Genomic DNA, 49,515 nt, shown 5'->3' with positions numbered 1-49,515 from the left:
CCGCGGAGGCAGGCGTTCCACCCAGTTTGCGGGCTATCGTTCTGCCATGCCGAACCCAGCCACAACCCTCGCTGACCTCCTCGACTCATGGCACCTGCCGGGCGGGAAGAACGTCCCCGCCGCCCGGGGCGGCAGCCCCGACCAGCTCGACTTCTGGCGGAGCCAGGTCCAGGCGGTCGAGCTGCTGGTCGAGGTCGACCGCGCCGTCGACGCCTTGGCGGCGATGGGCGACCCCGTCGAACACATCCGGGAAGACCTGCTTCCCCTGTACAAGGCCGTCTTCGGGTACGCACCCCCGTGGTACTTCCATTCGACCCCTGGACCCCAGCGCAAGGCGGAGCCTTCGGCGCCCGCCACTGCGATCCGGGCCCTGCGCACCCTCGGTGTGATGCTCAACCGGTACCTCTCCGAGGAGCTGCGGCCGGCGACCGCCGAGCGGCTCCTCGACCTCCTGAACGAGGCGATCCCGCTCGTCGGCGAACTTCCCGCTGACGACAAGACCAAGCACTACCTGTTCGACCTCATCTCCGACGCACGGCGGGGTGTCGAGGAGGCGCACCTGTTCGGTGCCGCTCGGGCCCGCGCCGCCTACGTGGCGTTGACGACCGAGTTGAACGGGCACGCCGCCACGGCCGACCAGCAGGGCAATACCACCTGGGCGAAGAAGGCCGCTGCGTGGGTCGGCGCGTCCATGGTGGCCATGAGCGTGGCCTTCGGGACGGGCATCGGGGAGAGAGCGTCCGACTGGGTCCTGGAGAAGGCGCCGGAGGTCGTCGCCATCGCGACTACGCCGGACGACTCCGAGATGGCCGATGCCGAGATCGTGGACGAGCAGCCCCCGGAAGACGCGAAGTGACTACGGCGCCGACTTCACGTCGGCGCCGTTCCTGTTCCGCCCCGTCAGGGCCCCGGGCTCTGGCCCGTTGTGGAGGCCTACCCGTCCCCGAGGTCGACGAGCCGGTGCTCCCACTCCTCCGCGGCCAAGTAGACCTCACCCGCGGGCCCGGCGTACTCGTAGATCGTGACCTCGGAGTCGGCCCCGAGGCGCCGGTAGGCGGCCATGGGTCTCCGCGGGAGCCCCAGGGTCTGCGGGTGGCCGAAGTCGACGGGGTCGACCATCTCGGGCTCCCGGTAGTAGACGATGTCCGGGGTCTGGTCGGCGTTCATCGTCTCGGCCTCCAGGGGGCCGCCGACGAAGCGGACCGGCGTGACGGCCTCCCAGGGTGCGGCGCCCGCGATGTGCTTCACGGCTGGTCACCTTCCTGTCGGCCGCGTTCCTGATGCGCCCACTCGCGCACGGCCGTGGAACACTGCGAGCACAGGTCCACCCACCGCGGAGCGGGTAGGCCAGCCTCCGGGGATGGGCCGAGGAGGAATGCGACCTGCGCCCTGCTACCGCATCGGACGCAGTCGTGCAGCTCGTCCCGGGTGCGCCGGTCGATGTCGGTGTGGGTGGCCTCGGGCAGGGTGTGCACGTCCTGTGCGAGGGCCTCGGCGAGGCGGGCGGTGAGGAACGCGGCGATGGTCACGGTCTGTGCTCCTTCGTGGCCTCGACCCGTTCGACGGCCTGCTGTAGATACCCGATCAGCTCGCGTGTGGCCTCGGGCGTGAGAAGCAGGTGCGCCCAGATTTCCTTGCCGGGCGCGTTGGGGCGCTGATCGCGGTGGATCCTGATGGACACGTTGTCGTGCCATGAGGTGGCGGTGGCGATGCCCACGTGGATGTCGCGTTCGCCTTCGGCGCGGTAGTGCGCGGCGTCGTCCCGGTCGGCGTCCAGGGCGAGGAGGTCATGATCCCAGGGGCCGACGGTGCTCCAGATGCTCACGACATGTGCCCCTCCCCGGCGGGGTCGCCCTTGGCGTCGCGGATCTTCTTCGGCCAGCTCACGACGAACCCCAGGACTCCGAACAGGGCGACGGCTCCGGCCGTGATTGCTCCGGCCCACCACCACCCTCCCATGGTGGCGAGCCAGGCGGCGGTGGCCGCGGCCGGGATGGTGATGAGCCCGGCGACGGCGATCCCGACCGGGTCGCGGGTGGGTGTCGGGACGTCCTCGTCCTCCAGGTAGTCGGCCGGGGCGGCGGCCATACGGGCGAGCGCGTCACGGAGGCCGTACAGGGTGGTGCCGGGGCGGCGGGCCTCGTCGAGGGCGATCTCCAGGCCGCGGCGGGCGCCGGCCTCGAACGCGCGGGCCTGCGCGCCGGCGTCGGCCGGGCCGTCCTGCGCGGTGTGGACGTCGGCGGCGGTGCGCGGGTCGAGCCAGGCGTCCTCGGGGTGGATGCCGGCCTGGTTGAGGGCGCGGACCGCCCGGTTGCGGGTGGGCTCGTCAGCGTTGTAGACGATGATGTGCAGGTTCACGGTCGGGCCCCCAGAGTGTCGGCGTGGGCGTCGTACTCGGCCGGAGTCATGACCCGGCCGCAGTCGGGGTTCTCGCAGCGGACGAGGCCGCGGTCCTCCTCGTAGATGAGGGTGCGCCGGTCGCACCGCGGGCACGGGGCGGCCCGGCGGCGGCGTTCGGGCTGGGTCTTCGTCATCCGCTGGAGGAGGCGCTGCCACTTCAGGACGGACGTGCCGAACCCGGTCGACCCGGGGTCGGCGAGGATGTCGTCGAGGTGGCGGCCGAGCCAGGCGATGACTGTGGTGAGGGCGCCGGCGCCGCGGGACCGGGCGGGCCGGGACCCGTAGTCGCGGGCCTGGCGCCACTGGCCCTCGATGGTGGACAGGTACCCGTAGAGCTGGTCGAGGACGTCGGCGATCGGCGACGGCGACGGGGCCTCGGCGGAGGCGGTGACGCGGTCGCGGTCGTCGCCCTGGCCGCGGTGCCCGTCGGCGGTGGCGGCGAGGAGCGCGGCGAGGTTGTCGAGGTCGGCCAGGGCCGCGCGGATGGCTCCCGTGCAGCGCGGGCACCACACCGGGTCGCCGGGCACGGGTGCGATGGTGGGTGCGGCCGGGGGGTCGGGGCGGTCGCCGCGGGTGGCCGGGGCGGCGCCCTCCCAGTCGGCGAGGGCGCCCTTGAACGCCTCCAGGGCGTAGGCGTGTTCGTCGCGGGCCCGGCGCCAGGCCCGGTTGCAGGGACCCTCGCAGAGGTGTGTCGTCATCAGTCTCCGATCCCGAGGTCGCGCTCCAGCTTGCGGATGTACGCCTTCTGCTCGCGGAGGCGCTTGGCCTGCTCTCGGGGATCGCCTTCGGTCACGGCGCGTTCGAGGCCACCGTTGATCGCGCGGGCGGGCAGGACCAGGGGCCAGAACACCACGGTCGCGAACATCTGCTCCTTGACGCTGCTCAAGGCGAAGTCTTCCGACCTGCCCCACTTCTTGCGGGCGACCGACCACGCGCGGGGCAGGTCGCGTTTCGCGAGCCACCATCCGGCTCCGAAGTACGCGGCCAGGTACGCGGAGAGTACGAGAAGAACGGTCGCAAACGTCACGACTTGCCTCCGTTCTCGTCGTCGTTGGGGGTCTCCGGTGCGCGAAGCATGCACGCCGTCAGGTACAGGGCCTGCCGCGGAGTGAACCCGGCCTCCAGGAAGCTCGTGTAGGCCTCGTGGAGGCCGATGGCCTGCTCCCGGAGAGTCATCATGGGCTGGTCGTCGCTCACTGGACACGCTCCCGGATGAGGAAGCCGCCCTTGTAGTCGAGGCCGCACTCGTACCGGCCCGGCGGGCGCGGGGTGGCCGCCAGCGCGGCCAGGTCGCGTTCGGCCGCCCGGTTGACCGCGCACTCGAACAGGCGCGGGCGGCAGGCCATCTCGTGCTGGATGGTCCACCCGTCCTCGCGCAGGTCGATGATGTGCTGCTCGCGTTCGACGGTGTAGGTCGCCGAGATCCCGTAGTGGGCGTGGATCGCGGCCGTGAAGACCGGCCCGGCCTTCTCGGCGGCCTCCTCGGTGGCGAACCCGGAGACGGTCAGGGCCCCGGCGGGCAGGCCTCCGGCGTTCAGGGTCAGGGTGTAGCTCACGGTCGCCTCCCGGCGCGTCGCGGGACGATGGTCGCGGACACGGTCCGCGGGTCGGGGCCGCGGCGGTGGTGGCGCCGCGGCTGGTGTTGGGGTCCGGCGGTGTAGGCCGTCCACGGGCGGGGCCGCCGGTCGCGCCAGTCCAGGAGGACCTCGCGCGAGGCGTTGGTGATCTCCACGGTGCGTGGGTCGACGGGCGCGCCGGGGTCCCAGCCGGGGACGAGGGCGAAGTCGCTGCGGTGGGCGGCGTACACGTGGCGGACCGCGCGGGTGGCGGTTGCGAAGGCGGGGGCGAGCCGCTCGAAGCCCTCCGATACCCGTTCGGCTGCCTCGCCGAAGGCGGCCTGGAGGTTCGCCCGGAAGGCCTCGGCGTGGTTCGGGTTGACCGTGAAGGTCATGCGCCCCGTGGCGTGCCCGCGGTCGTCGAGGACCCGCTGGAGCTGGCGGACCGCGTCCGGGGTGAAGCGCGCGGTCTCGTCGAACGTGCACATGACGTGGTGGGCGCCGATGCCGCGGATGCCGGCGCCCTCCCGCAGGGGCGTGACGACGCCGGCCAGCGTTATCCCCTCTTCCCCGTCGTGCTCACCGAGCACCGCCTCGGGCTCGGGGCCGAGCATGAGCGGCCCCGACGTGTCGACGCCGGGGGAGTAGTCCCGGGTCCTGATGATCATCGGCCTGGTGGGCCGGTCGATGTGGATCTCCTGGATCATCGGCCGGATGTGGTGGCCGTCCTCCTCATCCCAGGCGTCCGTGGGTGCCTCGTAGCGGACGGTGCGGACGTTGCGGTCACGGATCACCGTCACCGATTCGATGTCGCCGACCTGCTCGCGCTCCCACGCCAAGAAGCCGGGGTCGGACCAGTGCAGGTCCTCGGAGCGGCGCAGGGTCTCGCCGATGCGGTCGAGGGTGGTGGCCGCGTCGGCGGCCGGGCTGGTGGCCCGGTCGCCGACGGGTGCGGTGCGGGTGGTCACCGGGTGCCCTCCCTGGCGCACGCCGGGTACTGGTCGCCGGTGTGGCAGCGGTCGTACTCGTCCTCGGGGACGCGGCGCCACCCGGCGTCGTCGCCGGCCTCCAGGCGCAGCGCGTACCGGTCGGGCTCGTACCGGGTGACCGGTGTGCAGGTGCGCACGGACTGGCCGGACGGTTGGAGGATGGTGGTGCACTGCTGGTCGACCCAGGAGTGCGCCGGCGTGTAGCGGCGGTCGGTGACCTGCCCGGCCTCCGGGGCGCACCCGGCGGCCGCGAGGGCGGCCAGGGCGGCCGCGGCCAGCAGGGCCTGGCGTCCGCGGCGGATCACGGTGCGCCTCCCGTCGCGTCGGCGCGGGTGACGCGGACCCCGGGCCGGAGCTGGAGCCGGGTCTCGTAGGGCAGGTACACCCGGATGTGGATGTCCGACCCGTCGGGGCCCTGGGTGACGTCGAGGACCTCGGCGTCGTAGGGATCGGTGTCGGGCTCGGTCACGGTGATGCGGTCGCCGACCGCGAATCGGCTCATGGCCTGGTCGCCTCCTCAGGTGGCTGGTGCTGGAGCTGCGGACCGCCGGGGAAGATACCGTCCCTGGGAGGCTGCGCAGCGACTTTTTCGGGCCGGTACACGGCGAGCTGGTCGGCGCCGATGATGACGATGTCGACGTCGGGCAGTAGGGCCTTCGCCTCGGCGCCGATCTGCCGGGCCGCCTCCGTGCCGTTGTCCGGGTCGATGCGGATGATGAGCGTGTCGCCGGGGCGGATCACCAGGGCCTCGCCGAGGACCACCGGCGGGCGGCCGCCGCCGGAGGCTCCGGCCGGGCCGGGCGGCGGGGGCGGCGGCTCGGCGGCGGGCCCGTCGTTGCGCGCGCCGGGTGCGAGGTAGGGGTCGGTGCTCACGGGGTGCCTCCTGCGGTGCGGGCGTAGATGAACGGGGCGATCACCCCGGCGGAGTGGTGGGCGGCCGCGGCCAGGGCGAGCTTGAGCCGTCGCCGCGGCTTGAGGTCCATGCCGCGGGTGGTGTGCAGGGAGCCGAGGGCGAGGTCGGCGCCGCAGCCCACGGCGGCGTACCCGTCGGCGGACTCGCCGATCTGGTAGTCGCTGTCCACGATGAACAGCCGGTCGCGGACCCCGACGAGGAACTGGCCGGTCTCCTCGACGCCGGAGTCCGAGCGGGCCCACCCGGCGTCCTTGAAGGTCGTGCGCAGCTCGTCGACGAAGGTCGTGCACATGAACCGGTGCACGTCCTCGCCGTCGGCGAGCACCGGCGGCACGAAGGCGTACTGCAACACCTGACCCATGCGGAACGAGGTGGTGTACCCCATGGCCCAGAAGCCGGCGATCTCCTCGCGGCCGGGCGCCCGCTGGGGGTGCGTGAACACCTTGACGTCCTTGCGGACGGTCAGGTCGTAGCCGCCCACACCGGCGGAGTCCCCGCCGATGTGGACGCGCCCGTCGTGGACGACGGCGGCGATGGCCGTCACCGGCCCACCTCTTCCTCGAAGGCGGACGCGGCGGCCTGCGCCATGCTGGCGACGAAGGTCTGGGTGCCGGTGGCGGTGACCCGCAGGGGGCCGTCGTCGGAGCCGACCCGGGTGAAGGTGACCTCCAGGTGGTAGGTCGGCAGGACGGGGTCGAGGGCGACGAGGTCGTCGGGGTTCATCGGGTTCCTCCGGTCAGGGTGGTCAGGGCGGCGCGCCATCGGCCCCACCAGGGGCGGGGGCGGGGCGTCGGGGTGGGCAGGGTTGCGCCGGGTGTGCGGTGCGGCAGGGGTGTGGCGGCCTCCAGCCCGGGGGCCGCGGGCGGCGGCGCTGCGGCGCGCCGCCACGTCGCGGGGGCGATCCACGGGTCGGCCGCCGGGTCAGGGGTCGGCGCGGCCTCGACCGGGGCGGCGGTTTTCCGGCGGCCCCACGGTGACGGGGCGTGGACGAGGTCGGAGCTGCTGTCGCACCAGGGGTGGTATCCGGCGAGGGCCTGGTAGGCCAGGCCGTCACGGGCGCCGTGGGCGCTTCGGGGCTGGCGGCAGACCCAGCAGGTCGGATCATCCATTGAGGTCCTCCAGGGTGATGAGGGGCTCCTGTCCGGCCGGGGCCGGGCGGGGGCGCGGTGGGGTGGTGGCCGCCGGGGCCGGGGCGGGCGGGTCGGCCTCGGCGGTGTCGATGGGCCCCGTCTTGGGGCAGGGGCACCGGCACAGCCAGGTGCACACCGGGTTGTCGTCGGGGCGGAGCAGCGGGGCCAGGTGGCGGCCGTCCAGGGCGTGGACGATGTCGGGGTGGGAGTCGGTATCCGGGCCGCCCTTCTGGCGGTGCACGCAGATGTCGCACCGGCCGTTGATGCAGTTCCAGCACGACCCGCGCTCACAGTTGGACCACCGCCAGTACCCCCACGGGTACGGGTCGTCGATGACCCGTATCCAGCGGGGCCAGACGTGCTCTCGCACCCACGCCCCGGCCTCCTCCGGCATCGGGGAAGGGTTCGGGACGGGATCCACAAGGCCCAAGATCAGGGCCTTGTGCAGGGTCAGCGCAGGGGTGTCCCGGACGTGCTCCCATTCCTCCTCGGTGAGGATGCGCTGCGGCCGCTTCATAGCGCCTCCGTCTCATCGGTGTCCGACGTGGGCAGGCGGCGGCGCATGTGCTCCAGGTAGCCGCGGACCTGCTCGGGGGTGGCCCGGTCCTGCCCGGCCCGGCGGGCGGTGGGCGGGACCGGGCGCACGGCGGGCACGTACCGGTACCCGAGGCCGGCCAGCTCGGCGAGGAGGGAGGCGGCGAACGGTTCGGCATCCGGCCGGTCCGGGAGCGGGAGCCGGTCCCGCTCGGTGATCCTCCGCGCCAGCAGCTCGACGGCCGCGACGCGGGCCTGCTCGCGGGTCACGTCTCCCTCACCGGCCCCAGGTTGGCGGCGGTCAGGTCGATGCCGACCCAGTCGTCGCCGTCGTCGCCGAGCATCAGGTCGACGTCGGTCGGCTCGTACACGGCGCCGGTGCCGTCGGCGTCGGTGTCGGTGAGCACGACGGGCAGGTGCCCGCGCCCCTCGGTGAGGACCACGCCGAGCCGCTCGTACAGCTCCTCGGCGGTCATCGGGTCTCACCGTCCCCGGGGCCCTCGGGCAGGTCGCGGGCGCGGGTGCCGAAGATCCGGTCGAGGGCCTCCTCGTCACCGGACAGGGCGCGCTCGAACAGCGTCGGCTTCCGGTCCGGCGGGTCGGGCTGCACGGGCAGGACGCGGGACTCCCAGATCCCGCACTTCGCGCAGAACCCGGCACCGTTGGTGTAGCCGCGGGCCTCGTAGGGGCCGTGGCCCTGGCCGGAGCCGTCGCAGTCCCGCCAGACGAGGAACTGCTTCCAGCAGGCGTCTTCGGCGTCAGCGACGGTCGCCCCCTGACCACGCAGGAACGCGGTGCCGGGGAACGCCTCCACGAACGCGGTCCGGTACGGGCCGCCGTCGGCCTCGTCGCGGAACACGATCCCGCTGGTGCCGCCCTGGAGCAGGATGTCCTCGGGCCAGGGGTGGCGGGCCTCGTGGGTGGTGTTGCGGATGATCATGCGGTGGTGTCCTTCCTGGTGTGGCTGGTGTCGTCGTTGACGGGGGCGCCCTTGCCGGGCGGGATGCCGAGCCGGTCGCAGCACGCCGTGCACCGGTCCCGGTAGAGGCGGGAGATGATCCCGGGCCACCACCAGGTGTCGGTGGTCTCGCACACGGCCGCGGCCGTGATGCCCTCGCTGCGGAATGCCTCGACGGTGTCCGGGTTGTCGGGGTCGACGGCGGTGGTCGGCATGGCGTGCAGTTCGCTGTACTCGGGGGCGGCGTACACCCACCAGTGGCCGAAGTTCTCGGCGATGGGCCGGGCGGTCATGCGGCGTCTCCTCCTTGGTCGAGCTGGGTCTCGGCGTGCTTCAGGGCCGCGCGGGTGATGGCGGGCGCCATCAGGTGGATGTAGTGGCGCACCGGCCCGGACAGCGGGGTGATCCGCACGTCGGGGCACTGCGGCCACGGGACGTGGGTGCGCTCGAAGCGGCCGATGACCCGGGACAGGTCGGGGGCGCAGTCAGGGCCGGTGGCGTACGCCTGGAGGGCGCGCAGGCGGGCCGCCTCCGCTTTCAGGTCGGCGACCTCCGCTTCCAGGTCGCGGATGCGGGCGCGGGCCGCATCGGCCGCCCGCTGTGCCCGCTGCGACTGCTGGACCCCCCGCGCGTACGCCGCCTCGGCCCGCCGGTCCCACCCGGCCAGCACCGGCTCCAGGGCGTCCAACACCCGGTCGCACTGGCTGGCGTCGATCATGTGCCGCCGTATGAACCGGCGGATGTAGATCCGGCTGGGCATCGCTCACCCCTCCGTTCCGGTGGCGTGGCCGGCCACCGGCGGCGGCTCCCAGCCGATGTCGAGCATCCGGCCGACGATGCGGCGGGCGATGCTCTCGCTGGTCGGCGTCGCCCCGTAGCCGGGGCACGCCGCGGGGTCCGTCAGCCGGCCGACGGTGACGACGTCGGCGACCTCGATCTCGATCGCGGCCCGGCGCACCGCGTGCTCGATGGGGTCCTCGCCCCGGTCGTAGGCGGCCAAGGCCAGCTCGTCGTCGACGCGGCTCATGCGGTGGCCTCCATCGCTTCCTTCGCGGCCTCCAGGCGGGCCGGGTGGTAGCCGGTCGGCACCTCTCGGCGCCCGGCGCCGACGACACGGCACGGGCGCCCGGTCTCCCGGCCGCAGCCCTCCAGCGGGCAGGGCACTGCCAGGGCCAGGCGGCGGGCCAGGTAGCCGGGGCCGCGGGCGGCGACGTACTCCGCGGTGGGAGCGGTCGCCCGGCGGCGCGGCGCCTCGATGGCGGTGGCGACCGAACGGTCGTCGGCGGCGCGGGCGAGCAGCTTCTTCAGCTGCGGCCCGTAGTCCACGGCGTCGGGGTCGGCGGGCGGGAGGACCTGGTCGATCCCGCGGAGCCGGTCGGCGCGGGTGCGCTCGACGATCGCCCGGATGTGCCCGGGGCGGAGATAGTCGGTCGCGGTGGCGTAGTGCTCGACCACGGCCTCCAGGGCGTCCTCGACGGGCAGGTCGCCGATGGCCTCCAGCCAGGCCGCGGCGGCCGCGGCGTCGGGGCGGCGGTTGTCGAACGCCGAGGCCTTGGCCAGCACCGTGAGGATGTGCTGCTCGGTCATGCGGCGGGGCCGCTGGTGCTTGTGCCGGGTTCGTCGGTCCATTCGGTGCCCTCCAGTTCGATGACGTTGGGTGCGGGCGGGGCCTCGGGGGCCCCGGCCAGGTCGAGCCAGCCCTGGACTCGGTCGGTCGTGGTGGTCTGCTGCGGGGCGGGGCGCCGGGCGCGGTGCTGCTCGACCTCGCGGCGCTCCTGCTCCTTGCGCATCCAGGACTTCCAGGTGCGGACCCAGTCGAGCTTCCGGCCCTTGGCGCCGGGGGTCGACAGCCAGTAGTCCATGAACGCCTCGTGGTCCCGGAGCCCGCACAGGGGCGCCTTCTCGCGGGCCCACGCCTTCATCTCGGTGGTGGGGGTGAAGTCCTCGGGGACGCGGGTGCCCCTGGTGGACGTCTTGGGCGGCTTCGCGTCCGCGTCCGTCCGGTCCGACGCGCCAGCGTCGGCGTTCCCCCCTGCACCCCCAGCAGACGGAGAAGGTGACTGCGTACCTTCACCACCCAGGGACGGGCCGGGCCGGGACGGGGCGTCGTTAGTAACGCCGTTACTGCGCGCGTTACCGCCCCCGTTACTCCGGGCGTGATCCGGGGCGTTACCCCCGGTGTTACCGAAGTCGTTACCTTCGGGTGCGGGGTGGCCTTCACCTGCGGCCTCGGCCTTCTGGCGGTCGCGGAAACGCTTCTGCCGCTCAGCGTTGGCGCGCCTCTCGGCGACGACCTTCTTCTTGGTCGGCTGGTAATGGTGGTAGTCGTGGACGACCCACCCGTCGGTCTGGGTGCCGTCGGCCGGGCAGTCCTCGGAGTCGCACTCGTAGCCGGCCTCGTGGAACAGGCCCCGTCGCAACAGCTCAGGCAGGAACTTCGTCGGGTTGCGCACCTGCGCGCACACCTGGTCGAGATCGTCCTCGGGCACCCAACCGTCGGTGAGGTTGCGTGCGCACCAGAAGATCGCCGCCGAGTGCAGGCGATACGCCGCGTCCGACAGAGCCGCCACCTTGCGGTGGATCGGGTACTGGTCATCGAAGCGGACCCAGGGCATGCGGCCCCTCTCTGGTCAAGGGCCGCCCGGGAGCGGGACCCGGGCGGCGGCGGGGTCAGAACGTCGAGCGCGGGATGCGGCGCTGTGCGCGCACCAGGGCGGCAGCATCCGCCACCGCGGCCCTGTCGGCGCCGGTGACCTCGATGTGCACGCCTTCGGCGGCCCGCATCGAAGTGGGCACCGTGCTGGTGGCCATGACGGCGGCGGCCAGGGCGAGGGTGGCGTGCACCTGCCCTTCGGCGGCCATGGCCGCGCCGGTGGTGGGGTCGGCGCCGTCGCCGTAGGTGTAGTGGTGCGCGCGGCCGGTCAGGCGCTCGGCCTCGGCGACGTGGCGCCGGTAGTCGTCGACGTGCTTCTCGCGCTCGGTGGGCGTGAGCCTCTTGGTCTTGGGCTTGGCCATGGTTCTCCTCAGGCGGCGTTGTCGGACAGGTACCGGAGCAGGCGGTGGATGCGGCTGTTCAAGCGGCGCCGCCGGATGTACGCCGATGCCTCGCAGGTGCTCAGCTCGTGGTTCAGGCGGGCGAGGATCACCCGCACCGTGGCGATGCGGTCGAGGCGGCCCTCCAGGTAGGCGGCGGCCGCGGCGGCCTCGGGGTTCTCCGGGATGCGGATGCTCACCGGGCGGCCCTCCTCGCGCCGGCCATCGAGGAGCGGGCCCGGCCGAGCGCGTGCTGCGCGTCGGTGAGCACCCCCTGGATGGCGTCGATGGCGGCCGGGTTGTGGAGGTGGCCGCGCTCGTCGCTGTGGGCGGTGACGGCCTGCGCGGCCTCCAGGATGAGGCGACCGGTGATGCCCAGCTCGGCGACGGCGCGCTGGGCCGGGGTCTGGCCGGGCGGCCGCCACGGGTCCGGCGGCATCTCCTCGCGGGCCTGCTCGCGGGCCTCCTCGATGGCGGCCATGGCCTCCATGGCGACGTCCATGGAGACGCTCGACCAGGAGGCGTTGCGCGCCCACGCCACGAGGCGGGCGAGGGGTCCGGGCTGTCGGTGCTTCACGGCTCCTCCAGGGCGGGCCGGTCGGGGCCGAGCAGCAGCGGCCCGTGGGTGGTGTGCTCGGGCTCGGGGTACTGGTAGGCGCAGACGCGCATCGGCCGACGGAACTCGACGTCCGCCTCCGTCTCCGTCGCGCCCCCGGCGTCGCACTGGCACCAGTGGTGGTCGTTGTAGAGGTGGATGACGGTGTTCACCCGGACGGTGTCGTTGACCTCCAGCCCCACGAGGTGGGCGTCGGCGCTGGACAGCCAGTGGGCGGGGCCGGGCCCGTGGGAGGTGAACCGCAGGTTCTTGCTGGGGATCTCGTAGACGTACGGATCCCCGGCGACCTGGCCGGCCTCCCAGGCCAGGAACTCCGGGTCGTGCCAGAGCTGCCGGTCGGTGAGCCGCAGGGTCGCGTCGATCCGGGAGAGCGTGTCGGGCGCGTCGGTGTGCTTCACGGTCAGTCCTCCTTGTGGGCGTCGCGGGTGTAGCCCTCGAACTCGGTGCCGACGCCCTCGTCGTCCACCAGGTCCTCGTTGTCGAGCGCGTCGGCCAGGGCCCGCAGGGCGGCGGCGCGGGTGGCGGCGCGCACGCTGGTGCGGGTGTCGATGTCGGTGAGCACGACCTCGTCGCCCTCCATGGCGGCGGCGATGACGGAGGTCGGCGGGGTCTGGCCCTTCAGCTCGGCGGCGGCCGCCATGGCCAGGTCCGCCAACTTGATGAGGGCCTCGACGCGCTCGACGGTCGCGTCGTCGGAGAAAGAGGAGACGGAGATGAGCACCTGGCCGACCACCAGGCTGTCGAGGCGGCCGTTGAGGTGGCGGAACGGCTCGATGTCGTCGGCGGTCAGGTCGTTGACGACGGTGCGAGTGAAGGCCATGGGGAACCCCTCGGGGTCTGGCGCCCCGGCGGGGCGGTGTGGCATCATCATGTCACCAAAATTTAAAGATTTGCAAGTGTGGTGAGAATGGAAAGAGTGACGATGTCTTACAATCTGGCCATGGCCACGACCGATCAGGAACCCGAGATCGCCCCCGACGGCGTCCAGGAGGTTCCGCTCACCATCGCCCGCCCGCTGCTGACCCGCATGATCGAGCAGGCCCGCGAGGACGACCTGGTGAGCGCCCTCACGGTGCGCGGCCGCCGGCGCGCGTACCTCGTGACCCCCGACTTCTACGAGCGTGCGATCGCGGCCCTCGGAGAGCAGACAACCGAAGGCTGATCGAGCGCACCCCGAGCCGACCCGCGGCGTGCGGGTCGGCTCGTTCGTGTGCGCGCGGCCGGACACGGTCAGTCCCCGGTCGGCCGGTCGAGGTGGGTGACGGTACCGTCGGCGCCCCAGGTCCACCCGCCGTCGGCAGGGTTGTGGTGGTCTCCGTCGTGGCCGGCCCCTCCGGCGCACCGCATCTCGATCCGGACCACCTCGTTGAAGGCCGTCGACGGACACGAGGCCGGGGCGGCCTGCACGGTAGGCGGGGAGAGCCGGTCCTCGACGGCGGACAGGGCCTCGCGCAGTTCGGCGGTGGTGCGCTCCAGTTCGGCGAAGCGCTCGTCCACGCCGACCGCCAGGGCGCTGACCTCCTTGCCCTGCTGCTGGATCAGCTCGCCGAGGTCACGGACGGCGTCGGCGACCTTGTGGGCGTCCTCGTAGGCGAGGTCGGCGCGGGCTCGGGCGGCCTGCACCGCGGAGGCGTCGGGAAGGGGCGCGTCGTCGGTGGGCAGTGAGGCGAGAGGGCCGTAGTACTGCTCGACCATCTCCCGAGGCAGGACCTGCCCCAGGGTCTCGGCCCGGTCCGGGGCGACGGCGATGAGTTCGAGGGTGCCGTTGCCCCGATCCTCCCAGGTGTCGGCTCGGCGGTCCCGGTAACGGTCGGTGCGGGATGCCGCAACGGTGTCGTCCTCGTCGGGCACCAGCGGCAGCGCCAGGATCGTCTCGGCGGCGGCCGCCGGGGAGTCGGCGTGCTCGGCGATCAGGGCCGCGCGCTGGCGCATGGCCACGACGGCGTTCTGAGCACCGACGAGGTCGGCCTCGTGGACGACCCGGTGCGCGGAGTCCTCGGCGGCGGCCAGGATCGCGCGGGCCAGAGCGACGGCGTCGTCCCCGGTGGGGGCGTGCACGGTCGCTCGGTGCGTCTTGCCGTTGAAGGTCTCCCGGACCTGGATGCACAGGCGGCCGCTCAGGGTGCCGACTTCGAGTATGTCGTTGTGGCGGTCGAGGTAGATGTGCGGCAGCTTGGGCTGGTCGGTGGTCATGCGGCATCGCTCCCGGATGCGGGCAGCGCGAGCTGGCGGACCGCGCCGAGGCGGCGGTGCAGCTCGTGCAGGCCCTTGATGGTGATGCGGATCTGGGGGGTGCCCACGACCCGCTCCTCGGTCTTGGGGTGGGTGTAGGTCTGCGGCAGCTCGGTGAGGCGGCCGGTGTCCACGGCGGACTGGTACGCGCGCCACCGCCCGTCACCCTTGGCCCGGTACACCCACCGCTCCTGTGCCATGTGCTCGAACAACCGGCCCTGGCCCATGGAGATCGCGGGGTCGCGGCTGAGGACCTTGGCGGCGTCGGCGACGGACAGGTCTCCCTCGGCAGAGGCCAGGTACTCCCAGGACTCCGCCTTGGGCAGGGCGGCGGCCAGCTCGGCCTCCGCCCGCTCCCGGGCCTCCGCGGCGTCGGCCGCAGCACGAAGCGCCTGGGCGTAGGTCCGCGGGACGACTTGGTACCGGCCGGTCCTTCGGATCTCCGGCAGCACCTCGTGGGTCACCCACCGCTTGAAGGCGCGGGCGGCCGGAACCCGGCTGCGCAGGATCGCGGAGTACAGACCGGCCTCAGAGATGACCGTCACGGTCTGACCGCCACCGGGGGTCCCCAGATTGTGGGGACCCTTCTCGTCGTCGTCGAGGCCCCGGGTCAGGTGGTAGGCCTCGCGGAAGCCGAGGATGGCCGCGACGTCTCCGGCGACGAACCACGGCTCGTCGTCCCGGGTGATGACCCGGACCTCGGATCCGGTGTCGGGAAAGATGAAGGGCTGAAGGTTGGCCATGTCCGCGGGTCCTCCTCGGTCGGCGGCGGGCGGTCGTGGGAGTCAGCGGCCCACGGTGAGGGTGAGCAGCGGCTCGGGGGCGAGCCACAGCAGCAGGGCGGCCAGCGTCACCAGGTAGGCGGCGACGCCGGCCATGACGGCCTGGCCCCACGTGGGGGACCAGCGGCGGGTCGGGGGTTTCATCGGGCTCCTGTCGTTCGGGGTGGCCGGGGCGCGGTGGTGCGCCCCGGGGGTGGGTCAGGCGGCGTTCTGCTTGCGGGCCCGGTACCGGGCGGTGCGCTCGCGGGCGGCCGCCCGCTGGGCCTCGGCGCAGGCCGGGTCGACTGGCTCACCGAGACGCGTGTGACGCTGGGCGGCCGCGTCGGTGCCGCACCTGGGTACCGGCCGAGGCCGGGCCCGGGTGGCCCGGTACCGATCCCGTGTGTAGGCGTTGTTCGCGTCGGAGCAGGCCGGGCACGGACTCTCGTTGCGGGAGGTGTGCAGCTGGTAGCCCTTGCGGGTCCCGCACTCAGGGCGGAACTGCGGGGGGAAGCGGTCGTCGGTCACCGTCCACCCCCGGCGCCACCGTGGGGCGGGCTGGCCAGGCCGAGGAGGGCGCCTTGGAACGCTCCCGGCGCGGGACCAGCGGCCGGGTCGTAGTGTCCGCGGTGCCCGCCGCACGCGGGCGGGCACGGGTTCGTGCGCAGCCACCCGGCGCGAACGTGCTCCTGTTCGTGGTCGGGAAGCACGTAACCGGTTTCGGCGAGCAGGGCATCCAGGTGCTCGCGGACCTCGGCGTCGGTGGCGCCGCGGACGAGAGCCATGGGGCCGTCCTCGGTGAGGAGGACTCGCGCGGTCGGGTGTGCGGTCATGAGGCCTCCAGGGCGAAGAGGGTGGGCTGGTGCCACTCCGCGTCCGGGGCGGCGGCCGCCGTGTGGCAGGAGCAGGGGCACACCCACCGGCACGGCCGCCCGGCGGGCCAGGCCTCGATCGGCTGGCCCGTGGCGGGGTCGACGACGCAGGCGCCGTCGGCGTAGGTCAGGTACGTCTCGGCGTGCAGCTCGGCGACCCCAGCCCGGCACGAGCTGTGGTTGCCGTTGCGGCAGTGGCCGGTGGACCCCCATTGGCACGCGCACGCCGTCATCTGGGCCGGGTGGCCGGCGCCGCTGCGGCTGCGGATCCGGCGCGGCCGGGCGCGCGGGCCGTCACCGGGCAGGTAGACGTTCACGGCGGACCTCCTCGGCAACGACGAGGAGTACGGTGCGGATATCCGGTTCACAGCCCCACCTCCTCGTCGGGGACGTAGGGGGCGACCAGCTCCGCCATCTGCCGGAGCACGAAGTAGGTGACCTGCCACTGCACCCCTTGGCCGGCGGCCGTCTGGCACAGGGCGACGGCGCTGTCCAGGTCGTCGTTGAGGAAGGCGGCCGCGAGGCGTCCGGCGAGCAGGTCGACGCGGCCGTGCAGTTCCTCGACCGGCACCAGGCGCCCGGTCCGCACGTTCTCGACGGTCGGCATCGCGAAGTCCCCGCTGGAGGGGTGGTAGTGCTTCACGAACCCGGCCCACCCGCCCATGTGGACGACCATGTTCGAGCCCGCCAGGAGCCTCAGGCCGTGCGGGACCTCGCCGGTCGCCGCCTGGTCGCCCTTGGCGGCTCGGATCGCCGCCAGGAACGTCGCGTGGGAGATGCGCAGGCGCTCCTCCGATTCGGCTTCACGCGGCATCGCGTCCACCCCCCTGCGCCTCGGCCGGGACCGGGATGGGCATGGTGTCGGGCATGCGCCGGTGCGCCCCCGGCCGCCGGACGGGCGGGACCGTGACGACGACGTGCGAGTCGGGGTCGTGCTCGTCGGGGACGACCATCTCGGTGGGCAGCAGCACGGCGTCGAGCAGCTCGGCGCGCTGGGCCGCGGTGAGGTGCAGCTCGGCGGGCCGGTCGCCGACCGTCAGGTAGACGACCGCGGTCCCGTCGGGGTAGAGGGTGCCGAGGGTCCGGCCGAGGTCGCCGACGACGCCGAGGGTGACCTGGCGGGTCTGCCCGAGCATGGCGGGCCAGGTGACGCCGGGGCCCGCGTGGTGGTCGCCGCGGTGCCCCAGCTCCCGGCCGCACACGTGGACCTCACCGGAGCGGGTGTGTTCGGCGGCGCACGCCGTGACGCGGCCCATCACCGCTCACCCCCCGCCTCGTCGCCCATGTCGTCGCGGGCGTGGTCGAGGGCGGTGGTCAGGCCGTTCGCGATGGCGTCGAGTTCGTGGCGGACCTCGGAGAGGGTCAGCTCGGGCTGGCCGTTGACGCGGCGCGCGTAGGTGGCCCAGTGCCGCAGGGCGGCGGTCAGCCGGGCGGTCTCGATGACGTGCAGCATCCCGGCGGTCAGCTCCAGGGTGCGCTCGTCGAGCTGCATGAAGCCGTCCTCGTCGAGGGTGCCGCGGGCGGTCCTCTGGAGGTAGAGGGCCCGCTGCGCCTCCCGGAGGGCGTCGTTCTGCTCGGGGGAGGCGACCTCCAGCGAGGCGATGCGGGCCTTCACCCACAGGCCCGCGTCGGAGTCGGGCGGCGGCGCGTTCTTGTCCTCCTGCTTGATCTCCACGATCGCCATGAGCCTCAGGCCCTGCATGTCGTAGAGCTTGCCGATGTAGGGCTCCAGGGCCTTCTCGGCGGCGGGGCCGATCTTGGTGTCGAGCTTGAGCTTCATGCGGCGGTCCTCTCAGCGGCGGGTTCCAGGACGACGCGCACGCCCATGACGGTCGCGTAGTCGGTCAGGACGTCGAGGTTGGGGACGGTTCGGCCCGCCTCCCACGACTGGATGGTCGGGGCGGCGTAGCCGAGCGCCCGGGACAGGGCGTTGATGCTGAGCCCCCGTTCCGTGCGCAGGGTGCGCAGCTCGGCGATCAGCGGGTGCGGTGCGGACACGGGGCCTCCTCGGGGACGGCGCGGATGATGACGGGGCGGCCGCCGATGCGGCCGGTCAGAGTGGTGGTGGCGAGCCCGCCCCGGTACCGGTGGGTGCGGTGCGGGGGCTCGTCGAGGTACACCACCCATTCGGCGAGGCGGTCGCGCACCCACCGCAGGGGCGGGGGACCGCCCCCGTACAGGGCGGCCTCGATGAGGTCGCGCTCGGGCGCGCCGTGCGCGTAGGTGTAGGTGACGGTCGTGGCCTCGCCGTCGACGGTGACCTCGCCCTCGGCGAGGGCGGGCCGGTGCTCCAGGACCACCTCGACGGTGCGGTCGGCCGGCGGCCCGGCGAGGGGGCCTCCCATGAGGGCCTCCAGGGCGGTGATGAGGTCGGCGGCGCGCTCGGCTATCTCCTGGTAGGCGCCGGGGCGGAGCCCGGTGGCGGGCTCGGGCCCGTGCGGGCACCCGTCGTGGTCGCGCACACACCAGTGCAGGCCGAAAGCGTCGACGACGCCGTTGAGGTGGACGGCGGCGGCCAGGCCGCGGGCGAGAGCGTTGAACCCCTCGGCGGCGGTCCGGCGCCCGGCCGGGCCCTGCGCGGGGAACTGGAGGGCATCGCCGCGGTGCCCGAAGGCGGTCCCGCTGTTGGAGGCGATGACGAGCAGTTCGGCCCGGGAGCGGCCGTACAGGGTGAGGATGTGCAGCGGCACGGCCATGCGCAGGCCCTCGACGAGCGCGGTGTCCACGGTGGTGCTCATGCGGCGGCCGCCTCTCGGTCGAGCCAGCGGCGCCGGTAGGAGCGGCGGGCGGTGGCGGTGCGCCCGGCCCGGATGCCGACGATGTCGGAGGGCTGGGTGCGGGTGATGTCGTCGAGCAGGCACAGGTCGGCGACCGGGCACCGGTCGCACACCGCGATGGCGCGGGCCTCACGGGCGCGGGTCTGGTCGGCGCGCTCCCCCTCAGAGCCGTAGAAAAGCCACAGCGGGATGCCCTTGCAGGCGGCCCGGCGGCGCCAGGACTGGTCGGGGCCGGTCACGAGGCGGCCCTCCGGAGCACGCCCTGCGGGCGGGCCGCAGGGTTGTCGAGGTCGGTGTCGTCCCACGCGAGCGCGCTGACCCAGCCGTGCTGGGCGGCGTACTCGCGGACCCGGGCCACCACGGCGGCCTCCTGGGTGGTGCGCTGCGGCGGGGTGGCGGCCCACAGCCGGTCGTACAGGTCCCGGACCGCGATGAAGTACTCCGCGGTGATCGGGCGCCCATGAGCCCACCGCTCAATGGACGACTTGGACACCCCCAGCTCCCGGGCCAGGTGGCGCAGAGACCACCCCAGGGCGACGAGGGCCTGGAGGCGGCGGGCCGCCCCGACGCAGTGGAGCATGCAGACCCCGGGGTCGAGCAGGTCGACGACGTCCACCTGCTCGACCTCCAGGGCGAGCAGGGCCGCGGCGGTGGTGGACCGCACCGTGCGCGAGGGGGCGCGGCCGCTGCGGCCGTACAGCAGCACACTCACGGTGCCCCGGGGCACGTCGCACAGCCGGGCGAACATGATCCAGCCGATGCCTTTTTCCATGTGGGCGCGCACGTGGGCGCGGGCCGGTTCGGCGTCGACGTAGGGGCGCCACTGCTCGTAGGCGATGAGGCGGGTCCGGCGGTTGTAGCAGGTGCGGTTCCCTTCCGTGCACACCTCGCACCGGCAGCCCTCGACCTTGTACCGGACGTACCCGTGCGGCCTACCCATCGGTCCCACCGCCGGGGGCGTCCGACCCGGCCGGGGGCGGCGTCCACCCCAGGGACAGCAGCAGGTTCACGGTGTCGTCGGGCAGGATCACCTCCGCCTGGCCGACCAGTCGCCTGGTGTGGGCCGCGTCGATGCGCAGGGTCAGGGTGGTGTACTCGCCGGGGGCGGCCTCCAGGGTGAACCCGGAGACGGCGTTGCTGATCTCGCGGCCTTCCAGGGTGATGACGCCGCGGCCGGTCGGGCCGACCTCGGCGGTGAACTCACGCTGCATCAGGGGACTCCTCGTGTTCGGGGTGGTAGCCGTTCGCGGCGATGCACGGCGGGCACGGGCTGGTGCGTTCCATCAGGTGGTTCTGGTAGCCGCGGAGGGTGCCGTGCTTGGGCTCGGCCTGGCGCGGCCGGGGCGCCCGGCGGCCGGACACGGCCGCGAGCAGCTCGGGCAGGGACGGCTCGTCCGGCGTGGCCTCGACGAACAGGTAGTCGAGGACCTCGCGGGCGGCGGCGACGTCGGCGGCGTGCGCGACCGGGTCGGGGCACGTCTCCTCCGTGCAGCCGTGGCGGTTGGCGAGGCGGAGCACCATCCGACGCGCGGCCTCGCGCTCCTCCTCGGTCGTCTCCGGGTTCGCGCACAGGTGCCGGGTGCGCCCGGCCAGGTCGTCGGGCCGGACCCCGGCCTTGGGCGTGTGGTCGGCGCGGGCGATCTGGGACGGCAGAGCCATGGTCAGTACCCCCAGTGGCGGATGGACAGGCGGACGGCGGCGGTGTCGAACAGGTCGAACGCGATGTCGTCGAACTCGGTCTGGTCGTCGAGCGGCAGGTCGCGGACCTGCTCGGGGTGGTCGGGCATCTCCTCGATGGGAGCGGTGTGCAGCAGGCGCCGGCGGGCGCGGGCGGCGGCCCGGTGCACGGCCCGTTCAGTGCGGCCCCAGCGGGTCTCCTTCATCACCGGCCCCCCTCCGAGACCCGGCACGGCCACGCCTGGCCGCACTGGCGGCAGCGGGCGGCGTGCCGCAGGTGCCACCACCGGCGGGCGGTGGGCTTGTGCAGGGTGCGCTCGATGTCGTCGGCGACCAGCGAGCCGATGTTCGCCATCGCCGGGCTGAGCTGATGGATCAGGGCGATCGTGGAGAGCAGGCCGCAGAGCATGAGGGTGACGTCGACGATGTCCTCGGGGTCGACGTTCAGGTCCTCGATGAGCGCCTCGGCGACGGCCGCGACGTGGGGGTCCATGCAGGCTGCGGCGTGCGACCGGTGCCGGGCGCGGTTCTCCCGGGTGACGTCGAGGGCGCGCTGCCGACTCCAGGTGGTGCTGTCCAGGGCGACGACGCCCGCGGCGGCCACCTTGGCGCGCATCCGCTGATCGAAGTCGTCCATCACCGCTCCGTCCGGGCCGGGGCGGGCAGGGCCCGCGAGGTGCCGCAGTGGCCGCACCGCACGGACAGGCGGGCGTTCACCTCGCGGAGGCGGATGACCTCGCGGCGGGCGTGGAAGTCGCCGATCTCGGCCTCGTCCGCGCGGCGGGCGTGGACCAGGTGGACGGCGGTCCCGGTGAGGGCGGAGCAGACGACGACGCCGATGATGGTGGGGATCACGACATGTCTCCGATCGGGCCGGACGCGAACGTGTCGGTGGTGTCGGCGGGCCCGTCCCTGTCGGTGCCGGCCTCCAGGGCGGGCACCAGGGACGTGCCGACCCCGGCCAGCTCGCCGCGGTGCCACGCCTCCAGCACGGCCTCCTGCGCGCGAGTGTTCGGGGCGTAGGTGAAGGCGCCGGTGACCGGCGTGTACTCGACCGTGGCGACGGTGACGACCTCGCCGCTGGTGCGGTCGATCAGGGTGCCCTCGTCGGACACCAGCTCGGCGAACGCCTTGCGGGTGGCGGGCTTCACGGTCCGGCGGACCAGGTCGGGCCGGGCCTCACGGAGCAGCTCCAGGAGGTCGCGGTCCTCCAGGGCGGCCGGGTCGATCTCCTCGTCGATCTCCTGCGGCGAGACCCGCTCGACCAGGTCGAGCAGGGCGTCCTCGTTCCAGGCGATCTTGCGGCGCGAGGACCGGATGGTGACGGTCCCGGCGGACTCCCCGGAGGGCATCCGCACGTCCATGGACTTGACGCCCATCTCCTCGGAGAGGGCCTTGAAGTGCGGTTCGGCGTCGGCGCGGGCTTCCTCGTACTCGGCGGTGACACGGTCCGCCAGGACCTTGAGTGCGGCGACGCGGGCGGGGCGGGACAGGTCAGGCACGGCGGCCTCCTCGGTGGTGGTGGCTGGGGACGTCCTGCGGCGCTTCGGCGGCGGCGTCCTGTGCGGCGGCGATCTGGTCCGGGGTGGGCTCGCGGGTGAGGTTCACGAGCCGGAGCTTCAGGGCGCCCTTCAGCTCGTCGACCCACTCGGGGGCGAGCCCGGCGCGGGCCTCCTCGTTCACCCGGCGGGAGATCTCGTTGAGCGTCGCGGGGTCGCGGGCCTCCGCGATCGCACGGAACAGGGCGTCCACGAGGAGGGAGTCCTCCTCGTTGGTGGGGACATCGACGGGCCCGGTCTGTTCGGTGACCCTCATGTCCTTGGGCGGGTGCGCCACCGACCAGATGACCGAGGCCTGCGCTTTCAGGTCGTCGGGGCCCTTGCGGTACAGGCTGATCCCGAACTGGTCACCCAAGTTGACGGCGCACCGCTTGAGCGCCCCGGTGAGGGCGGCCTTCACCGCGAGGTCGTGGGCCGCGCCGTGCGTGACCTGCTTGGACGCCTCCTCAACGGCCGCGTCGTCGTAGAAGGCGAGGGTGCGCCCGTCGATGGTGCGGACGGTGAGGCGGACCTGCGCGAGGTAAGTCGCCCAGAAGCGGGTGCCGCCCTCGCTCTTCTCAGTCGCAGGGACCATGCGGGCGAAGTCCCGCAGGCAGGTGAGCTGGAGGGTCTGCGGCGACCAGCCGCCGAACCCGAAGATGCGGGTCAGGGACCGGCGCACGTCCCACCCCTGGAGGTGGGCGTTGCCCCTGTGGAGCGCGACGCGGGCCGGGTCGATCGGCTTGAACAGCTGCCCGAGCTGGTGCTCGGTGAGGCTGCTCGGGCCCGCGGCGATGAGGGGGGTGGCCGGACCGGGGCCGGGGTGGACGGCGGCCTCCGGTCCGGCCTGGGGACCGGACGCAGGGAGGGTCTTCGGGCGGGTCTCCCCCAGGAGGCCCTCTCCTCCCTTGGCTCCCGGCGCACCGGGTGACTTTGACGTCCGGGACATGGTCTAGTTCTCCTTCTGGGTGATGAGGTCAAGGGCGGCGCGGAGGGCGCCGGTGGCGACGGTGCGGACCCTCAGCGGCTGCTGCGGCCAGGCCAGGGCGATGCCGTCCTGGGTGAGGGCGAGCCGGTAGTCCGTGGTGGTCGCGGCCAGCACCTTGAAGAAGGTGTCGGCGGGGCGGCCCGCGCGGACCGTCGAGTCCGGCGACGGCAGGAAGCTGCATCCGCAGTCGGGGTCGGGACAGCTCCGCCCGGACATGTCGACCGGGTGCTTGCGGTAGTGGTCCATGGCGCCCGTGAGCATCGGGCAGGCCTTCACCGAGTAGGCGGCGCACTCGGGGTGCATGCCGGGCTCGACGACGTAGCCGCGGGCTTCGTCGGAGGCACGCCCCAGCAGGACGTACCGGTCGAGGTACAGGGCCTCGCCGCAGATCTGGCACAGGCGGCCCCGGAGGGCGGCCACCCGGCGGCCCTCGGACACCTGCCCGAGGTGGTGGCCCCGGTCCGATTCCAGGGACACCCACGGGACCACCAGCCCGCCCACCGTCGGTCGGTGGGCGAGCCGGGTCGGGACGGCCGGGGCGCTCACAGCGTCCCGCCGACGAACCGCATGGTGGGCGCGGGCATGGTCGGCACCTTCTCGGCGAAGGCGCGGATGTCCCGGGCCCACTGGGACGGGTGGATGGCTCCGTCGGGGTCGGGGTCGATGCCGAGCGCGAGCCGCACGGCCTCGCACACGTTCTCGATGCGCTCGGTGTCGAGGTCGACGACCTCGCGCTCGGCGGTCAGGTCCCACCCGGTGATGACGACGGTCCCGGCGTAGGGCCTGACGGCCGCGCCGAGGGCGACCAGCACGCACGATCCGAAGACGTTGCGCGGGAAGTCCTCGGGCCGGACGTGACCCATGTCGTTGACCCACCCGGCGGAGGAGAAGTCGCGCCGCAGGGTGATCCGGTTGTGCCCTTCCGGGCCCACCAGGGTCAACGGGTCGACGTCGTCGTCCCGCGCCAGCCAGTGGCCTTCGGTGTTGGGCTCGATGGTGATGTACTCCACGGCTACTCCTCCTCCGGGTAGCAGGCGAGCACGAAGGCGTCCGGGGTCGGCAGGTCCGACAGGGGGAAGGAGGTGAACAGGGCGGCCGGGTACGCCTCGGCGTCCTCCGGGCGGGGCCGGGAGGCGAAGCGGCCCTTGTCGTGGGGTTCGTACTGGAAGCCCATGTAGACCTCGAAGACCCCGGCGTCGAAGTCGGCGATGTAGCCCCACTCACACGAGACGACGTCGAAGGGGAAGTCGCTGGCGTCCGCGACGACCCCGGCGGCCAGCGTCGCGGCCGGTCGCCCCTGGGTGCCCCGCAGGAGGCCGTACCAGTCCGTCTCGACCTCGTCGCCGATGCTGGTGTCGGTGTGCTCGCGCAGCCGCTCGATGTCGGCGGCGGTCGGCGTCGACTCGGGGTCGACGACGCGGACCTCGGTGATGCGCTGGCGGGCGGCGGCGTGGTCGGTGTTCACCAGCCAGGCCAGGATGTCCAGCCCGAGCCCCTCGGGCTCGGACGACCAGTGGTTGTAGGCGATGACCTCGCGGCCGCCGCTCACCCACCCCATGAATCCTCGCGTGGCCATGGTCAGCCCCTCTCAGCGGTGAGGTCGATGCGAGCCCAGACGCGGAGGGTGACGCTGCCCCGGCAGGCCTCGGCGGAGACGGTCGCCCACTGGCCGTCGCGGGACGGCGTCTCGGTGACCTCGGTCTCCAGGGCGCGCGCCCACGCGGCGACGGCGGCGCGGTCCCGCGTGTTGGAGCGGGTGTGCACGTGGCCGTCGGCGCAGTCGGGCGAGACGTCGGAGACCGTCCACGACACGGGCGGCAGCTCGGTCTCGGAGGCGATGACGCTCACGGCGGCGACGAGCGCGCGGGCCTGCCGCTGCGCGGTGGTGGGCCCGCCGGGGTCGGCCGGTGCGGGCCGGAGCGGCAGGGGCTTGTCGAGGCGGTTCTCGATGGCGGCGCCGAGGGTGATGACACCTCGGTACGCCAGCTTCCAGATGGTTTGCATGGGGACCCCCAGGGCCCGCGCGGACGGGCCGGATCGTGGCTGGTGGGGAGGTCAGGCGGCGGTGCGCTTGGCCCGGCGGGCCGCGCCGGAGCGGCGGCCCATCTCGACGTAATGGGCGGTGCGGCGGGCCTCGGCGGCCTTGCGGCGGGCCGTCGGCTTCATGGACCCGTCGGGGTCGACCAGGCGCTCCCACCGCTCCCAGGAGTCGGAGGCGCGTCGGGCCGGTCGGGTGCGGGCGGCGCGGTCGGCGGTGCGCGCCCACGAGTGGATGGAGGCGTAGCGGGCGTTCGCGGCCCGGCGGTCGGGGTCGGCGGCGGCCATTACGCGGCCTCCCCGTCGTCGTCGAGCCGGTCGTCTATCTCCTCGCGGAGGGCGTCCATCTCCACGTGCAGCGCTCCGCACAGGAGCTTGTACGTGGGCGGGCTGATGTCTGAGTTTCCGGTCTCCAGATTGCGGACGTGACCTGCGGTGACGCCGATCATGGTCGCGACCTGGCGGGTGGTGAGACCGATCTCTTCGCGGCGTCGGCGCGCCTTTGCGCCGAGGAAGCGGTAGGTCTTCATGTATCCAATATAGATGCGCGTAGATGCGCGTGCAAGCGCACGCATACACCTATCTATACGGCCACGGTCACGTCACTTTCAGCGACGTGTTGATCCAGTCAGTGCTACAGTGCATGCGTTTAGATGCATTCACATGCGCGCGCCATGAAGGCCGCACCAAGGAAGGGAGGTGTCGTGACCGAGCATTCGGACCGCCTGTGGACCCTCACGCAGCACCGTGCCGACGAACTCGGGCTCGATCTCCAAGAGGTGGCGAGCACCGCCAACGTCTCGCCGCAGACCCTCTACAAGTGGCGCAAAGGCGGGCGGGTCACCGCCAAGCTCGACCGGCGCATCCACGCCGCGTTCGAGTGGGAGTACGGATCCCAGCAGCAGGTCCTCGACGGGGGAGACCCCACGCCCGTCGTCCGCAGCGGTCCCCCCTCGCCGCCGGCGGTCTTCGACGATCCGCGCGAGCAAGCCATCTGGTCCCTCTCGGCCCTCACCGAGGAGGAGAAGATCTACCTGATCGGCGCTTTGCGCCAGCGCGACCTGATCGCCCGGGATTCCGCCACTGGATAACGGGCAGGTAAAAAAAGCGTAGATCGTGCACAAAATACGGGTACGGCGTCTCATCCCGAGACAGGATGACTCTACGGAGGGGTCCGTAATGGGGAGTCGCCGATGTTCCCTGTGTTCCTGCTCGCCCTCGCAGGCCTGATCGCGCTGGCAATGGCGCTCGCGATCGCGGTCCTGCTCGTCTCCAACCGGCGCATGAAGCGCCGGATCCGCGCCATCACCAGCCGTATCGAACGCATCGACGCCACCGCCAAGGCCGCCCACACGCAGGCCGAACGCGCGCGCGCCGAGCAGCTCCTGGCCTCGCCCCCCGCCACTCCTCGGCGAGGGCACGGCCCCAAGGCCGGACGCCCCGGACGACGGCGCAACGGCGGCCCCCACCTCCGCGTGATCCGCGGCGGAGGGGGCAGCTTCGCACTGGTCGCCGTGGCCGGCATCGCCCGCCACGGCGAGGCAGGCGTCCTCGCGGCCGTCGTCCTGGCGGCCGGAGCCACCTTCACCCCGCCCACCCCCCAGTCGCCGCCCCCGCTCCCGGCGGCAGAAGCGACCACCACGCACACGATCGCCGCCGCGCCCGCCCAAGGGAATACCGAGGTGGCCTCGCCGGTGCAGCCGTCCGCACCTACTTCCCCGAGCGCCGACACCGGCGCCTCCGACGCCCCGGCGGCCCCCGCCGCCGAGTCGACGCCGCGCCCCCCGCGCACCCCGGACGCCACCCAGCGAGTCCCCGAGCCCTCCGGGCCGGAGCGCATCCACGACCGTGAGCCGTCACCATCACCGTCGCCGACCCTGCCCCCGTCCACCCCGCCAGCAGAGACGCTGGCACCCGACCACCAGGAAACCTCCGACCCCTCCCCGGCCGCCTCCTGACGCCGACACGCAAGGGCGCCCCGACCACGGTCCGGTCGGGGCGCCCTTCGCGCGCGTCAGTACCGGTCGGCGATCCGGTGCTTCTGGGACTCCTCCCACGCCAGCGCGTCGGCGGCCTCGGAGGCGTACAGGTCGATCATGGTGGACGACTTCCACCCCAGCCGCCGCATGATGGTCCGGTCGGAGATCTCGTTGCGCAGATGGTCCACGGCCACGGTGCGCCTCCATTTGTGCGGGTGCGAGCGCAGCTCGGGATACCCGGCGTCGTCGGTGCGGCGCCGCACGAGGGCGCGCACGCCCCGCGTGCCGAGCGCGGACAGCCCGTCCCGCGACAGCCACAGGTTCGGCAGGCCGGCGCCCGGGGCCTTGGCGCGCTCGCGCAGGTAGCGGTCGAGGGCGACCGCGGTCTTGCTGCCGATGTCGACGAAGATGACGCGGCCGCCCTTCATGCGCAGGCGCACCAGCGGCACCGGCTCGTCCAGGAAGACATCGTTCTTCCCGGGGTTGTCGGCCCGGGGGAAGTCGGGGTCGTAGCGCATGGCGACCAGGCCGCCGACACGCACCCCCGTGTCGAGGAACATCCGCAGGATGGCGTGGTCGCGCCGCGGCAGGAACCCCGGCCGGTCGGAGGCCTTGAGGATGGCCTTGATCTGGTCGGCCCGGTACGGGGTCCGGTCGACCTGCCCCGGCGGGAAGGCCTTCACCGAGTTCATCGGGTTCTTGTGGAGGAGTTCCTCCTCGTGGATCGCCCACTGATAGAACGCCGTGAGGTTGCGGTGGTGGTGGTTGGCGTTGTTCGCGGAGGACTCCCGGCGGAGCTTGCCCAGCCACCCGGCGATGTCCTGGCGGGTGACCGCGGCGACCTCGATCAGGCCCGTCGCGCCGGGCTCCTCACCGACCAGACCCTCGGCGGCGAGGTGGTCGCCCAGGCGCCGGATGGTCGAGGTGTAGTTGCGGATCGTGAAGTCGCTCTTGGGCTCGCCGGCGCTGTTCACGTCGGCGCGGAGCCAGCGGGCCCACGAGTCGATGAGGAGATGGAACTCGGTTTTTCGTGGCTGGGTCATGTCGCACTACTCCTGCTGGGGAGCCGGTCGGACAGCGCGAGATAGTACGACCCACGAACGCTATCCGACCGATCAGATTTCGTCCGGTCGGCGTTTCCGCAGGTGAGAGCGTCGTATGAGGCGAAGGGGGGAGTCGGGCCCGGGGTGACTATAAACGTAGTGACGGGCTACTATGATCGTAGTAGCGTGGGGCCATGAACGGTAGAGCACTCATCGTCGGAGGCGGTATCGCCGGACTCGCCGCCGCCCGCGGCCTGCTGGACCGGGGCTGGGAGGTCGAGGTGCGCGAACGCCACGCCGGCCCGCCCGACATCGGCGGGGCGCTGGGCATGTGGCCGCCCGCCCTGGAGGCCCTGGACCGGCTCGGTCTGGGGGCGGCGGTCCGCGCCGCCGGGAGCGTCCCCACCGCCGCGCGGCTGGCCGACCCCGCCGGACGGACCCTCGTGCGCCTGGACCGGCGCGCCCCCGCCGCCCGCCTGGTCGCCCGTTCCGCGCTGCTGGAGATCCTGGTCGGCGCCCTGCCCGCGGGAACGGTCCGCTGGAACACCCCCGTCACCCCGGAGGAGGCCGCCGCCGGAGTGGGCGGATTCGACGTGGTCGTCGGGGCCGACGGCCTCAACGGCGCCGTCCGCCGCGGCGCCTTCCCCGCCGCGCCCGCCTCCCGGGGGCTGGGCACCGTCGCCTACCGGGGAGCCGTGCCCGGCCATGTCGCGACCTTCACCGAGACCTGGGGGAGCGGCCGCCTCTTCGGCGTCACCCCCATGGACGGCCGCGCCGCCAACTGGTACGCGGCCGTGCGCGCCGACCTGGCGCCCGACCGCGGGGCGGACCCCCTCGTCCTGCTGCGCCGGCTGTACGGCGGCTGGCACGCGGGGGTCACCCGGGTCCTGGACGCCCTGCCCGGCACCGCCGTCGACCGGCGCACCCTCTACGACCTGCCCGCCCCGGCCTCCTACGTGCACGGGCGCCGCGTCCTCATCGGCGACGCCGCCCACGCCATGGCGCCCAACCTGGGGCGGGGCGCCTGCGAGTCCCTGGTGGACGCGGCCGCCCTGGCCCGGGCGCTGGGCGAGGCCCCCGCCGTCGACCAGGGGCTGGCCCGCTACGACCGGGAGCGCCGCCGCCCGGCCGCCCGCCTCGTGCGCGCCTCCCGGGCGATGAGCGAGCTCGCCACCGCCACCCGCCTCACCGGTCTGCGCGACGGGACCCTGCGCACCGTCGGGGCGCTCCTGGGATAACCGCTTTACCCGGGCGCGGCCGCACGGTTGGCTGGGGGCATGAGCGGATCACAGACCGACGTACTGCCCCTGACCACCGACGTGCGCGAACACCCCGCCGTGTTCGCCAGCGCCTTCAACTCCGGCGACCCCGACCTGGTGGAACGCGTCTACGAGGAGGACGGGATCCTCGTCCTGGACCCGGCCGCCCCGCTGACCGGGGCCGCGCGGCGCGAGGGCAACGCCCGGTTCATGTCCCTGGGCGTGCCGATCGCGGTCAGCCCCCGGCACGTCCACCAGGCGGGCGACATCGCCTTCCTCATCGTCGACTGGGAGGTGCGCGGCACCGGCCCCGACGGGCGGGAGGTCGACATCCGCGGCACCGCCACCGACGTGGCCCGGCGCGGGGCCGACGGGCTGTGGCGGTACGTCATCGACAACCCGTTCGGCGTGGCCGGGGCGCCCGCCGCGCCCTGACCGGCCCGGACACGGGACCGCCCCGGCCCGGGGACCCCGGGCCGGGGCGGCGCGGCCGAACGCACCCGCGGCTCAGCCGGCCGCGGTCGGCTCCGGCACCTCGGCCCCGACCTCGGCGATGTGCAGCGCCGCGACCAGGTCGCGGTACAGCTCGTCGCGTTCCAGCAGCTCGGTGTGCGTCCCCTGGGCGCGCACCCCGCCCTCCTCCATGAGGATGATCCGGTCGGCGTGGATCACCGTCGACAACCGGTGCGCCACCGTCACCACGGCCGCCCGGTCGGCGTGCCGCCGCACGCTCTCGGTGATCGCCGCCTCGGTGATGGCGTCCACCTGCGAGGTCGCCTCGTCCAGCAGCAGCACGTCCGGCGAACGCAGCAGCGCCCGGGCCAGGGCCACCCGCTGGCGCTGGCCGCCCGAGAACGCAGTGGCGTCCAGCGGGGTGTCCAGGCCCTCCTCCAGGGCGTCGATCTTGTCGGCCAGGCGGACGTCCCCGACCACCCGGCGGATCTCCTCCTCGGTCGCCTCCGGGCGGCTGAACAGCAGGTTGTCCCGCAGGGTGCCCGGCACCACCGGGGTGTCCTGCTCCACGTAGGCGAAGTGCGCGCGCACCTGCTCGGGGGTCAGCTCCCGGTAGGGGGTGCCGCCCACCCGCAGTTCGCCGCCCTCCGGCTCCAGGAAGCGCAGCAGCAGCGACAGCACCGTGGTCTTGCCCGCCCCCGACGGGCCCACGATCGCGGTGTGCCCCCGCCGGGGGATCACCAGGTCCACGTCCCGGAGCGCGGGCGCGGCGCCCGGGGCGTAGCGGGCGGTCACCCCCCGCAGCTCCAGCAGGGCGTCCGGGCCGTGCCCGTTGGCGGAGGCGGGGCGGCCGCCGAGCGGAGCCGGCGCCGGACCCGCGGGCGCCTCGGCGGCCGGCTCCAGCGGGATCGCCTCCACCTCGCGGATCCGCTTGGCCGCGGCGATGCCCGACTGCAGCGTGCTCACGCTCTGGGACAGCTCCATGACCGGGTTCAGCAGCGTGAACGCGTACAGCAGGAACGCGATCAGGGTGGACACGCCGATGTCGCCGGAGGCCACCCGCAGGGCGCCCACGCCGAGGATGGCGATGATCGCCAGCTGGATGCCGCTGAACGCGATCGTCCAGGCCACCGCCTCCCGGCGGACCGCCCGCACGCCGTGCTCGGCGGCCTCGCGGGCGTGGACGAGGATCGTGTCGCCCAGGCGCTCCTCGGCGCGGCTCACCTTGACGGTGCGGATCGCCCGCAGCGCCCCGTCCAGCACGCCGCCCATCAGGCCCAGGGAGTTCTGTGCCTTCTCCTGTGCCTTGGCCAGGGCGGGCATCAGGGTGAGGAACAGGACCGTCACGATGAGCACCGCGGCCGCGGTGACGGCGACCAGGACCAGGTCCAGGACCGCCATCATCACCAGCGTGCCGACCAGCAGCACGGCGCCGTTGATGAGGCTGATGACGCTCGTGGACGCGGCCTCGCGCAGCAGCACGGTGTCGGAGGTGGCCCGGGTGACCAGCTCGCCGGAGGAGCGGCGGGACAGCGGGATCAGCGCGGCCCGGAAGTAGCGGCGCACCAGCGAGGTGCGCGCGTCCAGCACGACCTTCTCGGCGACGGTGCCCATCAGGATCCAGTGGTACATGCCCAGCACCGCGCCGACGGCGAACAGGCCCAGCAGCAGGACGATGGGCAGCGTCAGCCCGCCCCCCTCGGCCAGGGTGTCCAGGACGAGTTTGACCACCATGGGGTTGGCCAGCTCCAGCCCGGAGCCGAGCAGCGCCAGGACCAGGCCCAGCAGGAGCTTGCGGCGGTGCGGGCGCACGAACGACCACAGCACCTTCATCTGGGCGAAGCGCGGCTCCTCCCCGGGCGGGGACTCCGCCGGGATCGGGGCATCGTTTGTCTCAATGCGATCAGCCATGCTTGAAATTAGGTCATATGTGACCGATTATTGTCAACCAAATACCCGCAAGCCTAGGATGAGCGCATGGTGAAGAGCGCAACCTCAGAGGAAGAGACGAGGACCCGTGCCCGCACCCGCCGCGCCATCCTGGACGCGGCCGTGCAGGTCCTCGGAGACAACCCCGCCGCACCCCTGTCCCAGGTGGCCAGAGCCGCCGGGGTCGCCCGCAGCACGCTGCAGCGCTACTTCGCCGAACGGGCCGACCTCATCGAAGCCCTGCGCGACTACGCGGACGAGCTCTCCAACGAGGCCTGCGAGCGGGCGCGCACCACCGAGGGGACCGCCATCGAGGCGTTCACCCGGCTCGTCGCCGAGTACTTCACGCTGCGCAAGGTCATCATGCTGGCGTTCGGCTCCGACGACCTCGCCGAGGACGCCCGCGACCAGGACGAGTGCAGCGCCGCCGACCTGGCCCTGCAGGCGCTCATCGTCCGGGGGCACGAGGACGGCACCATCGACCCCAGGATCACCCCGCTGTGGGCCGAACAGCTGCTGTGGTCCGGGCTGTACGCCGGCTGGACCTACGTCACCACGGCCAGGGTCCCCGCCTACGAAGCGCTCACCCTGTGCCTGCACTCGCTCGTCAAAGCGGTGGAGCGGCGGCCCGGGCGGGACGACTGACCCGATACGGAGCGGACCTCCGGGAGCCCGCGGGCCCCGGAGGCGACGGGTGCTACAGGTACAGGCCGGTACCCCGCTCCGGGGCCTCCTTGGCGATCGCGTGCACGTCCCGCTCGCGCAGGATGATGTACCGCTCGCCGTTCAGTTCGACCTCGCCCTGCTCCTCCGGGTCGAACAGGACCCGGTCCCCGGTCTTGACATGGCGGGCGCCGGTGCCGGCGCCCACGACCTCACCCCAGGCGAGCCGCGTCGCCAGCTTCACCGTGTCCGGGATGACCAGACCCGCGCTGCTGCGCCGCTCGCTCTTGTCGGGGACCGTCTTCACCAGCAGGCGGTCGTGGAGCATCTGGATTTCAAGCTTTGATTCGGGCACACCCCCAGGGTATTCGCCCCCGGCCCGGGCCGTCCGCCGCCACCACCGGCCACGGGACCGCCCCCCTGGCTCAACCACCTCTTAACCTTCGGTACAGTAATTCCATCGCCGACCGGGGTAACCGAGCGGCGCACCAGGGGCTATGGCGCAGTTGGTAGCGCGCCTCCATGGCATGGAGGAGGTCTGGGGTTCGAATCCCCATAGCTCCACTCGACTCTCAGACGACCCTGCTCGCGCGTTGGACGCGCTCGCAGGGTCGTCTTCGTCGTGCCTGCCGGGGGGAGACCCCCCGAACCCCCCGAGGTGACCCCCTGCGGCGGGGGCCGCGTGCATCGTGGGCCTCGGCGGTGCCTGGTCTTACATCGTGTGCGGGCTGCGCCCGCGGCGTGCTTTCCAAGGTGATCCCCGGCAGGGGAGTGGCGGACCTCACATGTGTGCGGGGGTGGCTCAGGTCGGGGTGAGGGCCGCGTAGTAGGCCTGCTGGGACGGGAAGTAGGAGTCGAAGGCGGGCAGCGGCTCCCCCTCGCGGGAGGCCGCCAGCGCGTCGAGGTAGTACTCCCAGCCCGGCCCGATCGACCCGAGGTCGGTGTCCGGATCCAGGTGGTGGACGAACGTCAGCGTCGTCGTTCCCGCCTCGGCCGACAGCAGGGCCTCCAGCCGCCAGGAGCCGTACTCGTCCTCGCTGCTCACCGCCAGTCGCCGGGGCGGCTCGCAGGCGTCGATGCGCAGGTCGCCCTCCGGGGCGCCCTCCTCCAGGGTGAGGCGGTAGCGGACCGTCCGGCCCGGCCCGGGCTCACCGGTCCACGACGCGAACCACAGCGCGGTCCTGTCGGGGTCGGTGACGCTCGCCCACACGTCCTCGATCGGTGCCCTGAAGGTGCGGGTCAGTACCAGGTCGCGGCCCGTGTCGGTCGCCGCCAGCCGCCCTGTCGGTCGTGGTCCCATGGGCCGACCCTAACCGGCGGGGGTGACGGAATCGAGGGTGCGGCCGAGCGGTCCGGTACCGGACGATTCCCCGGAATTTCCCCGGACGTTCGAACGGTGTGCGGGCGGTGAACGGTCGGCGGCCGGTTTCGGACACGCGAATGGAGAGAGGGGACAATTCACCTGCGGATCTCCCGCGAAGAATGGAGGAATCGCAGCTCACGCGGCCTCCACCACTTTCGTCGGTAGTGCCACCACCACCCGCGGGGTGGGCGTGGGTGGACGGTGAATCGGGAGTCGGCACCATCGAATGCGGCGACCCGCGCATCTAACGTCGAAACCGTTAGAGAATCCCTCGATCCGACGGAGGATCATGATCACGGCGGGCCCCCGGACCGCGCCGCCCCTGGCGCCTCTGCACTACGAGGAGCAGGAGTGGAACGGCCTTCGACTGCTGGCTTACGACGAGTCCGGCGACGGGCGCATCGTCGAGGCCCTGGGTGATCCGGCGACCGCCGATCACATCATCGTCCTCGTCCCCGGAAACGACAATTACCTGGGGAATTACTTCGACCCGAGCCGTCCCACCCGCCCCCGGGTGAACGGCGCGACCCTGTTGCGGACCATGGGCGAGATCGCCACGGGGGAGAGTTTCGCCGTCGTGGTGTGGATGGGCTACGACACCCCCCGCGGATTCTTCGAGGGCGCGATGCGCGGACCGGCCCGGCGGGCCGCCCCCGACCTCGTCCGGCTCACCCATTACCTGCCCGGCGACGCCCACATCACCCTGGTCGGGCACAGCTACGGGACCGTCGTGTGCGGCCTGGCGCTGGCCGAGGGCCGCGTCGACGACTGCATCGCCCTGGGCAGCCCCGGCATGGGCGGCTCCTCCACCGCCGACCTGCGCTACTCCGGGAACCTCTGGGTCGCCCAGGGACGCGACGACTGGATCCGCCGCTTCCCGCGCGGCCGCCTCGGCGACATCGGCCACGGACCCACCCCGCTGCGCCCCGGCTTCGGGGGCCTGCGCATCGAGACCGGCGACATCCCCGGCCACTGCGCCTACTACACCGAGGGCAGCGAGTCGGTGCGCAACATGGCCCGGATCGCCCTGGGCCGCTACGAGGAGGTCACCCTGGTCGACCCGGTGGCCCGCACCCCGCTGCCCCGACCGGTCGCCCCGGCCCGGTCCGCCGCCCTGCCCGCGCAGCGGGCGGCCGCCGTCCCGGGGGAGAGGATCACCCGGTGACCGCCGACGGACCGGTGATCCTCGCCGAGGGGGTCCGCAAGACCTATCCGTCCAGGAGCCGGCCCTCCCTGGACGGGTTCGACCTGGTCGTGCGCCCGGGCACGGTGCACGCCCTGCTCGGGCCCAACGGCGCGGGCAAGACCACCGCGGTCCGGGTGATGTCCACCCTGGTCCGGTTCGACGAGGGCAGCGTCCGGGTGGCCGGGCACGACGTGGCCTCCCAGAGCCGCCGGGTGCGCGAGCGCATCGGCCTGACCGGCCAGTACGCCGCCCTGGACGAGGTGCTCAGCGGCCGGCGCAACCTGGAGATGTTCGCCCGCCTGCACCACCTGCGGCCCAGGGAGGCCAAGGCCAGGGCCGCGGAGCTGCTGGAGCGGTTCGGCCTCACCGACGCCGCCGAGCGCTCGGTCCGCCACTACTCCGGCGGCATGCGCCGCCGCCTGGACCTGGCGGCCAGCCTCATCCTGGACCCGCAGGTGCTGTTCCTGGACGAGCCCACCACCGGCCTGGACCCGCGCAGCCGCGCCGAGGTGTGGCGGGCGGTGCGCGACCTCGTCGACCGGGGGACCACCGTGCTGCTCACCACCCAGTACCTGGAGGAGGCCGACCGGCTGGCCGACACGGTGTCGGTGATGGAGGCCGGCCGGGTCATCGCCGAGGGCGCCCCCGACGAGCTCAAGCGGCGGGTCGGCGGCAGCCGCGTGGAGGTGGTGGTCACCGACCCCTCCGAGGTCGACAAGGCCGTGGAGGTGCTGGGCCGGGTGTGCGGCGCCCCGCTCGACGTCGACCCCGACACCCAGACGGTGCGCGCACCCGTGGGCGGGCGTGGCAGTGAGCTGGCCAAGGTGGTGCGGGCCCTGGACGAGGCCGGGCTGGAGGTGGAGGACATCGCGCTGCGCAGGCCCAGCCTGGACGAGGTGTTCCTCAGCCTGACCGGCCGCCGCACCGGAGAGGACGCGACCACCGGGGAGGGTCCGCGATGACCGTGATGGCCAGGCGCCTGGGATGGGCGCTGTCCGATACCGGGGTGGTGGCCCGCCGCTACCTGTCCCACCTGGTGCACAAGCCCGACGAGCTGATCGGCACCCTGCTCATCCCGGTGCTGGCGGTGCTGCTGTTCGGGTTCGTGTTCGGCGAGACCATGGGCGCCGCCGCCGGGGTGGACGACTACCGGGACTTCCTGATGCCGGGCCTCTTCGCGCTCACCATGGCCTTCGGCATCGGCAACACCACCATCGCCGTGGTCACCGACGCCGGGAGGGGCGTCATCGACCGGTTCCGCACCCTGCCGATGGCGCCGTCGGCGCTGCTGGCCGGGCGCAGCGTCTCCGACGTGGTCTCCGGGGTGGTGGACCTGGCCGTGCTGGCCGGGATGGGCCTGCTCATCGGGTGGCGCTGGAACGAGGGCTGGCTCTCGGCGCTGGCCGCCCTGGGGCTGCTGCTGTGGCTGCGGCTCGCCTTCACCTGGATCGGCATCTACCTGGGGCTGGTGGTGCGCAGCCCCGAGGCCGCCATGAAGTTCTTCTCGCTGGTCTTCCCGCTGGCCATGGTCGCGGACACGTTCGTGCCCACGTCGAGCATGCCCGGCTGGCTGGCCCCGCTGGCGGAGTGGAACCCGCTGTCGGCGACGGTGATCGCCGCCCGCGACCTGTTCGGCTCGCCCGGGGTGGTGTCCGACTCCTGGGTGGCGCAGAACGCCCTGCTCATGGCGCTGGTGTGGCCGCTGGTGCTGCTGGCGGTGTTCGTCCCGCTGGCGGTGCACCGCTACCGGGCGGCCGCCCGGTAGCGGGGGCAGCGCGGTGGTGGGGACCGGGGTCCGCGGGGGCGGCCGCGGTCCTCACCCGTGCGCGTCCACGAAGGCCAGCAGGCCGGGATCGCCCGAGATCAGGCGCTCCGCCTCCTCGCCGCCGTCGCACCGGCACAGCGACACCGTCACCTCGGAGTCCGTGCGCGCGACCACCCGCCACACACCCCCGTGCTCCTCCCAGCGCCGCAGGACGTCGACCGGATCCGTCATGGCGTACCCCCTCCTCGCCGCTGCCCGGGCGGTGCGGTGGAATCGCGCACCACCAGTTCCGGCGCCAGCACCTCGTGCCGGTCCCCGGTGCGGCCGCCCATGCGCTCCCACAGCAGTTCGGTGGCCAGCCTCCCCATGATCGCGCGCGGCTGGTCCACACTGGTCAGCCGGGGGCGGGTCACCTCCGCCAGGGACGTGTTGTCGTAGCCCACCACGGACACCTCCGGCGGGGCGTGGTCCAGCACCGCCAGCGCCGCCAGGTCGTTGACCGCGAACACCGCGCCGGGCCCACGCGCCAGCAGCTCCGCGGCCGCGCGCTCCCGGTCGCCGCCCACCGGGCGCACCAGCACCTCCCCGGCCAGCCCCGCCTCCCGCATGGTCTCCCGGTACCCGGCCTCGCGCGAGCGCGACGACGGGCTGCCGCTGCCGGACAGGTGCCCGATCCGCGTGTGGCCCAGCTCCAGCAGGTGCCGGACCGCCGCCCGCGCCCCCGCCTCGTCGTCGTTGGCGACCGTGTCCACCCCCGGGGCGAACTCCCGCGGCCGTCCCACCATCACCACCGGCACCCTGCGTGCCGCGTCGGCCAGGGCCGCGGCGCCCACCCAGGAGCTCACCACCACGACCCCGTCCACGTTGAGCTGGAGTAAGGAGTCCAGCTGGTGCTCCAGCCGCCCCCGGTCGCGGCGGCCGTGCGCCAGCAGCACCGTGAACCCGCGGCCCTCCGCGGCCTCCTCCACGCCCGCCACGACCTCCGTGTGGTACGGGTTGGCCAGGTCGGTGAGCAGCACGCCCAGGATCATCGTGCGCCCCTGCACCAGCCCGCGGGCCAGGCGGTTGGAGCGGTAGCCGAGCCGGTCGGCGGCGGCCAGGATGCGCGCCCCCGTCTCCTCGCTCACACCGGGATCCCCGCGCAGCGCCAGCGACACCAGGGATTTGGACACCCCGGCGGCCGCGGCGACATCGACGATGGTGGGACGGCGCCCGGGTCTGGTTCCTGTCACAACGACCATTGTGTCCCGGATCGGAGCGCCTCACCCGCCACCGACTGGAACGTTCCAGACCCGTTTCCCGACCGGCCACCGAAAGTCCTTCCCCCGGCTCCGGCCCCTGTTTACCGTCACCGGTGAACGCACTCTCCGGGCCGCCGCGGCGGGCCCCGACCGGCAGGAGACACCTTGGACCCGATCCCCGCCCTGCGCCGACGCCCCGACGCCCTGCTGCTGGACTTCGGCGGGGTCGTCTTCCAGACCCGCAAACCGCCCGAGGGCCGCGCCGCCGTCGCCCTGCACCTGCGCGAGACCCTGCTGCGCGCCGGGCACGACGTGCCCGCCGCCGAACTGCGGGCCTCCCTGGACGCGGGCCTGGCGGCGCTCAAGGACTGGAAGAACGCCGCCGGCCGCCGACGCACCCCGCGCGAGCTGACCCACCGCGAGATCTGGACCGACTTCCTCGCCTCCGACCTGCCCGACCCGGTGCGGGAGACCCTCGCCGGCAGCGCGGGCCCGCTGCTGGCCGACATGTCCACCCTGCTCTCCGAGCACCGCCTCCGCCCCGGCATCCGCGACCTGCTGCACGCCGCCCGCACCCTGGGCGTGCGCGTGGGCATCGTCTCCAACGCCCACTCCGGCCGCGCCCACCGGTCACTGCTGCGCGAAGCCGGGCTGGAGGACGCCATCGGCGTGCAGGTGTACTCCGACGAGGTCGGTATCCGCAAGCCCCACCCGGAGATGATCGCCCTGGCCGCCCGCGCCCTGGGCACCGATCCCGGGCACTGCTGGTACGTCGGCGACACCCAGGACCGCGACGTGGTCGCCGGGCGCAGGGCCGGGGCGGCCGCCGTCGTCCTCACCCGCCACCACCACACCGACACCCCGCCCTACCCGGTACGGGAGAGCGCCGACGCGGTCTTCGACACCCCCGAGGGGCTGGTGGACCCGCTCTGGCACAGCGTCCCGGCCCAGGCGGCCGACGCCGCCCCGGCACGGACCGCCGGAGAGGACACGGAACAGGACCCGGTCCGGGTGGTCCGGCCCCGGGCGCACGGCCCCGCCGCGGCGCGCCGCGCCCCGGACCCCGGGGAGCCCGGCGCGCTCCTGCTCGACCAGGGCGGGGTCATCGCCGTCTCCAGCGCCACCCCCGACGTCCAGCGCGACTTCGCCGCCTCCCTGGCCCGCCGCCTGGAACGCGTCGGCTACGCCGCCACCACCGAGGACATGCTGGCCCTGGTGCGCGCCGGCCGCGACCGCTACCGCGACTGGAAGGCGGGGCACGACGAGGACGGGCCGATCCCCGAGATCACCCCGCGCGCGTTCTGGCACGACATGGTCGGCCGCGACCTGCCCGAACGCGTCCGCGCCTTCCTGTACGCCGAATCCGCGCAGCTCACCCTGGAGTACGCCGACTCCAAGAGCCTGGCCCGGATGCGCGCCGGCGTCCGCGAGGTCCTGGAGCACTGCGCCGAACGGGGCATCCCCGTCGCGGTCGTCTCCAACACCGTCTGCGGGCGCGCCGTCCGCGACGAACTCGACCGGTTCGGCATCGCCCACCTCATCGGCGCCCACGTCTACTCCGACGAGCTGGGCCACCGCAAACCCGACCCCGCCACCGTCCGCTCCGCCCTCACCGCCCTGGACGCCGATCCGGCGCGCGCGTGGTTCGTGGGAGACAAGCCCTGGCGCGACACCGCCGCCGCCCGCCGGGCCGGAGTCGGGACCGCGGTCATCGTGCGCGGCGGCTCCGCCTCCGACGAGCGCATCGACGCCGCGCGCACCGGCCGGGACCCGCTGCTGCGCCCCGACCACGTCATCGACGAGACGGGCGACCTGCTCCGGCTGTGGACGGGCACCCCGGTGCCCCTCGCCACCTGAGAGACCCTCCTTCCCCCTCCCCCCGAAAGGTCACCCACCATGGCCACCCCCGCCCCCCGGCCCCCCGACGTCCGGGAGCCGTCCCGGCCGCCCGCGCTCAACTCCGGACAGAAGCTCATGGTCTTCGTCCTGAGCATGACGCTGTTCGGCCTGGCCAACATCATCACCGAGGTCCTGCCCGAGGTCAGGCTCGGCCCGGTCGAGCTGTCCGTGTCCTACCTGGCCTTCGTCCCGGTCGTCATGGCCTCCCTGTTCCACCCCCTCTACGCGGCCCTGGGCGCCCCGCTCGGCGAGATCGTCTTCGTCGACCTGCTCATGGGCGACTTCTCCGGCATCGGGGAGCTGGAGGGGTACCTCCAGATGTTCCTGGGCGTGTACATCGCGGGCTGCCTGGTCCGCGACCCGCGCCGCCGCGGGCAGCTGTTCCTGGCCGGGGTCACCGTCGTGTTCGTCGACAAGCTCCTGTCGGCCGTCGTCGACATCGGCAAGGTCATGGTCGGCGTCGAGGACGCCGAGTTCGTGCCCGGCCTGCCCGAGTCGATCCTGCTGCTGGAGGCGGTCGGGTTCACCACCGAACTGGTCATCAGCGGCATCCTCTTCGGCGCCCTGCCCGCTATGGCGCTGGCGCCCCGGCTGTACGGCAGGATCGAGCCCCTGCTCGGACTGGCCCCGCGCGACCCCGCCCGGCCCCACGCGCTGGCCGAGCGCGGCACCGGCGCGTTCCTGCTGCTGGCCCTGGTGCTGGCGTTCGTGTCGATGATCGCGGCGTTCACCTCCGAGATCTTCGACAACTTCGGGGTGTGGCAGCCCGACTTCATCGACCGGTACGGGCAGCGGTTCCTGTGGATCGGGGCGTCGGCCGCGGCCATCGTGCTGGCCGCCGCGGTCATGGCGGTCCGGTTCGTCGTCCACTCCCGGCGCGAGCGCGCCGCCCAGGACGTCCGGGACGGGGAGGGGCCGCGGTGAGCGGCGGCGACCCCGCCGCACCCGCCGTCGAGGTCCGAGGGCTGCGCTTCCGCTACCCGGGCGCCGCCCGGGACACCCTCACCGGCGTGGACCTGCGCGTCGAACGCGGCGACATCACCGCCGTCATCGGCGGCAACGGCTCCGGCAAGACCACCCTGTGCAAGACCTTCAACGGGCTCGTCCCGCACTACTGGTCCGGCGACTTCGACGGGACCGTGCGCGTGTGCGGCACCGACACCCGCACCGCCTCCGTCGCCGCCCTGTCCCACCTGGTCGGCTACGTCTACCAGGACTTCGGCAACCAGCTGGTGCGGCCCACCGTCCGCGACGAGGTGTCCTTCGCTCCCGTCAACTTCGGGCTCGCCGACCACGCCGAGCGCACCGAGGAGGCCATGGAGCTGCTCGGCCTCGCCCACCTCGCCGACCGGTTCACCTGGCAGCTGTCCGGCGGGCAGCAGCACCTGGTGGCGCTCGCCTCCGTGCTGGCGCTGCGGCCCGAGGTCGTCGTGGTGGACGAGCCCGTCGCCGAACTCGACCCGGTCCGCGCGGAACGGATCTACGAGGCGCTCACCGACCTCAACGCCCGGCGGGGGACCACCGTCGTCGTCATCGAGCACCACGCCGAGTTCGTCGCCCGGTACGCCCGCTCGGTGGTCCTCATGGCCGAGGGCGCACCGGTGTGGCACCTGCCGGTGCGCGAGGCCCTGGAACGGCACGACGAACTCGACCGGCACGGCATCCCGGCGCCGCAGATCGCCCGTGCGGTGCGGGTCCTGGCCCCCGGGGCGCCGGTCCCGCTCACCGTCCCCGAGGCCGCGCGGGCGCTGCGCGGGGTGCCCCTGGGCGGGGCCGCCCCGGCGCCGCCGGCGCCGCCGCCGGGGGAGGCCGTGGCCGAGCTCTCCGGCGTCCACCACGGGTACCGCGAGGTCGGCGGCGGGCTCACGCAAGTGCTGCGCGGCGTCGACCTCACCCTGGGCGCCGGCGAGCGCGTCGCCCTGGTCGGCGGGAACGGGGCGGGCAAGTCCACCCTGCTGCGCCTGCTCACCGGCCTCAAGGTGCCCCGCGCCGGGACCGTGCGCGTCGAGGGCGTCGACACCCGCACCGTGCGGCCCGCCGACCTCGCCCACCGGGTCTGCCACCTGTACCAGCGGCCCGAGCAGATGTTCCTCAAGGACAGCGTGCGCGAGGACATCGCCATGTTCCCCGCCGCGCACGGGGTCCCCGACACCGACGCGCTGGTGGACACCATCCTGGAGCGCATCCGGCTCACCGGCCTCGCCGACCGCGACGGGCGCCTGCTCTCCGGCGGCCAGCAGCGCCGCGCCACCCTCGGCATCGGGCTGGGCGTGCGGCCCGCCCTCCTGCTGCTGGACGAGCCCACCTCCAGCCTCGACACCGCCAGCCGCGACGCCGTCATCGCCATGCTCGACGCGCTCGCCGACACCATCCGCTGCACCGTCGTCGCCACCCACGACATGCACCTGGTCGCCACCTGGGCGCAGCGGGTCGTCGTCCTGGACGGCGGCCGGATCGCCGCCGACACCACCCCGGCGGCGCTGTTCTCCGACCCGGGGCTCATGGCCGCCGCCGGGCTCGTCCCGCCCCAGGTCGTCCGGCTCGGCCTGGAACTGGGGCTGGAGCCGCCGCCCCTGTCCGTGGCCGACCTCCTCGGCCGCCGCCCGATCACCGAGGGGACCGCCGATGGCCACCGCTGAACGCCACCGCAGGGAACGGGACACCCTCTCCGTCGAGTGGGTCAAACTCGAACTCCTGCGGACCGCCTACGCCACCCGCGGCGGACTGCTCGCCTCCCGGGACCCCCGGTTCGTCATCGGGTGGTACCTGGTCTTCGCCGTGGTGCCCTGGCTCACCCACGACCTGACCGTGCTCGCCGGGCTGTTCCTGGTGTGCGCGGCCGCCGTCGTGCTCAGCCGGGTCGGGCCGCTCATCCTCGGGCTGTTCCTCATCGGGTTCGTGCTGGAGAGCGTGTACCTGCTGGTCGCGTCCTGGTTCTTCGGCGGGGACCTGGGCACCGTGCTGGCGCTGTCCGAGCTCACGCTCAAGCTCGCCACCGTCAGCCTGGCCAGCATGGCGGCGTTCGTGTCCCTGGACCCGGAGAAGCTGTCCGACGCGCTGCTGGCCCTGCACGCGCCCGCCATGGTCGCGTTCGGGGTGAGCTACGGGTACCGGATGCTGCCGGTGCTGATGGAGGAGTTCCACACCGTCGTCGACGGGTACCGGCTGCGCGCGGCACCGCCGCCCCCGCCCGGGTTCCTGGGGTGGCGGGCCGCCGTGCGGCTGGCCACCACCGTGGTGGCGGCGTTCTACCCCCTGATGCTCAACACCGCCAAGCGCACCCGCACCACCGTGGAGGCGCTGGAGACCAAGGGGTTCACCTACGCCGCCGAACACCCGGCGGGGCGCCGCATCCGCCTCTCCCACCTCAGGGCCGACCGGTGGGACGTACTGCTCATCGCCGTGACCGCACTGCTCGTCGCCGGCTGCTTCGGCCTCGGGCAGGCCTACCCGATGCCCGTCCAGGTCCGCTGACCGCCGCCGGTGCCGGGCGGTGTGGGCCGCCCGACACCCGGCCGGGTCACGGCACCCCCCGCGATCCGATAGACTCGACCATGTCGCCGGGGAGACCCGGACGGCACCCGCACGGGGCTATGGCGCAGTTGGTAGCGCGCCTCCATGGCATGGAGGAGGTCTGGGGTTCGAATCCCCATAGCTCCACTCCACTCCGGAACGACCTGCTCGGGGGACTCCGTCCACCTCGCCGGGTCGTTCCGTCGTTTCTCCCGGGGGACGACCCCCGGACCCCCGATGTGGGGCTTCGCCCCACGAGGGCGGGTCGCAGTCACGTTTTCCAGGGTCCGCTTCGCTCCGGAACGACCTTGCCCGGTGGACTTCGTCCGCCTCGCCGGGTCGTTCCGTCGTTTCCGCCGGGAGCCACCCCCGGACCCCCGATGTGGGGCCTCGCCCCACGAGGGCGGGTGACGTCCCGCCGGACCCGTTCGACTCCGAGACGACCCTGCCCGCGCGTTCCACGCGCCGGCAGGGCCGTCTCGTCGTTTCCGCCGGGTCACCCCCGGCCGCGGCTCAGCGGGCGACCGGCTCGGGCGCCTCGGCGGCCGGTGCGGACCGGGGGAGCAGGCGCACGGCCAGCACGGCCAGCCCCAGGGCCAGCAACCCGCCCACGGCGACGGTGACGTGCAGGCCCGTCACGAACGCCTCCCGGGCCTGGTCCGCGGCGGCGGCCGTCAGCCCCGGAGTCCGGAGCGTCTCGTCCAGGGTGCCCGCCGTGCCCGGCCCCAGCAGCCGGAACACGAACGCCGCCAGCGACCCCAGCAGGGCGATCCCGAGCGCGTGCCCGATCTCGTTCCCGGTCTCGGCCATGGCGGCCGCGGCGCCCGCCCGCTCCCGGGGCGCCGCCGACACCGCGATGTCGGCGACCAGGCTGAACGAGATCCCGTACCCCACGCCCGCGACCATCGTCGCCGCGACGTACGGCACCACCCCGCCGTCCGATGCCAGCGCCAGCAGCAGGAGCAGGCCCGCGCCCATGCTCGCGTGCGCCAGGACCAGGGCCGGGCGGGCTCCGATCCACCGGACCAGCACCGGTGTCCCGATGGAGCTCAGGGTCAGCACCGCCGCCCCCGGCAGGGCGAACAGCGCCGCCGTCAGCACCGGCAGCCCCAGCACCGACTGGAGGTACACACCGGTCAGGTAGATCGACGCCGCCCACACCACCAGCGTCGACACGCTCGTGAGGATGGCGAGGGCGAACACCCGGTCCCGGAACAGTCCCAGGTCCACCAGGGGGTGGTCCAGGGTGCGCTGGCGCCGCACGAACCACACCAGCAGCGCCGCCCCCGCGACCCCGGTCGCCACCGTCACGGCCGAGACCCCGTGCGCCGCGATCCCCTTGACCGCGTACACCGCCAGCAGCAGCCCGCCCGCCGACAGCACCACGCTCGCCGCGTCCACCCGGCCGGGCCGCCCGGCGCGCACCTCGCGCAGCACCAGCGGTGCCAGGACCAGGAAGGCCACCACGACCGGCGCGTTGATCAGGAACACCGACCCCCAGTCGAACCGGCTGAGCAGCATCCCGCCCACCACCGGCCCGACGGCGAACCCGGCCGCGAACGTCGCCGCGAACACCCCGATCGCCTGCGCCCGGCGCCGCGGGTCGGTGAACAGCTCGCCGATCACCGCCAGCGAGGACGGCAGCAGCGTCGCCCCGCCCAGCCCCATGAGCACCCGGAACCCGATGAGGGCCTCCGGCGTGGGGGACAGCGCCGCCCCCACCGAGCCGGCGCCGAACACCGCGGCCCCGATCATCAGCAGCCGCAGCCGCCCGTACCTGTCCCCCAGGTTGCCGAACGCGATGAGCAGCGAGCCCACCACGAAGCTGTAGGAGTCCAGGATCCACAGGGCCTGGTCCGCCCCCGGCTCCAGGTCCGCGATCACCCGCGGCATCGCCAGGTACAGCACCGAGGCGTCCATGGCCACCAGCAGCACCGGCCCCAGCACGACCAGCAGGCCGAACCAGGTCCGTGCGCTCGTTCGTTCTCGATTCGTTCCCATGGCGGCAACAGTGCCGCCGCCCCGCCGCCGCGACCAGACACCCGCCGTGGGTACACCCGGCAGGTGCAGGCACGCCAGCCCGCCCGCCGCCTACGCTCAGGGGCATGAGAACGGACAGCCTCGGAGCCTTCCTCAAGACCCGGCGGGACCGCGTCACCCCCGACGACGTGGGCCTGCGCACCTACGGCACCGCCCGGCGCGTCCCGGGCCTGCGCCGCGAGGAGCTGGCCCAGCTGGCGGGGGTCAGCGCCGGCTACTACACCCGCCTCGAACAGGACCAGGCGGGCACCGCCTCGGCCCAGGTCCTGGACGCCCTGGCCCGGGTCCTGATGCTGGACGCCGACGAGACGGCCCACCTGCACAACCTCGCCCGCCGCCCCGCCGCCCTGCGCATGGTCCGCCCGCGGCCGGAGCGCCCGGACGCCCGGGTGCTCACCCTGCTGCGGTCGCTGGGCGAGAGCGTTCCGGCGATCGTGTGGGGCCGCCGCGGCGACGTGCTGGCGTGGAACCGCACCGGGCACGCCCTGTTCGCCGAACACGTCGACTTCGGCGCCCCCGACGAGCCGTCCCGGCGCCCCACCAACGCGCGGCTGTTCTTCCTGGACCCGCACACCCGGGACCTGTACCGCAACCGGGAGGAGCTGGCCCGCGCCCACGTCGCCTACCTTCGCCTGGCCAGCGGCCGGTACCCCACGGACGGCCGGCTGGCGGAGCTGATCGGCGAGCTGATGATGCACAGCGCGGAGTTCGCGTCCCTGTGGGCGCGGGTCGAGGTCGCCGACTGCACGACGGGGCCGATGAACCTGCGCCACCCGGTGCTGGGCGACGTGGACGTGGACTACCAGGTGTGGATCCAGCCGGACAGTCCCGACCACCGGCTGGAGATCTACACCCCGCAGGACGCCGCCTCCGCCGACGCCCTGAGCCTGCTCGCCGCCGGAACGGCCGGGGCGGCCGCCCCTGTGGGCGCCCCGCCCGCCGGTCGCTCCGGAACGCGGCCCCCTTCCCTCCCCGCCGGTTCCCCCTCGGCGTGAAGGGCCATCGGGACCCCTTTCGAGATTTTGCCGGGAGGAGACCGTACCGCTCCCCGTTCTGTCGGTGCCGGATGCGATGATCAACACATCGGTTGATCAACAAGGAGGTTGAATACACGGATGGCGGACGACCCGTTGAGTCTCACCTTCGCCGCTCTGGCCGACCCGACGCGGCGGGCCCTGCTCGCCCGGCTGGCCGAGGGCGAGGCGACCGTCAACGAACTCGCGGAACCGTTCCCCATCAGCCTCCAGGCGATCTCGCGACACCTGAAGGTCCTTGAACGCGCCGGGCTCATCACCCGGGGCAGGGAGGCCCAGTGGCGCCCCTGCCGGCTGGAGACCGCGCCGCTGCGCGAGGTCTCCGACTGGCTCGGCCGCTACCGCGGCCGCTGGGAGGACCGCTTCGGGAGGCTGGACGCCGAGATCAGCAGGATCAGGGAACAGACAGCGAAGAACCAGGGAGAAGGACAATGAGCGACCTCGAGATCATCGCCGAGCCCGGCCGGCAGGACATCGTCATCAAGCGCAGCTTCGACGCCCCCCGCGAGCTGGTGTTCCGGGCCATGACCGAGCCCGAGCACCTGGCCGCCTGGTGGGGGCTGCCCACCTCCGAGACCGTCATCGACCACGCCGAGCCCCGCACCGGGGGCAGCTGGCGGTTCGTCGAGAGGGCCGAGGGCGAGGAGTACGCCTTCCGCGGCGTCTACCACGAGGTCACCGCGCCCGAGCGGGTCGTGCAGACCTTCGAGTTCGAGGGCATGCCCGGCCACGTGGCCATGGAGACCATGACCCTGGAGGACGCCGGGGACGGCCGCACCCTCTACACCAACGTCTCCATCTACCAGAGCGTCGAGGACCGGGACGGCATGATCGCCTCCGGCATGGAGGACGGCCTCGGCCAGTCCATGGACGCCCTGGACGAGCTGCTCCGCGAGCTCGGGTGACCCGCGGCGGGCCGGGCCTGTGGACAGGGCCCGGTCCGTCCCCGGCGGCCGGTACTGTCGATCCGTGGCAGATCTCCCCGACGTCCCGACCCTGCTCGACACCGCCGTGGCCGCCCTGGGCGGCCGCCGCCGCGACGGCCAGTCCGCGATGGCGGCGGCCGTCGCCGACGCCGTCGACAGACGCGAGCACCTCGTCGTCCAGGCGGGCACCGGCACCGGCAAGTCCCTGGCCTACCTCGTCCCGGCCATCCGGCGCGCGATGGAGAAGGACACCTCCGTCGTGGTCTCCACCGCCACCATCGCCCTGCAGAACCAGCTCATCGACCGCGACCTGCCGCGGCTGGCCGGGGCGCTCAAGCCCCTGCTGCGCCGCGAGCCCACGTTCGCCGTCCTCAAGGGCCGCCGCAACTACCTGTGCCGCAACCGCCTGCACACCGCGGCCGACGACTCCGACGAGGCCGAGCTGTTCGACCCCCGCCAGCTGTCCTCCCTGGGCAAGCAGGTGGCCCGCCTGCACGAGTGGGCGGAGGAGACCGCCACCGGCGACCGCGACGAGCTGGTCCCGGGCGTCACCGACCTGGCCTGGCGGCAGGTCTCGGTGTCCGCCAACGAGTGCATGGGCGCCCGAATCTGCCCCTTCGGGCAGGAGTGCTTCGCCGAGTTCGCCCGCGAGGAGGCCAAGGGCGTCGACGTGGTGGTCACCAACCACGCGATGCTGTCCATCGACATGACCCAGGGCAACCACATCCTGCCCGAGCACGACACGATCATGATCGACGAGGCCCACGAGCTGGTCGACCGGGCCACCTCCGTGGCCACCGGCACCCTGGCCGAGCGCACCGTCACCATCGCCGCCAAACGCGCCGGCCGCCTCATCGAGCCCATGGTCGCCGAGCGGCTGACCGAGGCCGGCGAGGGCCTGGCGCTGATGTTCGCCGACGCCCCCGAGGGGCGCATCGACCACCTCGACGAGGGGCTGGCCGGGGCGGTCGCGGTCGTCCGCGACGCCGCCGCGGCGTGCGTCACCGCCATCGGGCCCTCGCCCGGCGAGCAGGAGGCCGAGGCCGCCAGCGAGCGCCGCCTGGCCCTGGCCGCCCTCACCGAGGTCCACGACACCGCGGTGCGCGTCCTGGAGTCCTTCGAGCCCGCGCTGCGCGACCGCACCGACGTCGTGTGGCTCACCAAGGCCCCGGGGCGCCGTCCCGCGCTGAGCGTCGCCCCGCTGGCCGTGGGCGGGCTGCTGCGCGAGAAGCTCTTCGGCGACCGCACCGTGGTCCTCACCTCCGCCACCCTCACCCTGGGGGGCTCCTTCTCCTCGCTGGCCCGCCAGTGGGGGCTGGGCCGGGAGGTCGGCCAGGAGCGGGCGGAGGCCGAGCGCGCCGCCGCGACCGGCGGGGGCGACGCCGAGGACGGCCCGCACCGCGCCGCGGGCGAGCCCCGGTGGCGGGCGCTGGACGTCGGCTCCCCGTTCGACCACGCCCGCAGCGGCATCCTCTACGTCGCCGCCCACCTGCCACCGCCCGGCCGGGACGGGCTCTCCCCGGCGTACCTGGACGAGATCACCGAGCTCATCGAGGCCGCCGACGGCCGCGCCCTGGGGCTGTTCTCCTCGATGCGCGCCGCCCAGCAGGCCGCCGACGAACTGCGCGAGCGCCTGGACCACCCGCTGCTGTGCCAGGGGGAGGACTCCACCGGCCAGCTGGTCCGCCGGTTCTCCGAGGACGAGAACGCCTGCCTGTTCGGCACCCTGTCGCTGTGGCAGGGAGTGGACGTGCCGGGACCGTCGCTGTCGCTGGTGATCGTGGACCGCATCCCGTTCCCGCGCCCGGACGACCCGCTGGCCTCGGCCCGCCAGCGCTCCGTGGCCGCCCACGGCGGCAACGGCTTCCTGTCGGTGGCGGCCACCCACGCCGCCCTGCTGCTGGCCCAGGGCACGGGGCGCCTGCTGCGCTCCACTGAGGACAGGGGCGTCATCGCGGTCCTGGACCCGAGGCTGGCCACCGCCCGCTACGGCGGATTCCTGCGCGCCTCGCTGCCGCCGTACTGGGGCACCACCGACCCGCAGGTGGCCCGGTCGGCGCTGCGCCGGCTCTCGGGCCGCGCCGCCCCGGCGGCCTGACCGGCCCCGGACACGGCGACGGCCGGGCGCCCTCGGGGCGCCCCGCCGGCGCACGTCCGGGTCAGCCCCGGGGGCGGGATCCCAATAGCCCGTCCGCCGACCCCGGGGCGTGG

At 73.6% G+C, this 49,515-nt stretch carries 80 protein-coding genes and 2 tRNA genes; 20 read left to right on the top strand and 62 right to left on the bottom strand.

What is annotated here, in order from left to right; all coding sequences use genetic code 11:
- Positions 1-46: 46 nt before the first annotated feature.
- Positions 47-856 carry a hypothetical protein gene (locus ACFVNO_RS08235; RefSeq protein WP_378890577.1) on the top strand — a complete coding sequence of 270 codons (810 nt, stop codon included), beginning with the start codon at positions 47-49 and terminating at the stop codon, positions 854-856.
- Between the two features lie 77 nt (positions 857-933).
- On the opposite strand, the gene ACFVNO_RS08230 is transcribed toward ACFVNO_RS08235, so the two are convergent.
- The 29 genes from ACFVNO_RS08230 to ACFVNO_RS08090 form a co-directional block, all read right to left on the bottom strand.
- The gene (locus ACFVNO_RS08230; RefSeq protein ID WP_378890575.1) at positions 934-1,248 is read right to left on the bottom strand and encodes a hypothetical protein; all 315 of its coding nucleotides are present in this window, start codon (positions 1,246-1,248) and stop codon (positions 934-936) included.
- Positions 1,245-1,529 (bottom strand): hypothetical protein, encoded by a 285-nt coding sequence (locus ACFVNO_RS08225; RefSeq protein ID WP_378890573.1) that lies wholly within the window; start codon positions 1,527-1,529, stop codon positions 1,245-1,247. Before ACFVNO_RS08225 ends, ACFVNO_RS08230 begins: the two co-directional genes overlap by 4 nt.
- Complete coding sequence (locus tag ACFVNO_RS08220; RefSeq protein ID WP_378890571.1) at positions 1,526-1,825, bottom strand: hypothetical protein; 300 nt, start codon at positions 1,823-1,825, stop codon at positions 1,526-1,528. The genes ACFVNO_RS08225 and ACFVNO_RS08220 overlap by 4 nt, the downstream gene beginning before the upstream one ends.
- Positions 1,822-2,358, bottom strand: coding sequence for a hypothetical protein (locus tag ACFVNO_RS08215; RefSeq protein ID WP_378890569.1), 537 nt, complete (start codon positions 2,356-2,358; stop codon positions 1,822-1,824). The genes ACFVNO_RS08220 and ACFVNO_RS08215 overlap by 4 nt, the downstream gene beginning before the upstream one ends.
- A complete protein-coding gene (locus ACFVNO_RS08210; RefSeq protein WP_378890566.1) occupies positions 2,355-3,098 on the bottom strand; it encodes a hypothetical protein in 744 nt (247 codons plus the stop codon). The genes ACFVNO_RS08215 and ACFVNO_RS08210 overlap by 4 nt, the downstream gene beginning before the upstream one ends.
- Positions 3,098-3,286: a hypothetical protein gene (locus ACFVNO_RS08205; protein ID WP_378890563.1), complete on the bottom strand. Its 189-nt coding sequence runs from the start codon at positions 3,284-3,286 to the stop codon at positions 3,098-3,100. Before ACFVNO_RS08205 ends, ACFVNO_RS08210 begins: the two co-directional genes overlap by 1 nt.
- Positions 3,287-3,423: 137 nt before the next feature.
- On the bottom strand, positions 3,424-3,597 hold the full coding sequence (locus tag ACFVNO_RS08200; RefSeq protein ID WP_378890560.1) for a hypothetical protein: 174 nt from the start codon (positions 3,595-3,597) through the stop codon (positions 3,424-3,426).
- Positions 3,594-3,956: a hypothetical protein gene (locus tag ACFVNO_RS08195; RefSeq protein ID WP_378890557.1), complete on the bottom strand. Its 363-nt coding sequence runs from the start codon at positions 3,954-3,956 to the stop codon at positions 3,594-3,596. The genes ACFVNO_RS08200 and ACFVNO_RS08195 overlap by 4 nt, the downstream gene beginning before the upstream one ends.
- A complete protein-coding gene (locus tag ACFVNO_RS08190; RefSeq protein ID WP_378890554.1) occupies positions 3,953-4,924 on the bottom strand; it encodes a hypothetical protein in 972 nt (323 codons plus the stop codon). Before ACFVNO_RS08190 ends, ACFVNO_RS08195 begins: the two co-directional genes overlap by 4 nt.
- Positions 4,921-5,250, bottom strand: a complete 330-nt coding sequence (locus tag ACFVNO_RS08185; protein ID WP_378890551.1) for a hypothetical protein — start codon at positions 5,248-5,250, stop codon at positions 4,921-4,923. Before ACFVNO_RS08185 ends, ACFVNO_RS08190 begins: the two co-directional genes overlap by 4 nt.
- Positions 5,247-5,447, bottom strand: a complete 201-nt coding sequence (locus ACFVNO_RS08180; protein ID WP_378890548.1) for a hypothetical protein — start codon at positions 5,445-5,447, stop codon at positions 5,247-5,249. Before ACFVNO_RS08180 ends, ACFVNO_RS08185 begins: the two co-directional genes overlap by 4 nt.
- Entirely contained in the window at positions 5,444-5,818 is a 375-nt protein-coding gene (locus ACFVNO_RS08175) for a hypothetical protein (RefSeq protein WP_378890545.1), read from the bottom strand. Before ACFVNO_RS08175 ends, ACFVNO_RS08180 begins: the two co-directional genes overlap by 4 nt.
- Positions 5,815-6,402, bottom strand: coding sequence for a hypothetical protein (locus ACFVNO_RS08170; RefSeq protein WP_378890541.1), 588 nt, complete (start codon positions 6,400-6,402; stop codon positions 5,815-5,817). The genes ACFVNO_RS08175 and ACFVNO_RS08170 overlap by 4 nt, the downstream gene beginning before the upstream one ends.
- Complete coding sequence (locus ACFVNO_RS08165; protein ID WP_378890538.1) at positions 6,399-6,581, bottom strand: hypothetical protein; 183 nt, start codon at positions 6,579-6,581, stop codon at positions 6,399-6,401. Before ACFVNO_RS08165 ends, ACFVNO_RS08170 begins: the two co-directional genes overlap by 4 nt.
- Positions 6,578-6,967, bottom strand: a complete 390-nt coding sequence (locus tag ACFVNO_RS08160; protein WP_378890535.1) for a hypothetical protein — start codon at positions 6,965-6,967, stop codon at positions 6,578-6,580. The genes ACFVNO_RS08165 and ACFVNO_RS08160 overlap by 4 nt, the downstream gene beginning before the upstream one ends.
- Positions 6,960-7,505 (bottom strand): DUF6248 family natural product biosynthesis protein, encoded by a 546-nt coding sequence (locus ACFVNO_RS08155; protein ID WP_378890532.1) that lies wholly within the window; start codon positions 7,503-7,505, stop codon positions 6,960-6,962. Before ACFVNO_RS08155 ends, ACFVNO_RS08160 begins: the two co-directional genes overlap by 8 nt.
- A complete protein-coding gene (locus ACFVNO_RS08150; RefSeq protein ID WP_378890529.1) occupies positions 7,502-7,792 on the bottom strand; it encodes a hypothetical protein in 291 nt (96 codons plus the stop codon). The genes ACFVNO_RS08155 and ACFVNO_RS08150 overlap by 4 nt, the downstream gene beginning before the upstream one ends.
- Positions 7,789-7,998: a hypothetical protein gene (locus ACFVNO_RS08145; protein WP_378890526.1), complete on the bottom strand. Its 210-nt coding sequence runs from the start codon at positions 7,996-7,998 to the stop codon at positions 7,789-7,791. The genes ACFVNO_RS08150 and ACFVNO_RS08145 overlap by 4 nt, the downstream gene beginning before the upstream one ends.
- On the bottom strand, positions 7,995-8,462 hold the full coding sequence (locus ACFVNO_RS08140; protein ID WP_378890523.1) for a hypothetical protein: 468 nt from the start codon (positions 8,460-8,462) through the stop codon (positions 7,995-7,997). The genes ACFVNO_RS08145 and ACFVNO_RS08140 overlap by 4 nt, the downstream gene beginning before the upstream one ends.
- Complete coding sequence (locus ACFVNO_RS08135; protein ID WP_378890520.1) at positions 8,459-8,773, bottom strand: hypothetical protein; 315 nt, start codon at positions 8,771-8,773, stop codon at positions 8,459-8,461. The genes ACFVNO_RS08140 and ACFVNO_RS08135 overlap by 4 nt, the downstream gene beginning before the upstream one ends.
- Positions 8,770-9,240, bottom strand: coding sequence for a hypothetical protein (locus ACFVNO_RS08130; RefSeq protein ID WP_378890517.1), 471 nt, complete (start codon positions 9,238-9,240; stop codon positions 8,770-8,772). Before ACFVNO_RS08130 ends, ACFVNO_RS08135 begins: the two co-directional genes overlap by 4 nt.
- 3 nt (positions 9,241-9,243) lie before the next feature.
- Positions 9,244-9,507: a hypothetical protein gene (locus tag ACFVNO_RS08125; protein WP_378890512.1), complete on the bottom strand. Its 264-nt coding sequence runs from the start codon at positions 9,505-9,507 to the stop codon at positions 9,244-9,246.
- On the bottom strand, positions 9,504-10,109 hold the full coding sequence (locus tag ACFVNO_RS08120) for a hypothetical protein (RefSeq protein ID WP_378890509.1): 606 nt from the start codon (positions 10,107-10,109) through the stop codon (positions 9,504-9,506). Before ACFVNO_RS08120 ends, ACFVNO_RS08125 begins: the two co-directional genes overlap by 4 nt.
- The gene (locus tag ACFVNO_RS08115; RefSeq protein WP_378890506.1) at positions 10,064-11,095 is read right to left on the bottom strand and encodes a hypothetical protein; all 1,032 of its coding nucleotides are present in this window, start codon (positions 11,093-11,095) and stop codon (positions 10,064-10,066) included. Before ACFVNO_RS08115 ends, ACFVNO_RS08120 begins: the two co-directional genes overlap by 46 nt.
- Positions 11,096-11,150: 55 nt before the next feature.
- A complete protein-coding gene (locus ACFVNO_RS08110; protein ID WP_378890503.1) occupies positions 11,151-11,495 on the bottom strand; it encodes a hypothetical protein in 345 nt (114 codons plus the stop codon).
- Between the two features lie 8 nt (positions 11,496-11,503).
- Positions 11,504-11,713, bottom strand: a complete 210-nt coding sequence (locus tag ACFVNO_RS08105; protein WP_378890500.1) for a hypothetical protein — start codon at positions 11,711-11,713, stop codon at positions 11,504-11,506.
- The gene (locus ACFVNO_RS08100; protein ID WP_378890497.1) at positions 11,710-12,090 is read right to left on the bottom strand and encodes a hypothetical protein; all 381 of its coding nucleotides are present in this window, start codon (positions 12,088-12,090) and stop codon (positions 11,710-11,712) included. Before ACFVNO_RS08100 ends, ACFVNO_RS08105 begins: the two co-directional genes overlap by 4 nt.
- On the bottom strand, positions 12,087-12,527 hold the full coding sequence (locus tag ACFVNO_RS08095; RefSeq protein ID WP_378890494.1) for a hypothetical protein: 441 nt from the start codon (positions 12,525-12,527) through the stop codon (positions 12,087-12,089). Before ACFVNO_RS08095 ends, ACFVNO_RS08100 begins: the two co-directional genes overlap by 4 nt.
- A 2-nt stretch (positions 12,528-12,529) precedes the next feature.
- Positions 12,530-12,949, bottom strand: coding sequence for a hypothetical protein (locus ACFVNO_RS08090; RefSeq protein ID WP_378890491.1), 420 nt, complete (start codon positions 12,947-12,949; stop codon positions 12,530-12,532).
- Positions 12,950-13,069: 120 nt separating this feature from the next.
- On the opposite strand from ACFVNO_RS08090, the gene ACFVNO_RS08085 reads away from it, so the two are divergent.
- Positions 13,070-13,291 carry a hypothetical protein gene (locus ACFVNO_RS08085; RefSeq protein WP_378890488.1) on the top strand — a complete coding sequence of 74 codons (222 nt, stop codon included), beginning with the start codon at positions 13,070-13,072 and terminating at the stop codon, positions 13,289-13,291.
- A 68-nt stretch (positions 13,292-13,359) separates the two neighbouring features.
- Here the strand turns inward: ACFVNO_RS08085 and ACFVNO_RS08080 are convergent, their stop codons facing one another.
- The 26 genes from ACFVNO_RS08080 to ACFVNO_RS07955 are packed head-to-tail and all read right to left on the bottom strand — an operon-like array spanning position 13,360 to position 25,541.
- Positions 13,360-14,322, bottom strand: a complete 963-nt coding sequence (locus ACFVNO_RS08080; protein WP_378890485.1) for a hypothetical protein — start codon at positions 14,320-14,322, stop codon at positions 13,360-13,362.
- Entirely contained in the window at positions 14,319-15,104 is a 786-nt protein-coding gene (locus tag ACFVNO_RS08075) for a phage antirepressor (protein ID WP_378890482.1), read from the bottom strand. The genes ACFVNO_RS08080 and ACFVNO_RS08075 overlap by 4 nt, the downstream gene beginning before the upstream one ends.
- Before the next feature lie 42 nt (positions 15,105-15,146).
- Entirely contained in the window at positions 15,147-15,287 is a 141-nt protein-coding gene (locus tag ACFVNO_RS08070) for a hypothetical protein (protein WP_378890479.1), read from the bottom strand.
- A 54-nt stretch (positions 15,288-15,341) separates the two neighbouring features.
- Positions 15,342-15,650, bottom strand: coding sequence for a hypothetical protein (locus tag ACFVNO_RS08065; RefSeq protein WP_378890476.1), 309 nt, complete (start codon positions 15,648-15,650; stop codon positions 15,342-15,344).
- Positions 15,647-15,955 (bottom strand): hypothetical protein, encoded by a 309-nt coding sequence (locus tag ACFVNO_RS08060; protein WP_378890473.1) that lies wholly within the window; start codon positions 15,953-15,955, stop codon positions 15,647-15,649. The genes ACFVNO_RS08065 and ACFVNO_RS08060 overlap by 4 nt, the downstream gene beginning before the upstream one ends.
- The gene (locus tag ACFVNO_RS08055) at positions 15,952-16,311 is read right to left on the bottom strand and encodes a DUF6248 family natural product biosynthesis protein (RefSeq protein ID WP_378890470.1); all 360 of its coding nucleotides are present in this window, start codon (positions 16,309-16,311) and stop codon (positions 15,952-15,954) included. Before ACFVNO_RS08055 ends, ACFVNO_RS08060 begins: the two co-directional genes overlap by 4 nt.
- Positions 16,312-16,358: 47 nt before the next feature.
- A complete protein-coding gene (locus ACFVNO_RS08050; RefSeq protein WP_378890467.1) occupies positions 16,359-16,808 on the bottom strand; it encodes a hypothetical protein in 450 nt (149 codons plus the stop codon).
- On the bottom strand, positions 16,798-17,250 hold the full coding sequence (locus tag ACFVNO_RS08045; protein ID WP_378890464.1) for a hypothetical protein: 453 nt from the start codon (positions 17,248-17,250) through the stop codon (positions 16,798-16,800). Before ACFVNO_RS08045 ends, ACFVNO_RS08050 begins: the two co-directional genes overlap by 11 nt.
- Complete coding sequence (locus ACFVNO_RS08040) at positions 17,250-17,774, bottom strand: hypothetical protein (protein WP_378890461.1); 525 nt, start codon at positions 17,772-17,774, stop codon at positions 17,250-17,252. Before ACFVNO_RS08040 ends, ACFVNO_RS08045 begins: the two co-directional genes overlap by 1 nt.
- Positions 17,771-17,992: a helix-turn-helix domain-containing protein gene (locus ACFVNO_RS08035; protein WP_378890458.1), complete on the bottom strand. Its 222-nt coding sequence runs from the start codon at positions 17,990-17,992 to the stop codon at positions 17,771-17,773. The genes ACFVNO_RS08040 and ACFVNO_RS08035 overlap by 4 nt, the downstream gene beginning before the upstream one ends.
- Positions 17,971-18,732: a hypothetical protein gene (locus tag ACFVNO_RS08030; RefSeq protein ID WP_378890455.1), complete on the bottom strand. Its 762-nt coding sequence runs from the start codon at positions 18,730-18,732 to the stop codon at positions 17,971-17,973. Before ACFVNO_RS08030 ends, ACFVNO_RS08035 begins: the two co-directional genes overlap by 22 nt.
- Positions 18,729-19,010, bottom strand: coding sequence for a WhiB family transcriptional regulator (locus ACFVNO_RS08025; protein WP_378890451.1), 282 nt, complete (start codon positions 19,008-19,010; stop codon positions 18,729-18,731). Before ACFVNO_RS08025 ends, ACFVNO_RS08030 begins: the two co-directional genes overlap by 4 nt.
- Positions 19,007-19,711 (bottom strand): hypothetical protein, encoded by a 705-nt coding sequence (locus tag ACFVNO_RS08020; protein WP_378890448.1) that lies wholly within the window; start codon positions 19,709-19,711, stop codon positions 19,007-19,009. Before ACFVNO_RS08020 ends, ACFVNO_RS08025 begins: the two co-directional genes overlap by 4 nt.
- On the bottom strand, positions 19,704-19,982 hold the full coding sequence (locus ACFVNO_RS08015) for a hypothetical protein (protein WP_378890445.1): 279 nt from the start codon (positions 19,980-19,982) through the stop codon (positions 19,704-19,706). Before ACFVNO_RS08015 ends, ACFVNO_RS08020 begins: the two co-directional genes overlap by 8 nt.
- A complete protein-coding gene (locus tag ACFVNO_RS08010; protein ID WP_378890442.1) occupies positions 19,972-20,430 on the bottom strand; it encodes a hypothetical protein in 459 nt (152 codons plus the stop codon). Before ACFVNO_RS08010 ends, ACFVNO_RS08015 begins: the two co-directional genes overlap by 11 nt.
- A 2-nt stretch (positions 20,431-20,432) precedes the next feature.
- Positions 20,433-20,654, bottom strand: a complete 222-nt coding sequence (locus tag ACFVNO_RS08005; protein ID WP_378890439.1) for a hypothetical protein — start codon at positions 20,652-20,654, stop codon at positions 20,433-20,435.
- Positions 20,654-21,085, bottom strand: coding sequence for a hypothetical protein (locus ACFVNO_RS08000; RefSeq protein WP_378890436.1), 432 nt, complete (start codon positions 21,083-21,085; stop codon positions 20,654-20,656). Before ACFVNO_RS08000 ends, ACFVNO_RS08005 begins: the two co-directional genes overlap by 1 nt.
- The gene (locus tag ACFVNO_RS07995; RefSeq protein ID WP_378890433.1) at positions 21,085-21,303 is read right to left on the bottom strand and encodes a hypothetical protein; all 219 of its coding nucleotides are present in this window, start codon (positions 21,301-21,303) and stop codon (positions 21,085-21,087) included. Before ACFVNO_RS07995 ends, ACFVNO_RS08000 begins: the two co-directional genes overlap by 1 nt.
- On the bottom strand, positions 21,300-21,950 hold the full coding sequence (locus ACFVNO_RS07990) for a hypothetical protein (RefSeq protein WP_378890430.1): 651 nt from the start codon (positions 21,948-21,950) through the stop codon (positions 21,300-21,302). The genes ACFVNO_RS07995 and ACFVNO_RS07990 overlap by 4 nt, the downstream gene beginning before the upstream one ends.
- A complete protein-coding gene (locus tag ACFVNO_RS07985; RefSeq protein ID WP_378890427.1) occupies positions 21,943-22,935 on the bottom strand; it encodes a Rad52/Rad22 family DNA repair protein in 993 nt (330 codons plus the stop codon). The genes ACFVNO_RS07990 and ACFVNO_RS07985 overlap by 8 nt, the downstream gene beginning before the upstream one ends.
- Before the next feature lie 3 nt (positions 22,936-22,938).
- Entirely contained in the window at positions 22,939-23,520 is a 582-nt protein-coding gene (locus tag ACFVNO_RS07980; RefSeq protein ID WP_378890424.1) for a hypothetical protein, read from the bottom strand.
- Positions 23,517-23,984, bottom strand: a complete 468-nt coding sequence (locus ACFVNO_RS07975) for a hypothetical protein (protein WP_378890421.1) — start codon at positions 23,982-23,984, stop codon at positions 23,517-23,519. Before ACFVNO_RS07975 ends, ACFVNO_RS07980 begins: the two co-directional genes overlap by 4 nt.
- 2 nt (positions 23,985-23,986) lie before the next feature.
- A complete protein-coding gene (locus tag ACFVNO_RS07970) occupies positions 23,987-24,550 on the bottom strand; it encodes a hypothetical protein (protein WP_378890418.1) in 564 nt (187 codons plus the stop codon).
- A 2-nt stretch (positions 24,551-24,552) separates the two neighbouring features.
- Positions 24,553-24,978, bottom strand: a complete 426-nt coding sequence (locus ACFVNO_RS07965; RefSeq protein ID WP_378890415.1) for a hypothetical protein — start codon at positions 24,976-24,978, stop codon at positions 24,553-24,555.
- Positions 24,979-25,029: 51 nt separating this feature from the next.
- Positions 25,030-25,299 carry a hypothetical protein gene (locus ACFVNO_RS07960; RefSeq protein WP_378890412.1) on the bottom strand — a complete coding sequence of 90 codons (270 nt, stop codon included), beginning with the start codon at positions 25,297-25,299 and terminating at the stop codon, positions 25,030-25,032.
- Positions 25,299-25,541, bottom strand: a complete 243-nt coding sequence (locus ACFVNO_RS07955; RefSeq protein ID WP_378890409.1) for a helix-turn-helix domain-containing protein — start codon at positions 25,539-25,541, stop codon at positions 25,299-25,301. Before ACFVNO_RS07955 ends, ACFVNO_RS07960 begins: the two co-directional genes overlap by 1 nt.
- Before the next feature lie 174 nt (positions 25,542-25,715).
- On the opposite strand from ACFVNO_RS07955, the gene ACFVNO_RS07950 reads away from it, so the two are divergent.
- Positions 25,716-26,102: a hypothetical protein gene (locus ACFVNO_RS07950; RefSeq protein ID WP_378890406.1), complete on the top strand. Its 387-nt coding sequence runs from the start codon at positions 25,716-25,718 to the stop codon at positions 26,100-26,102.
- Positions 26,103-26,204: 102 nt separating this feature from the next.
- Positions 26,205-26,969: a hypothetical protein gene (locus ACFVNO_RS07945; RefSeq protein ID WP_378890403.1), complete on the top strand. Its 765-nt coding sequence runs from the start codon at positions 26,205-26,207 to the stop codon at positions 26,967-26,969.
- Positions 26,970-27,025: 56 nt separating this feature from the next.
- Here ACFVNO_RS07945 and ACFVNO_RS07940 read toward each other — a convergent pair whose 3' ends face one another.
- Complete coding sequence (locus tag ACFVNO_RS07940) at positions 27,026-28,033, bottom strand: tyrosine-type recombinase/integrase (protein ID WP_378890400.1); 1,008 nt, start codon at positions 28,031-28,033, stop codon at positions 27,026-27,028.
- A 194-nt stretch (positions 28,034-28,227) separates the two neighbouring features.
- Here ACFVNO_RS07940 and ACFVNO_RS07935 point away from each other — a divergent pair, with 194 nt between their 5' ends.
- Complete coding sequence (locus tag ACFVNO_RS07935; RefSeq protein ID WP_378890397.1) at positions 28,228-29,271, top strand: FAD-dependent monooxygenase; 1,044 nt, start codon at positions 28,228-28,230, stop codon at positions 29,269-29,271.
- Positions 29,272-29,310: 39 nt separating this feature from the next.
- Positions 29,311-29,727 (top strand): nuclear transport factor 2 family protein, encoded by a 417-nt coding sequence (locus ACFVNO_RS07930; RefSeq protein WP_220559660.1) that lies wholly within the window; start codon positions 29,311-29,313, stop codon positions 29,725-29,727.
- Positions 29,728-29,799: 72 nt separating this feature from the next.
- Here ACFVNO_RS07930 and ACFVNO_RS07925 read toward each other — a convergent pair whose 3' ends face one another.
- Positions 29,800-31,572: an ABC transporter ATP-binding protein gene (locus ACFVNO_RS07925; protein ID WP_355269422.1), complete on the bottom strand. Its 1,773-nt coding sequence runs from the start codon at positions 31,570-31,572 to the stop codon at positions 29,800-29,802.
- Between the two features lie 150 nt (positions 31,573-31,722).
- Between ACFVNO_RS07925 and ACFVNO_RS07920 the strand changes: the two genes are divergently transcribed.
- Positions 31,723-32,319 (top strand): TetR/AcrR family transcriptional regulator, encoded by a 597-nt coding sequence (locus tag ACFVNO_RS07920; RefSeq protein WP_378890393.1) that lies wholly within the window; start codon positions 31,723-31,725, stop codon positions 32,317-32,319.
- 52 nt (positions 32,320-32,371) lie between these two features.
- On the opposite strand, the gene ACFVNO_RS07915 is transcribed toward ACFVNO_RS07920, so the two are convergent.
- The gene (locus tag ACFVNO_RS07915) at positions 32,372-32,665 is read right to left on the bottom strand and encodes a co-chaperone GroES (RefSeq protein ID WP_220565614.1); all 294 of its coding nucleotides are present in this window, start codon (positions 32,663-32,665) and stop codon (positions 32,372-32,374) included.
- Between the two features lie 163 nt (positions 32,666-32,828).
- On the opposite strand from ACFVNO_RS07915, the gene ACFVNO_RS07910 reads away from it, so the two are divergent.
- Positions 32,829-32,901 (top strand) — tRNA-Ala (locus ACFVNO_RS07910).
- Between the two features lie 238 nt (positions 32,902-33,139).
- Here the strand turns inward: ACFVNO_RS07910 and ACFVNO_RS07905 are convergent.
- Positions 33,140-33,637 carry an SRPBCC family protein gene (locus ACFVNO_RS07905; protein ID WP_355269344.1) on the bottom strand — a complete coding sequence of 166 codons (498 nt, stop codon included), beginning with the start codon at positions 33,635-33,637 and terminating at the stop codon, positions 33,140-33,142.
- Positions 33,638-33,989: 352 nt separating this feature from the next.
- Here ACFVNO_RS07905 and ACFVNO_RS07900 point away from each other — a divergent pair, with 352 nt between their 5' ends.
- From ACFVNO_RS07900 to ACFVNO_RS07890, 3 genes are read left to right on the top strand one after another with little or no spacing between them, the layout of a single operon-like run.
- Positions 33,990-34,865, top strand: a complete 876-nt coding sequence (locus ACFVNO_RS07900; protein ID WP_378890389.1) for an alpha/beta hydrolase — start codon at positions 33,990-33,992, stop codon at positions 34,863-34,865.
- Complete coding sequence (locus ACFVNO_RS07895; protein ID WP_378890386.1) at positions 34,862-35,848, top strand: ATP-binding cassette domain-containing protein; 987 nt, start codon at positions 34,862-34,864, stop codon at positions 35,846-35,848. The genes ACFVNO_RS07900 and ACFVNO_RS07895 overlap by 4 nt, the downstream gene beginning before the upstream one ends.
- Positions 35,845-36,651 carry an ABC transporter permease gene (locus ACFVNO_RS07890; RefSeq protein WP_220559663.1) on the top strand — a complete coding sequence of 269 codons (807 nt, stop codon included), beginning with the start codon at positions 35,845-35,847 and terminating at the stop codon, positions 36,649-36,651. Before ACFVNO_RS07895 ends, ACFVNO_RS07890 begins: the two co-directional genes overlap by 4 nt.
- Positions 36,652-36,702: 51 nt before the next feature.
- On the opposite strand, the gene ACFVNO_RS07885 is transcribed toward ACFVNO_RS07890, so the two are convergent.
- Positions 36,703-36,882, bottom strand: coding sequence for a hypothetical protein (locus tag ACFVNO_RS07885; RefSeq protein ID WP_355269338.1), 180 nt, complete (start codon positions 36,880-36,882; stop codon positions 36,703-36,705).
- Entirely contained in the window at positions 36,879-37,883 is a 1,005-nt protein-coding gene (locus tag ACFVNO_RS07880; RefSeq protein ID WP_378890382.1) for a LacI family DNA-binding transcriptional regulator, read from the bottom strand. Before ACFVNO_RS07880 ends, ACFVNO_RS07885 begins: the two co-directional genes overlap by 4 nt.
- A 174-nt stretch (positions 37,884-38,057) precedes the next feature.
- On the opposite strand from ACFVNO_RS07880, the gene ACFVNO_RS07875 reads away from it, so the two are divergent.
- The 5 genes from ACFVNO_RS07875 to ACFVNO_RS07855 all read left to right on the top strand — a co-directional run bounded on the left by ACFVNO_RS07875 (position 38,058) and on the right by ACFVNO_RS07855 (position 43,451).
- Entirely contained in the window at positions 38,058-39,749 is a 1,692-nt protein-coding gene (locus ACFVNO_RS07875; RefSeq protein WP_378890379.1) for an HAD family hydrolase, read from the top strand.
- A 39-nt stretch (positions 39,750-39,788) separates the two neighbouring features.
- Positions 39,789-40,715 (top strand): cell division protein FtsQ, encoded by a 927-nt coding sequence (locus ACFVNO_RS07870; RefSeq protein WP_378890376.1) that lies wholly within the window; start codon positions 39,789-39,791, stop codon positions 40,713-40,715.
- On the top strand, positions 40,712-42,430 hold the full coding sequence (locus ACFVNO_RS07865) for an ABC transporter ATP-binding protein (RefSeq protein WP_378890373.1): 1,719 nt from the start codon (positions 40,712-40,714) through the stop codon (positions 42,428-42,430). The genes ACFVNO_RS07870 and ACFVNO_RS07865 overlap by 4 nt, the downstream gene beginning before the upstream one ends.
- The gene (locus tag ACFVNO_RS07860) at positions 42,417-43,265 is read left to right on the top strand and encodes an energy-coupling factor transporter transmembrane component T (RefSeq protein WP_355269328.1); all 849 of its coding nucleotides are present in this window, start codon (positions 42,417-42,419) and stop codon (positions 43,263-43,265) included. The genes ACFVNO_RS07865 and ACFVNO_RS07860 overlap by 14 nt, the downstream gene beginning before the upstream one ends.
- Positions 43,266-43,378: 113 nt before the next feature.
- Positions 43,379-43,451: transfer RNA gene (locus ACFVNO_RS07855), tRNA-Ala, on the top strand.
- Between the two features lie 366 nt (positions 43,452-43,817).
- Here ACFVNO_RS07855 and ACFVNO_RS07850 read toward each other — a convergent pair.
- Complete coding sequence (locus ACFVNO_RS07850; RefSeq protein WP_355269326.1) at positions 43,818-45,305, bottom strand: MFS transporter; 1,488 nt, start codon at positions 45,303-45,305, stop codon at positions 43,818-43,820.
- 104 nt (positions 45,306-45,409) lie between these two features.
- Between ACFVNO_RS07850 and ACFVNO_RS07845 the strand changes: the two genes are divergently transcribed.
- The 4 genes from ACFVNO_RS07845 to ACFVNO_RS07830 all read left to right on the top strand — a co-directional run bounded on the left by ACFVNO_RS07845 (position 45,410) and on the right by ACFVNO_RS07830 (position 49,402).
- Positions 45,410-46,339 (top strand): helix-turn-helix transcriptional regulator, encoded by a 930-nt coding sequence (locus ACFVNO_RS07845; protein ID WP_355269324.1) that lies wholly within the window; start codon positions 45,410-45,412, stop codon positions 46,337-46,339.
- Between the two features lie 120 nt (positions 46,340-46,459).
- Entirely contained in the window at positions 46,460-46,813 is a 354-nt protein-coding gene (locus ACFVNO_RS07840) for an ArsR/SmtB family transcription factor (RefSeq protein WP_378890366.1), read from the top strand.
- Entirely contained in the window at positions 46,810-47,283 is a 474-nt protein-coding gene (locus tag ACFVNO_RS07835) for an SRPBCC family protein (RefSeq protein ID WP_378890363.1), read from the top strand. Before ACFVNO_RS07840 ends, ACFVNO_RS07835 begins: the two co-directional genes overlap by 4 nt.
- A 64-nt stretch (positions 47,284-47,347) precedes the next feature.
- Positions 47,348-49,402, top strand: coding sequence for an ATP-dependent DNA helicase (locus ACFVNO_RS07830; RefSeq protein ID WP_378890360.1), 2,055 nt, complete (start codon positions 47,348-47,350; stop codon positions 49,400-49,402).
- Positions 49,403-49,515: the final 113 nt, after the last annotated feature.

The organism is Nocardiopsis sp. NPDC057823 (assembly GCF_042797335.1).
Taxonomy (GTDB): domain Bacteria; phylum Actinomycetota; class Actinomycetes; order Streptosporangiales; family Streptosporangiaceae; genus Nocardiopsis; species Nocardiopsis changdeensis.
Note: the sequence above shows the minus strand (reverse complement) of the source record. Positions and strands in the feature narration are given on the sequence as shown.

Excerpts from the sequence above, each read along its gene's own strand:
- ACFVNO_RS07890 (WP_220559663.1), top strand. The coding sequence starts at position 35,845 with ATGACCGTGATGGCCAGGCGCCTGGGATGGGCGCTGTCCGATACCGGG.
- ACFVNO_RS07940 (WP_378890400.1), bottom strand. The coding sequence starts at position 28,033 with ATGACCCAGCCACGAAAAACCGAGTTCCATCTCCTCATCGACTCGTGG.
- ACFVNO_RS07860 (WP_355269328.1), top strand. The coding sequence starts at position 42,417 with ATGGCCACCGCTGAACGCCACCGCAGGGAACGGGACACCCTCTCCGTC.
- ACFVNO_RS07905 (WP_355269344.1), bottom strand. The coding sequence starts at position 33,637 with ATGGGACCACGACCGACAGGGCGGCTGGCGGCGACCGACACGGGCCGC.
- ACFVNO_RS07935 (WP_378890397.1), top strand. The coding sequence starts at position 28,228 with ATGAACGGTAGAGCACTCATCGTCGGAGGCGGTATCGCCGGACTCGCC.
- ACFVNO_RS07965 (WP_378890415.1), bottom strand. The coding sequence starts at position 24,978 with ATGCAAACCATCTGGAAGCTGGCGTACCGAGGTGTCATCACCCTCGGC.
- ACFVNO_RS08075 (WP_378890482.1), bottom strand. The coding sequence starts at position 15,104 with ATGGCCAACCTTCAGCCCTTCATCTTTCCCGACACCGGATCCGAGGTC.
- ACFVNO_RS07885 (WP_355269338.1), bottom strand. The coding sequence starts at position 36,882 with ATGACGGATCCGGTCGACGTCCTGCGGCGCTGGGAGGAGCACGGGGGT.
- ACFVNO_RS08090 (WP_378890491.1), bottom strand. The coding sequence starts at position 12,949 with ATGGCCTTCACTCGCACCGTCGTCAACGACCTGACCGCCGACGACATC.
- ACFVNO_RS07915 (WP_220565614.1), bottom strand. The coding sequence starts at position 32,665 with ATGCTCCACGACCGCCTGCTGGTGAAGACGGTCCCCGACAAGAGCGAG.
- ACFVNO_RS08045 (WP_378890464.1), bottom strand. The coding sequence starts at position 17,250 with ATGGGCCGCGTCACGGCGTGCGCCGCCGAACACACCCGCTCCGGTGAG.
- ACFVNO_RS08080 (WP_378890485.1), bottom strand. The coding sequence starts at position 14,322 with ATGACCACCGACCAGCCCAAGCTGCCGCACATCTACCTCGACCGCCAC.
- ACFVNO_RS08140 (WP_378890523.1), bottom strand. The coding sequence starts at position 8,462 with ATGATCATCCGCAACACCACCCACGAGGCCCGCCACCCCTGGCCCGAG.
- ACFVNO_RS07955 (WP_378890409.1), bottom strand. The coding sequence starts at position 25,541 with ATGAAGACCTACCGCTTCCTCGGCGCAAAGGCGCGCCGACGCCGCGAA.
- ACFVNO_RS08125 (WP_378890512.1), bottom strand. The coding sequence starts at position 9,507 with ATGAGCCGCGTCGACGACGAGCTGGCCTTGGCCGCCTACGACCGGGGC.
- ACFVNO_RS07960 (WP_378890412.1), bottom strand. The coding sequence starts at position 25,299 with ATGGCCGCCGCCGACCCCGACCGCCGGGCCGCGAACGCCCGCTACGCC.
- ACFVNO_RS07985 (WP_378890427.1), bottom strand. The coding sequence starts at position 22,935 with ATGTCCCGGACGTCAAAGTCACCCGGTGCGCCGGGAGCCAAGGGAGGA.
- ACFVNO_RS08115 (WP_378890506.1), bottom strand. The coding sequence starts at position 11,095 with ATGCCCTGGGTCCGCTTCGATGACCAGTACCCGATCCACCGCAAGGTG.
- ACFVNO_RS08060 (WP_378890473.1), bottom strand. The coding sequence starts at position 15,955 with ATGACCGCACACCCGACCGCGCGAGTCCTCCTCACCGAGGACGGCCCC.
- ACFVNO_RS07900 (WP_378890389.1), top strand. The coding sequence starts at position 33,990 with ATGATCACGGCGGGCCCCCGGACCGCGCCGCCCCTGGCGCCTCTGCAC.
- ACFVNO_RS08160 (WP_378890535.1), bottom strand. The coding sequence starts at position 6,967 with ATGGATGATCCGACCTGCTGGGTCTGCCGCCAGCCCCGAAGCGCCCAC.
- ACFVNO_RS08110 (WP_378890503.1), bottom strand. The coding sequence starts at position 11,495 with ATGGCCAAGCCCAAGACCAAGAGGCTCACGCCCACCGAGCGCGAGAAG.
- ACFVNO_RS07930 (WP_220559660.1), top strand. The coding sequence starts at position 29,311 with ATGAGCGGATCACAGACCGACGTACTGCCCCTGACCACCGACGTGCGC.
- ACFVNO_RS07920 (WP_378890393.1), top strand. The coding sequence starts at position 31,723 with ATGGTGAAGAGCGCAACCTCAGAGGAAGAGACGAGGACCCGTGCCCGC.
- ACFVNO_RS07850 (WP_355269326.1), bottom strand. The coding sequence starts at position 45,305 with ATGGGAACGAATCGAGAACGAACGAGCGCACGGACCTGGTTCGGCCTG.
- ACFVNO_RS08210 (WP_378890566.1), bottom strand. The coding sequence starts at position 3,098 with ATGACGACACACCTCTGCGAGGGTCCCTGCAACCGGGCCTGGCGCCGG.
- ACFVNO_RS08020 (WP_378890448.1), bottom strand. The coding sequence starts at position 19,711 with ATGGGTAGGCCGCACGGGTACGTCCGGTACAAGGTCGAGGGCTGCCGG.
- ACFVNO_RS07845 (WP_355269324.1), top strand. The coding sequence starts at position 45,410 with ATGAGAACGGACAGCCTCGGAGCCTTCCTCAAGACCCGGCGGGACCGC.
- ACFVNO_RS08130 (WP_378890517.1), bottom strand. The coding sequence starts at position 9,240 with ATGCCCAGCCGGATCTACATCCGCCGGTTCATACGGCGGCACATGATC.
- ACFVNO_RS08030 (WP_378890455.1), bottom strand. The coding sequence starts at position 18,732 with ATGAGCACCACCGTGGACACCGCGCTCGTCGAGGGCCTGCGCATGGCC.
- ACFVNO_RS08180 (WP_378890548.1), bottom strand. The coding sequence starts at position 5,447 with ATGAGCCGATTCGCGGTCGGCGACCGCATCACCGTGACCGAGCCCGAC.
- ACFVNO_RS08015 (WP_378890445.1), bottom strand. The coding sequence starts at position 19,982 with ATGCAGCGTGAGTTCACCGCCGAGGTCGGCCCGACCGGCCGCGGCGTC.
- ACFVNO_RS08235 (WP_378890577.1), top strand. The coding sequence starts at position 47 with ATGCCGAACCCAGCCACAACCCTCGCTGACCTCCTCGACTCATGGCAC.
- ACFVNO_RS08010 (WP_378890442.1), bottom strand. The coding sequence starts at position 20,430 with ATGGCTCTGCCGTCCCAGATCGCCCGCGCCGACCACACGCCCAAGGCC.
- ACFVNO_RS08155 (WP_378890532.1), bottom strand. The coding sequence starts at position 7,505 with ATGAAGCGGCCGCAGCGCATCCTCACCGAGGAGGAATGGGAGCACGTC.
- ACFVNO_RS08070 (WP_378890479.1), bottom strand. The coding sequence starts at position 15,287 with ATGAAACCCCCGACCCGCCGCTGGTCCCCCACGTGGGGCCAGGCCGTC.
- ACFVNO_RS07970 (WP_378890418.1), bottom strand. The coding sequence starts at position 24,550 with ATGGCCACGCGAGGATTCATGGGGTGGGTGAGCGGCGGCCGCGAGGTC.
- ACFVNO_RS08005 (WP_378890439.1), bottom strand. The coding sequence starts at position 20,654 with ATGAAGGAGACCCGCTGGGGCCGCACTGAACGGGCCGTGCACCGGGCC.
- ACFVNO_RS07840 (WP_378890366.1), top strand. The coding sequence starts at position 46,460 with ATGGCGGACGACCCGTTGAGTCTCACCTTCGCCGCTCTGGCCGACCCG.
- ACFVNO_RS07945 (WP_378890403.1), top strand. The coding sequence starts at position 26,205 with ATGTTCCCTGTGTTCCTGCTCGCCCTCGCAGGCCTGATCGCGCTGGCA.
- ACFVNO_RS08040 (WP_378890461.1), bottom strand. The coding sequence starts at position 17,774 with ATGAAGCTCAAGCTCGACACCAAGATCGGCCCCGCCGCCGAGAAGGCC.
- ACFVNO_RS08085 (WP_378890488.1), top strand. The coding sequence starts at position 13,070 with ATGGCCACGACCGATCAGGAACCCGAGATCGCCCCCGACGGCGTCCAG.
- ACFVNO_RS08165 (WP_378890538.1), bottom strand. The coding sequence starts at position 6,581 with ATGAACCCCGACGACCTCGTCGCCCTCGACCCCGTCCTGCCGACCTAC.
- ACFVNO_RS08135 (WP_378890520.1), bottom strand. The coding sequence starts at position 8,773 with ATGACCGCCCGGCCCATCGCCGAGAACTTCGGCCACTGGTGGGTGTAC.
- ACFVNO_RS08145 (WP_378890526.1), bottom strand. The coding sequence starts at position 7,998 with ATGACCGCCGAGGAGCTGTACGAGCGGCTCGGCGTGGTCCTCACCGAG.
- ACFVNO_RS08000 (WP_378890436.1), bottom strand. The coding sequence starts at position 21,085 with ATGGACGACTTCGATCAGCGGATGCGCGCCAAGGTGGCCGCCGCGGGC.
- ACFVNO_RS07870 (WP_378890376.1), top strand. The coding sequence starts at position 39,789 with ATGGCCACCCCCGCCCCCCGGCCCCCCGACGTCCGGGAGCCGTCCCGG.
- ACFVNO_RS07835 (WP_378890363.1), top strand. The coding sequence starts at position 46,810 with ATGAGCGACCTCGAGATCATCGCCGAGCCCGGCCGGCAGGACATCGTC.
- ACFVNO_RS08050 (WP_378890467.1), bottom strand. The coding sequence starts at position 16,808 with ATGCCGCGTGAAGCCGAATCGGAGGAGCGCCTGCGCATCTCCCACGCG.
- ACFVNO_RS08120 (WP_378890509.1), bottom strand. The coding sequence starts at position 10,109 with ATGGACCGACGAACCCGGCACAAGCACCAGCGGCCCCGCCGCATGACC.